Source organism: Sphingobacterium pedocola, from assembly GCF_015209965.1.
In the GTDB taxonomy this organism is placed as follows: Bacteria; Bacteroidota; Bacteroidia; order Sphingobacteriales; family Sphingobacteriaceae; genus Sphingobacterium; species Sphingobacterium pedocola.
In genome coordinates, this window is record NZ_MU158693.1 from 223138 (window position 1) to 280808 (window position 57671).

Genomic DNA, 57671 nt, shown 5'->3' on the forward strand with positions numbered 1-57671 from the left:
GTAAACTAAACGTTATTTTTAAAGGTCTGCCGTAAAACGCTGGAACTGTTAACGATAAATTTGCCACTGCCCCTCTCCTGCCTTTCTCCCGACCAATACCCGACCTTCTTCTACCGGTATATTAGGTCTGCCTTAGTACTATCTTAGGGCTACCCAGGAAAAGGTAAGACAGCACTAAGGCAGACGTAATGCAGCCGCACCTCTTCCCCTGTCATTCTCCCGGCCAACAGGCCACCGTCTTCGTTCCGGCATTAACATCGAGATATTATTTCCTATCACTTCGACGGATTCATAACTGAAAAGTTCGGAAGCAGCGGGATTAATAGATTCCAATATTCCCATACTATCAATCGTAATGATGCCGTCGATAATAGTTTCAATAATTGCTTATCAATAATCTAGCGGTTTCTAAGACGTTACTTTACCAATTTTTTGTACTTAATACGTTTTGGTCCTATATCTCCTAGACGTTTTTTGCGATTTTCTTCATATTCAGTATAATTCCCTTCAAAGAAGTAAACTTGTGAATCACCTTCAAAAGCAAGAATATGTGTACAAATACGATCTAGGAACCATCTATCGTGAGAAATAATTACCGCACATCCTCCAAAATTTTCAAGCCCTTCTTCCAAGGCACGCAACGTATTAACGTCAATATCGTTCGTAGGTTCATCCAATAGCAAAACATTAGAAGCATTTTTCAATGTAATCGCCAGGTGTACACGATTTCGTTCCCCTCCCGAAAGCACACCAACTTTCTTTTGTTGATCTGCACCGTTGAAGTTGAATTTGGAAACATAAGCTCTGGAATTCGTAGGACGATTTCCTAATAAAATATTATCGTTGCCTTCCGTTATATTTTCCCAAACTGATTTGTCGGGATCAAGATCATTGTGCAATTGATCTACATATCCCAATACCACCGTTTCCCCAACTTTGAACGTACCCGTATCCGGTACTTCCTGTCCCGTTATTAATCGGAAAAGCGTCGTTTTGCCTGCACCATTGGGGCCAATAATCCCTACAATTCCGGCCGGAGGTAACGAAAAGCTCAAGTTTTCGAACAAAATACGATCTCCATACGATTTGGAAATATTATTTGCTTCAATAACCACATTTCCCAATCGAGGTCCCGGTGGAATAAAAAGTTCTAATTTCTCTTCGCGTTCTTTTGTTTCCTCCGAAGCTAATTTTTCGTAATTATGAAGACGGGCTTTAGATTTGGCATGTCGTGCTTTAGGCGCCATCTTTACCCATTCTAATTCGCGCTCCAACGTTTTCTGACGTTTTGTTTCTTGTTTTTCCTCTTGTGCTAAACGCTTTGATTTTTGATCTAGCCAAGAGGAATAATTTCCTTTCCAAGGGATACCTTCGCCTCTATCCAGTTCAAGAATCCAACCTGCAACATTATCTAAGAAATACCTATCATGCGTTACAGCAATTACAGTCCCCTTGTATTGTTTCAAATGTTGCTCTAACCAATCGATAGATTCTGCATCCAAGTGATTCGTAGGTTCATCCAACAGCAATACATCTGGCTCCTGAAGCAATAAACGACATAGCGCCACCCTTCTGCGCTCACCTCCTGACAGATTGGCAATTCTAGCGTCTGGTTCTGGACAACGCAACGCATCCATGGCACGTTCCAGTTTGCTATCCAACTCCCAAGCATTTGTTGCATCAATTTTATCTTGAAGTTCGCCCTGGCGAGTTAACAATTTATCCATCTCATCTGGATCTTCATAAACTTCCGGAAGACCGAATTTTTCATTGATATCTTCGTATTCCTTTAAGATTCCTGTTATTTCCGCAACGCCTTCTTCTACAATCTCCCGCACGGTCTTTTCGGTATCCAGTTCAGGTTCCTGGGCTAAATAACCCACAGTATACCCCGGAGAAAACACCACTTCACCTTGATAGGACTTATCAAGTCCGGCGATAATTTTCAACACAGACGACTTACCAGATCCGTTCAGACCGATGACACCGATTTTGGCACCATAGAAGAATGATAAATATATATTTTTTAAAACTTGTTTTTGAGGGGGGTAAATTTTGTTTACCCCAGCCATAGAAAAGATTATTTTTTCGTCAGACATAGATCTAAGCCAATATTTCAATAAAAATTGTGTACTTCTCAAAGGTATTAAATTTACTCCGCTAAATAAAACTGATGTCGCATTAATTCCTTGAGATTCGTTTACCTAATGTGTCTACAACTGACAATTTGACTATTATCAGCTATGGCGTGATTGTTGATAAATTTAACGAAAATAATAAGGACGGGTTTTATAATTATTTCCTACATTTATAACATCCTTAACTTATTTTAATACAGAAAGGTAATTATCCATGGAAGCAAAATTCTCACCAAGAGTAAAAGATGTGATCTCATACAGCCGCGAAGAAGCTTTACGTCTTCGACACGACTATATTGGCACAGAGCACCTTTTGCTAGGGCTGATCCGAGAAGGTGATGGTGTAGCGATTAAAATACTAAAAAATCTTACTATAGACACCGGAGCAATACGCCAATCGATAGAAGACGCTGTAAAAGGCTCTTCTATTTCAAGAGCACCTATCGGAAATATGCCGTTGACAAAACAAGCAGAAAAAGTTCTCAAAATAACGTATTTGGAAGCTAAAATTTTCAAAAGTGACATTATCGGAACCGAGCATTTATTATTGGCAATCCTGCGCGATGAAGACAACATTGCGTCTCAGATATTGCAACAATATAACGTGTCGTACGACTTGTTCAAAAACGAAGTAGAGCAAAATAAAACGACGATAACCGATGAGGTTCCCGGTTCTCCTGCGAACGATGATGACTACGCTGAAGAAGAAAACTTCTCTGCTCCCAAGAAAGTATCGGACATTAAATCTAAAACTCCAGTTTTAGATAATTTTGGCCGTGATTTGACCCGAGCGGCAGAAGACGGTAAACTAGATCCCATTGTTGGCCGCGAAAAAGAGATTGAGCGCGTTTCTCAGATTCTTTCCCGCCGTAAAAAGAATAACCCTATTCTAATCGGAGAGCCAGGTGTTGGTAAATCAGCTATTGCTGAAGGTCTTGCTTTACGCATCGTGCAACGTAAAGTTTCACGTGTATTGTTCAACAAACGCGTAGTTACGTTAGATCTCGCTTCCTTAGTCGCAGGCACTAAATATAGAGGCCAATTTGAAGAACGCATGAAAGCAGTCATGAATGAATTGGAAAAATCTCCGGATGTAATCCTTTTCATTGACGAGATTCATACTATTGTTGGGGCCGGTGGAGCCTCAGGCTCTTTAGATGCATCCAATATGTTTAAACCTGCTTTAGCTAGAGGTGAAATTCAGTGTATTGGCGCGACAACGTTGGATGAATATCGTCAGTTCATTGAAAAAGACGGAGCGTTAGATCGTCGTTTTCAAAAGGTAATGATTGAACCAGCCAGTCATGACGAAACAATTGAAATCTTAAATCGTATCAAAGACAAATACGAAGAGCATCATAATGTTAACTACACCCCAGAAGCAATTAATGCCTGTGTGACATTGACAACACGATATATCACAGATCGTTTTTTACCAGACAAAGCTATCGATGCTTTGGATGAGGCAGGTTCACGGGTGCATTTGACAAATATTCACGTACCACAATCGATTTTGGATATTGAAGAAAAAATCGAGGAAGTAAAAGTCGAAAAAAATAAAGTAGTTCGTTCTCAAAAGTATGAGGAGGCAGCAAAGCTTCGTGATACAGAGAAAAAACTTCTTGAAGAGTTGGAACGCGAAAAAGCGGTTTGGGAAGCGGAAACGAAAACGAAACGCTATGAGGTAACTGAGGATAATGTAGCAGAAGTCGTCTCGATGATGACCGGTATTCCTGTACAACGGGTAAGCCAATCCGATAGCCAAAAACTATTGAATATGGGCGATTCTATGAAAAATAGAATTATCGGTCAGGACGATGCCGTTCAAAAACTGGTAAGAGCTATCCAGCGTACTCGTGCAGGATTGAAAGATCCTAAAAAACCAATTGGTTCGTTTATCTTTCTCGGCCCTACCGGTGTCGGTAAAACAGAATTGGCAAAAGAGCTTGCGCGATTCATGTTTGATTCAGAAGATTCATTGATTCAGGTAGACATGAGTGAGTATATGGAAAAGTTTGCCGTTTCTCGTTTAGTTGGAGCGCCTCCAGGCTATGTAGGTTATGAGGAAGGCGGACAACTGACAGAGAAAGTACGCCGTAAACCGTATGCTGTCGTATTATTAGATGAGATTGAAAAAGCACATCCCGATGTATTCAATTTATTACTTCAAGTATTGGACGAAGGTCAATTGACAGATAGCTTGGGTCGTAAAGTGGATTTCCGTAATACAATAATTATTATGACCTCTAATATTGGTGTACGTCAATTAAAAGAATTTGGTCAAGGTGTGGGTTTTACTACTGCAGCAAAAGAAAATCAAGCGGATTCACATTCACGGGGTGTAATCGAAACGGCATTGAAACGTGCCTTCGCTCCGGAGTTTTTGAATCGTATTGACGATGTAATTGTTTTCAATTCATTAACAAAAGAAAATATATTCAAAATTATCGATATCGAACTAAAATCTTTATTTGATAGAATCGAAGCTCTGGGTCATACGATCGAATTGACACCCAAAGCAAAAGAATATATTGCTGAAAAAGGATACGACACCAATTTCGGAGCCCGCCCACTGAAACGTGCTATTCAGAAGTATTTAGAAGATCCTATTGCCGAGGAAATTCTGAAAGGAGAATTAAAAGCGAATGCAGTTATGCATGTTGATTATGATGAAGACAAAAAAGAAATCATAGTTAAAGGACCGTCTGCTGATGACGATGATAATTCGGTTTCGTCCGATTTAAAGGGTAAAAATAATAAGTAAAAAACGGCCGCTCAATTCAATTGAGCGGCTTTTTTCGCTTACTACCGTATTTTCTGTCCTTAAAATAAGGACAATTGTCCTTCCTCTCTAGTCCTGTTTCCGAATGGGAATTTCTGAATTATCTCGTATTGACCTTTTTCGGGATTAAATTTTCGTAAAGAAAGGCTATCGCAAAAAAAATTTTTGTCGATGTGCGTAAATAAGTTCTTTGCTACAGTCATTTTACTTCCATCCAATTTACGCGCTATCGTAACATGCGGATCATCGCCGTTCTCATATAATCCGAGGATATGCGGCTTTAAATGGATAATTACACTACGGAATACATCTTTCAGATAGGCCTTGGAATAGATAGAAGGTTGTATGAAAAATGTATGTTGCTGGTAACTATTAAACTCACTAAGATAAACATACTGGGCCTTTTTAAATTCTACCAAGTCGACGAGTTTTGTTTTAATTTTTTCAACATTCACTTCGTCAGAGTCGAATTCACATATACTAATATGTGCTAAAGAATTGACACTAGCATACCATCCTATCTTCTGCTCTAACTGCTTTTTTAAATCCCTTACGTAATCTATAAAATCTGCACTTGGATGTATAACTAATGAGTATTTCATGCTAAAAAATATACTTTCTCCAATATACTAATATTGTATTATAAAACCACTTTTACACCCCGTTTTAACAGTATAGATCTTATCGAAAATTCCCTAACGCCCAATACAACTGGACAACGACCCGTTAAGGAGTTTTCTTCAATAGATTAAGATTTTATATATCAAATATTTCCGCTATATAAACCCTTTACATTAAACCTACGTTATATTCATACAACCTTAACATGAAGTTAGCACTAAAAAAACAACGGAACTTTAATTTTAGGTAGTAAAAATAACCCGTTGAGAAAAAATAAACAGATGAAAAAAATCGCCTTTTTTGCCGAAATTTTAATTGAAGATTTTGACGGAGCTTCCCGTACCATGTTTCAATTGATCAACAGATTAGACACCTGTTCTATGGAGTATTTTTTCATTTATGGAAAAGGGCCCGAGACCTTTCGTCATCACCTTTCCTACCGTGTACCGTCTATCAACATACCGCTTAATACAGATTACAGCTTAGCCATACCCTTTATGGTAAAAAAAAATTTAGAGCAGGCTTTAGATAATTTTGCGCCAGATGCAATTCACATTTCTACCCCCTCTCCTCTGGGATATTTTGCATTGAAATATGCAAAAAAAAGGAATATCCCGGTACTAAGCATCTACCATACCCACTTTGTTTCCTATATACCCTATTACCTCCGTCGTGCGCCACTGTTTATTAAGATGGCAGAAAGCTGGATTCAACAAACGATGCGAAAGTTCTACAATGCATGTGATCAACTATATGTCCCGTCGCTGGCGATGATATCTGAACTTGAAAATCTTGGAATAGCGCGGGAACAGATGACGCTTTGGCAACGAGGTATCAACTTAGAACTCTTTTCGATCAAAAAACGAGATATTACCTATATTCAACAAATCACACAAAATAAAAAACCTAATATTTTATTCGCGAGCAGACTCGTTTGGGAAAAAAACATCCAGACTTTACTCGACATCTATGCTTATATGGAATCACAGGAAATGGATTACAATTTCATCGTGGTCGGTGATGGTACTGCAAAGAAGGAAGCGATGACACAAATGCCGAACGCTTTCTTTTTAGGCAAACTAAGTCATGAGGAACTTTCTAAAGTATATGCTTCCTCGGATGTCTTCCTATTTACCTCTGTTTCTGAGACATATGGCAATGTAGTCATTGAAGCGATGGCCTCTGGTCTTCCTTGCGTGATTGCAAATGGAGGAGGAAGTGGTGGTCTGGTCAAACATGGGCAAAACGGTTTCAAATGTACGCCGAATAGCCCTAAAGAGTATGCTTATTTCATCCAGCGTCTTATTGAACAACCCACCATTTATGAGGATATACAACTTGCCGGATTTGATTATGTGAAACAATTGGATTGGGATAATCTCGCGGAACGTTATTTTTCGGATATGCATTCACTTGCAAATCTTCCACACACACAATTTGCATGGGCGACAAATTAGGTATTCACAAAAAACATCTGAAGATTAGCCTCCTTTTTATTGTACTCAGTTTTATTGCTATCTTCATCTGGAAAACTGACCTATCGGCGGTTAAAAAAGAACTCCACAACATAGGCTTTCATGCCATATATATTTTTGCATGTACTTTTTTAGCTTATCTTTTAGGAACGTGGGGTTGGCGGATATGCTTAGGGGCGGATAAAAAGAAGATTAGCGTTTCGCAACTGTTTATCGTGCGTCAAATTGGCGAAACCGTCGGTCTATATAACCCTACGAGTGTTGTTGGAGGAGATCTGTACAAAGTAGAGCTACTTAAGCGATATTGTATTGATACACAAATAGCCCTCAATTCCGTTCTTGTTTCACGGATCACAGCAGTATTATCACAAGTTCTACTATTTTTATCCATGATGCTGTGGCTCCTTTTGTCTCCCCTGGGAACCCGAATCTCAAATCTATTTGGTTTTTGGCTATATGCACTCGTTGGCGTATTGATTATTGCCAAAATAGGGCTATTTGTATGGATAGGAACGAGTAAACGCTTCGAGACGGTTCATGTGGAAGATAATGAATCTAAGTGGAAGCGAATAAAACGTTCTATCGACACCTTATTATTTGATGTTAAATTTTTTTTTCAAAATGATAAAAAAGCATTTTGGTGCTCCTATTTTTTATTCTTTTCACATTGGATTGTTGGGAGTTTGGAATTTTATCTCATTTTACATTTCCTCGGATACCATGTAACTGTAATACATGGGCTCTTTTTGGATATGTATAGCATTGTCTTCAAAAGTTTTGGTGCTTTCATTCCTGGACAATTAGGGATAGAAGAATTGGGGAACAAATTCGCCTTATCGACCATTGGTATAGCAAGTATAAGCCTGTGGATTACCGTCTCTTTATTACGGCGCACGCGCCAATTATGTTGGATCGCCATTGGCTTCCTTTTATATTTTCTTATCAAGAAAGATGTCCGAAATATCACCACAGCTTAATTTCGAAATATTATTCGTCAGTCATAAATTCCCTCCCGCTACCGGTGGCATGGAAAAACAGAGCTATGAACTCTTAAACGGCATGCGCAAACTTACTAAAACGCATGACATTGTATTCCGAAAAGAAGAATCTATTTTTGCGTTTTTTTGGAATCTTAATAGGCGGATACTAACAAAAATCAAAGCACATCCCAACATTCGCCTTATTCATTTCAATGATGGACTGGTCGCTTCGCTGTCGTTGCGTCATAAAGGTTATACGCAGCTACAAAAAGTCGTTACCCTGCATGGTCTGGATGTTGTATTTCCATTACCTTATTTCCAACGTAAAATAGTTCCTCAATTCGAAAAATTCGACTTAATCATTGCGGTGAGCCATGCAACCGCCAACGCAGTTATCCAGCGGGGAATCTCTGCAGAAAAAGTAGTCGTAATTCCTAATGGAGTAGATCATCGACTAGCTCGAGGAAGTCAAAACGTTAGTGATACGGAAAATTTAATGTCGAAGTATCCACAATTAAATTTGAACAAACCTTACCTAATTACCTTAGGTCGTCCGGTGAAACGTAAAGGATTTTCGTGGTTCATCAAAGACGTGATTCCCTTGATACCGCAAGATGTACAATTGATTCTAGTCGGACCGTTTCAAAAAAAAACGACCTATTTTGAAAGGGCCCTTAGCCTACTGCCAAAAAAATATTACCAATTAATCACACTATTTCTAGGTTACCCATCCGATGCAAAGGACATTCGATGCTTATTGAAACAACCTAACATTAATCATCGGGTAAAGCATCTAGGAAAAGTAGCTTTTGACGATCTTCAAGTTTTACTGGCCAATGCTATCGCCTTTTTAATGCCGAATATTCATGTAGATGGAGATATGGAGGGTTTTGGTCTTGTCTGTTTAGAAGCATCAATTTCCGGCACATTAGTATTAGCATCTGAGATCGAGGGCATCACCGATGCAATTCAGCACCATAAAAATGGGATATTATTGGCAAGCAGAGATCCGACGGCGTGGAGAAATCAAATTCAACAGGTATTATCTAATCCCGACGATTATCGACAGCTCGCTCAAAAATACAGGCAATACACCGTCGAACATTATAACTGGAATAATATGGTGACGGCCTATTTCGAAATATTTAAGGCTATTACCACATTAAATACCTCCCATTCTACGCCAAAGTAGCAAACGATATTTCAAGATTCCATTTTCATTTCTTTGGAAATCCAGAACCAAAAATTAAATCCCACAGGTAAGAACTTACTCCAAATCCTTTTTCTGGGTCAGAATAATGGTGCAACATGTGATGATCTTTAATCTTCTTAAATAGGCCGGATTTGAAGTTTGCATGGTGCATTGCATAATGACATTCATCGTAGATAAGATACCCCAATAAAAAACCCGAAAAAAAAGCGGATAATGTATACTCTGCAAAAAACAGGCTAAACAAAACATAAATAATAGTTGCCATCGGTATACTAGCAGAAAGCGGCATTACAAGGCGGAGTCTATCTTTTGGATAATCGTGATGTACTCCATGAAAAATAAAATGGATTCGCCTCCCCCAAGCACTTTTGGGTTCAAAGTGGAATACCCATCGATGCAACACATATTCTGCTAATGTCCAAAAAGCTAAACCTAACAAAAAATACAATACTACAGAACCAACAGACATCGCTCCTTGCGCATATGATTTCCAAATAAAGTAAATAATTACAGGAACCCAGAATATAATAGGCACGCTATAATGTATTTTTGTTAACGACTCTAACAAATCATTCTTAAACATCCTTACGGATTCGGTCGAATTCGAAACATAATTTTTCTTAGCCATACGAACAATATTAATATAAATACTGATCAGGATAACCAGTAATTATACTACAAAATTAGAATTCCGTGCTAAAAAGCTAAACCGGTCATTGTCATTTTTTTGTCCAATTTTCCAGCTCTTTAAGTAACAAAGGATAGGCAGGATAAGTCATCCCATGATCATAACCATCTAATTCAAAAAGCTTTACGTTGGTATGCCCTACTAACTCGAGCATACGTTTCAGATAAGCATTTTCTTCATATCGGCCGACCATTTCCAATTCGCGATCTCCCGTAATCAATAAAATAGCTGGAGCATCTTTGCGTACCCAAAATAGGGGCGCAAGCTCATCCACCGTAGGCTGAAACTCAGTCAGTCCCTTTTCTTTTCGGGCAGTGAAATGTGTAATCGCCTGGGAACTAAAGGAAGCGATCCCTAAAATCATATCGGTAGAAATGTTTCTATCAGACAGGTACCTTTTGTTCAATCCCAACATCAAGGATAAATATGCACCTGCTGAATGCCCCCCCACTACGATCTTCCGCGGACTGCCTCCATATTCAGCGATATGCTCGAAAGTCCACTTAACTGCATCAGCTGCATCCCCGATAATATCTACCACTTTTACCTGAGGAGAGAATCGATACCCTACTCCTACGATAGCGATTCCCTTATTCTTTAAATAATCAGGTATCTCTTTGCTTCCCCCTGTGAGGCCTCCACCGTGAAACCAGATCAAGGTGATAAAATCTTTTTTATTTTCTGGATAATAGATATCTATTTTACATTTCTCTTGACTATATCCATCGCTATGTGCGGTGTATGTAATATCTTTCGTCTCTTGATAAACCATTTCCTGCGAAAAGGCGGAAAGAAATAAGAACAAAAAGCAAAAGGTCGTAATCAAATTTTTCATGTGATAAATGTATATTTAAATAGTGATGAATCCTTTTTCAGCACTCATATTGGTTTCTCCACTATAAACTTAAATAAAATGGCTTGCACTCGCAAACCGAATACAGCATGACAACCTCATGCATACCATCGTAAGAGTAACCGAAAATAGATTCCTAATTTGTATATTAAAAATAAATATGGATAAATTACCGGCAGACAGAATTATGATTTGTATCAGAACTTAGCAAAGATTTTCTTATTTTTACCCCACTTGAAACAAACAATTTTTAATTGGAAACAATTAGTTATACAGCTTAAATGAGTGACGAAACGAATTATCCTGACGAGAACAACTCCGAAGATTTAGTACCGCAAGAAAACGAACAGACTTCAAATACAATACCATTATCTGGTCTCTATGAAAATTGGTTCTTGGACTACGCATCGTATGTAATTCTGGATCGCGCTGTACCACATATAAATGATGGATTCAAACCCGTACAACGCCGGATTCTACATTCATTGAAAGAAATGGACGATGGACGCTTCAACAAAGCGGCGAATGTCATCGGTAACACCATGAAATATCACCCTCATGGTGACGCCTCTATTGGTGATGCCATGGTACAGTTAGGGCAAAAGGACTTATTGATTGACTGTCAAGGCAACTGGGGAGATCCGGTAACCGGTGACTCTGCTGCAGCACCTCGATATATTGAAGGAAGACTGTCCAAATTCGCCACCGAGGTTGTATTTAATGCGGATACTACAGAATGGCAATTAAGTTATGATGGACGAAATAAAGAACCCATCACGTTGCCCGTAAAATTCCCTTTGTTACTCACACAAGGAGCCGAAGGTATAGCGGTGGGGCTGGCGACAAAAATTATGCCTCATAATTTTATCGAATTAATCGATGGTTCCATCCAGGTGTTAAAAGGAGAAAGACCAAATATTTTTCCAGATTTCCCTACGGGCGGCTTAGCTGATGTTTCTAACTATAACGAAGGCCAACGTGGTGGAAAAATTCGTGTCAGAGCAAAAATTGAAGAACGGGACAAAAAGACCTTAGCTATTACTGAAATTCCCTTTGGTACAACGACCGGCGCGTTAATTGAAAGTATCGTTTCGGCCAATGATAAAGGAAAGATTAAAATAAAAAAAATAGAGGATAATACTGCAGAGTTTGTAGAAATCATGATTCATCTTGCTCCTGGCATATCGCCCGATGTAACGATAGATGCATTATATGCTTTTACATCCTGTGAGTCCTCGATATCTCCAAACACCTGTGTCATACGAGATAATAAACCTCATTTCTTAAGTGTAAATGACATCTTAATTGAAAATACAACACAAACGAAATCTCTTTTAAAGCAAGAATTAGAAATACGCTTAAAAGAACTACTTGAGAAAATTTTCTTCAGCAATCTGTTGAAGATTTTTATTCAACAAGGAATGTACAAAAATCCAGATTACGAAAATTCGGGGGATTTCGAGACTGTGGCACAGGTTTTAAACAAGTTGTTTATTCCATTCTTTGATCAATTCTATCGTGAGATCACCCCAGAAGATTATAAAAAGCTGATTGACAAACCGATGAGCAGCATTACACGTTTTGATGTAAAGAAGGCGGATGAGCAAATGAAAGCCTTGGAAGATGAAATCAAGGAGATAAAGAAAAATTTAAGACATTTAACTGAATATGCTGTAGACTGGTTTGAGCATTTAAGATCAAAATATAGCAAAGGCCGCGCCCGTAAAACGGAGCTGCGGATATTTGACAAGGTTGAGGCGGCACAAGTTGCGTTAGCAAATGCTAAATTATATGTAAATCGTACCGAAGGATTTATTGGCACCCATTTAAAGAAAGATGAATTTGTAAGTGATTGCTCAGATATAGACGAAATCATCGTATTTCGTGAAGACGGGAAATACATGGTCACCAAAGTACAGGATAAGGTTTTTGTCGGAAAAGATATTATTTACGTTGCTGTTTTCAAACGAGGCGACGAACGCACCATCTACAATGCTATATATAAAGATGGGGCTACAGGTACAAGCTATGTCAAACGGTTTGCGGTCACTGCCGTTACACGCGACAAAGAATACGATATTTCAAAAGGTGCTAAAGGTTCCAAGCTACTGTATTTTACTGCCAACGCTAATGGAGAAGCGGAGGTGGTACATGTACAGCTTAAACCACATACGAAATTGAGAAAAGTTGCATTTGACCTTGGTTTTGCGGAGGTGGCGATCAAAGGTCGAAGCTCTCAAGGTAATATCGTCTCCAAATATCCCGTAAAGAAAATAAATTTCAAAAGCGCCGGCGTCTCCACGCTCTCAGGTCGCAAGATATGGTATGATCCGATCCTTAAACGCCTAAATGTAGATGAGAGAGGTACATTTTTAGGGGAATTCGACGGAGATGACAAAATTCTAATGATTATGAATGACGGTTCGTATGAATTGTCAAATTTTGACCTCAACAATCACTTTGAAGAAAAGATGATTCGAATTGAAAAGTACTTAACAGATCATATCTATACGGCAATTCATCAAGATGGGAAAACAGGCACATATTATGTAAAGCGTTTCAAATTTGATGACATCCCATTAGGCAAAAATAATTCATTTATCAACGATGATCCAAAATCCAAACTTATTCTTTTAACAAACAACCCATCGGCAGTGGTCAAATTGGATATTCTTAAAGGAAAAACCCAAACACCTGAAACATTAGAACAGCCGTTAAATGAAATTATAGACCTCAAAGGCATGAAGGCTCAGGGAAATAGACTTTCTTTCCATAATGTAAGAGAAATTAAGCTATTAACCAATGAGATAGATCTGTCTTTGAATTCCAGCTCGGCAAACGAAGCAATACCAGAAGAACTTCGCTCAGAAGGAGAAATATCCTTGGAGATAACGAATCCTGAAGATGTCCAGATAGATGATGACGGACAAATCGAACTATTTTAATTATATTGTTTAGGATATGTAGCTGAAACGCTACATATCCTAAACATAATCAACTACAAACAAGACACTTATACAACCTACAGATGTTTTGCAAGATTAATCTATATAATGGCGTCATTTTTGGACCATTTAAATTGTAGCACAGACACTCTTCTTATCGTTTTATAATAGATGAATTTTTTTAGTAATTTTTTTGGCAATAATAATCTTAATAACAAAAAAGTAGCCGATTTAAGTTGGATGGAAATAGACATCCACAACCATATTCTTCCATCTATTGATGATGGTAGCAAAAGTGTAGAACAATCCATGTATTTGTTACGGAGATTGAATAAAATGGGATTGAAAAATTTTATTTGTACACCTCATGTAATGGAAGATGTTCACCCAAACACACCTGAAACAATCAGTGGGGCGCATCTCAAACTCAGCCAAGCCCTGAAAGAGGCCGATAATGATACTAAAATTAAATTTAGTGCGGAATACATGATTGATTCCGGTATTGATAAATGGATAAGTTCAAATCAATTGTGCCCTCTACCCAACAATTACGTGCTTGTCGAGATGTCCTACTTGAACGAGTCGCAGGCGCTCTTCAAAACTATTCAAGATATTCAAGATTTGGGACTAAAACCTATCCTGGCTCACCCTGAGCGGTATAATTATTACCACATGAACTTTAACATCTATAAGCAGATTAAAGATGCAGGGTGCGCACTTCAGCTAAACCTGCTTTCTATTAGTAGATACTACGGTGAACATGTAAAATCTACTGCACTGACCTTAATTAAATCGGGAATGTATGATTTTGTAGGAACCGATTTACACCACGAAAAACATTTAAACGCATTAAACCAGGTTGCTTTGAAATACGATATACCGGATTTATTAACGCCATGCACTATACGAAATAGCGAACTCCTTTAAAATAAATAGGCGGTGTCTAAAAAGTCAACATAACCGTCATTTCGAGGAGGTACGACGAGAACCCCGAAGGGCTCTGCGAAGCAAAATCTATGGTCAGGTTATTTTTAGCTTTCTGAAAATTAGCTGTTTAAAATTCGTCCAAAGATTTGCCTACGGCGAGCTGGCAAGCTCGGTTCTCCCTTCGGTCGAAATGACCTTTAAACACTTTGTTTGACCTTTACACTTTACACTTTACTTATTATTTGATTTCAAGTATTTTTGCAATTTGGGTGCGATAACAGCTTCACAAAACGGATTTTCCGGATTTCGATTAAAATAATTGTGATGGTAATCTTCTGCGACCCAAAACTGTTGGGCAGGTTCCACCGCGGTTACAATAGAATCTTCGAAGACGTTTGCTTCCGACAACTCTTCAATCATCTTTTCAGATTGAAGCTTCTGATCTGTTGTATGATAAAATATAATGGACCTATATTGTGTCCCTATATCCTCCCCCTGTCTATTTAACGTGGTCGGATTATGTGTTTTAAAGAATATCGCCAGTAAATCCGCGAAATGGAGGACCGTTTCGTCAAATTCAATATGGACAACTTCAACATGTCCAGTTGCTCCTGAACAAACTTGTTCATAAGTAGGATTTTCCCGTTTCCCGCCCATATATCCCGGTAAAACGGAAATGATACCTTTTGTGTTTAAAAAAATGATTTCCGTACACCAAAAACAGCCTCCACCAAATGTTGCTTTCATCTATTCATATTTATCTTATCTGTTCCGCTCTCTTACGGACATTACAAATGTAAATATTATCTACGTTATTTGTATGCCCCCTACATTCATTGCATCTTAATATATGATTTAAAATTAAATACGCAAAAACAAATAACTTTTTTAAGTTTATTCGCATTTTATTGCGTTTTTACCTAACTTTAATTTAACATTATGATTATGAAAAATCCCAAGATAGTATTAGCGCTTTTTTTTCTGCTTTTCGTAGGAATAACTCACGAGACCAAAGCTCAACATGATTCTACACAGTATCATCACCTTGTACAAATAATAAATGAAAACAGTCGAATAATAGCGCCTGACAAGCGAACGAAAATTCTAGAAATCGCGGCCAAAAATATATCGAGAAACGAGTATATTATCCAAACGACAGAGGAGGATGCAGTTACATCCTTACAACAGAAATTATCTACTCTAGCGGCAAAAATTACATTTAACATACTTCCTGATAGTAGCGTTAGCAACAAGGTAAGCGGAATAATAAATCTGTCTGTTGCCAATCTACGCACCCATCCGAGTCACGCAGCCGAAATGGCCACCCAGGTATTATTGGGGACTCAGGTAGATATATTGCAAAAAAATGGAGGTGACTTCCGCATTCGAACGCCCGAAGGTTATATTGCATGGGTACCAACTTCCTCGGTGACCGCTATGACGAAAACAGAACTGAGTACCTGGAAGAAAAAACCGAAATTGATTTATATCGAAGAATTTGGAAGATCCTATTCCACGGCCAACACAGGTAGTCAACGTGTTTCAGACTTAGTTTATGGAGATATCCTTTCTTTGACAACGGAAGAAAATGGGTATTATAAAGTGGAATATCCTGACGGAAGGATAGCTTATATTCTAAAGGATGAAGCCATTTTATTTGACGAATGGGTCAATTCCCGCCAAGCGACACCTGAAAATATCATTTTAAGTGCAAAAAGCATGCTCGGTCTGCCCTACTTATGGGGAGGTACATCTGTAAAAGGTGTGGATTGTAGTGGTTTCACAAAAACATCCTTTTATATGAATGGATTTGTAATTCCGCGTGATGCTTCGCAGCAGGTATTAGCGGGAGATCAAATCGAAATTTTGGACGAAGAAGGAAATTTCAGTCCTGAATTAGCCTTAAAGAACTTAAATCCCTCCGATCTACTATTTTTTGCTGCTGGTAAAAATAAACATCCAAATGCGCGTATCACCCACGTAGCCCTCTACCTAGGCAATGGCGAATTTATTCATGCGGCCGGCACAGTTCGTATCAATTCCATGCTAAAGGATGCCGAAAACTTTGACGACTTCCAGACACGTACGGTCGTAGCTGCCAGAAGATATATCGGCGCAAAAGATGAGCAAATAAAAAATATTAAAGATCATTCATATTATTCAAACTAATACCATGAGTTTATCTAATTGGGAAACTAAAAAAATGGGGAAGTTTACCCTGAGATACCAACCCTACACGTTGGAAATGCGACACGTGTTTACCGTTGCATCCTTCAGTCGCACCACCACACCTGTTGTGTTGACGGAATTAGAATATGACGGAATAATTGGGTATGGTGAAGCCAGTATGCCACCGTACTTAGGTGAGTCACAAGAAAGTGTTATCTCCTTCCTAAAACAACTGGATTTGTCATCTTTTAACTCACCTTTTCAAACTGAAGAAATTTTAAACCATGTAGACGCTCTCGCAGAAAAAAATACCGCAGCAAAAGCGGCTATAGATATTGCGTTACACGATTTGCTAGGGAAAATTATGAACCAACCATTTTATAAAATCTGGGGGTTAAATCCAGATTCTATACCTCCTACTTCTTATACAATAGGTATTGACACCGAAGAGATGATTCGTAAAAAAGTTTCAGAAGCAAGTCAATTCAAAATCCTGAAGATAAAATTGGGACTGGCAACAGACAAGATGATCATAAATACGATTCGTTCGGTTACTGACGTTCCGCTGTGTGCTGATGTAAATCAAGGTTGGAAAAACAAAGAAGAGGCATTAGAAATGGCGTATTGGCTTGCTGAACAAAACGTGGTATTCTTGGAACAGCCAATGCCGAAAGAACAAATAGACGATAATGCCTGGCTTACCGACCATTCTCCGATTCCAACTATTGCAGACGAAGGTTGTCAACGTTTGTCGGACGTAACCAAACTTCAAGGTGTGTATACGGGGATCAATATCAAACTGATGAAGTGTACGGGTATGCGTGAAGCAAAACGAATGGCTGAATTAGCGCGGTCATTGGATATGAAGGTGATGTTGGGCTGTATGACAGAGACATCATGTGCCATATCAGCAGCATCTCAATTGGCTCCCTTGGTAGATTGGGCAGATCTTGATGGAGCGCTGTTAATCGGGAACGACATTTATAATGGTATGATTGTTACTGATGGGATTTGTAAATTACCCGATCGACCAGGCATTGGCATTATTAAAAATTAACTATTTCCAATATTAAAAGATCGAAGGTCTAGCAAATTTTGCTAGACCTTCGATCTTTTAATGAACTCTATTTTTAAATGTCAAATAGTTAACGTCCTTAGACAAATCGATGAGATAACCATTAAAAACGGCATATTTCAAATTACCGGATGAATCGCCTAAATAAAAATTGGTGGTTCCGCCCAAATCAATCGAAGATGTCGTGAAAAATTGCTTTTGCGTAAATAAATGAATCGGTAAACCATGTAAACTACTTTCTTTTGTTGCTCCTCTTGTTTTTACAGAAATAGCCATAAATCCTTGTTTTAACAATGCGTAAGCCTGCTCTATCGTTAATGAGGAAATGTCATTAACCACATCGTTAGACACCTTTGCTGCAACAAAATGGAGCCCCTCCGCGTCGACTTCATCATAACCGATAGATTCAGGCAAATCACCGATATCTTCTACTCTTCCTCTCACGAAATAATCTCTCCCTATCGTTGTTTCGCCTCTTCGGATAGCAATATCGGTTTTCAATGCAATACTATCAGTCCCGACAGACAGGTTCCGTATAACCACATCATGTAAAAGAGAAGCATTGAACGGAATATCTTCATAATGTGCTGCTTCGTATCTTTTGTAGCTTCCTTCCGCAATTTGAATCAACGCATTCAAGATGATGATAAAATTCAATCTGCGGATTTCTTGTTTTTCCGGATCTCCCTTTAAGCCCCCCGATTCTATAAGTACAGTGCTTGCACCCCAAGATTGGAAGTTGTCTCCAAACCCTCTGGGCGTATAGGTATCGTCGTACTTTGCTACCGCATCAGGAATATATTGCTGTAAGATTTCATTCATTCCTACGATCAACTGCATCGCACCTTCACGTATGTCGTTGATCTCGCGTGCTTCATTGTAAGCCGGCGCCAACAACGAAATGGTCACAGGATTTTTAGTTCCGGGCACATTATAATATATACTTTGATCGTGGAGATTAAACCCGTACCGTGGAACTATTGTTTTCGCTCGGGCTTTAAGCAACGCTCCTTCTACGGTCTGTCCCGCCCGTGCATCTCGATTTAGATCAATACTTTGCGCATTCCTTCGATTATAAATTTCTGCTCCATCGGGATTGAGCATAGGAATAAAATGGATCCGCAATTTATTTTTAAGCAGGTCTCTTATTTCAGATACACCGTCATCTTTTCCTTCTAAATAATTAAACAGGTCAAATAAAGCCATGGTCGCGGTGGGTTCGTCTCCATGCATCTGCGACCACAGCATCACGTTAATATCTCCCTCACCATACGTCAATTCATAGATCGATCGTCCCTGTACGGATTTCCCTATTTGATCAACGAGGAGCACTTTATTTTGTGCATGCACTTTTATCAGCGAATCAATGTCGCTATGTTTAAAACGTCGATAAAACAAAGCTGGTTCTTTATATTTCTCATGTAGGGTATTAAACTGTGTTGTATCTAATTTCATTGCTTTTGAAAAATCTGAATCAGAGGTTGACGAAGGCCGGGTACCGCAGGAGGCGATGACGGTAATTGCTAACAGGACAAGGAGTGATTTCATCTATTTATTTTTTCAATGGTTGATCAGAGCTCGATGTAAATAATCATTGCGCTGTGTGTCAATATTATTTACATCTCGGTTTCATTATGTATATAACCTGTTTTCTAATGATTTGTTCAATCACCGCGCCAAAAATTCGTCCCCACAGAAATTGTTCCTATCCTAATGTCTTTAGGAATGTTCTTTTATCCATTAGCGATTAAATAATAAACGATGACCTGTCCCCACTTCAATGATTTTCCCTTTGGAGTAAGCCAGATTCCCAGAGACAATGGTATGCTCAACAGTTGATGAAAATGAGTGATTTTCAAAAGGAGACCAACCACATTTGGACAAAATATTTTCCGTTTTCACGGTATATGGTTTATTCAAATCCACCAAAACTAAATCGGCCCAATAACCTTCACGGATGAATCCGCGTTGTTCGATTTGGAAACAAATAGCGGTATTATGCGCTGTTTTCTGAACAACCTGTTCTAACGTCATCTTACCTTGCTTCACCAAATCCAAAAGAGCGAGTAAAGCATGTTGTACTAAAGGTCCTCCAGATGGAGCTTGCAAATAAGATTGCTGTTTTTCTTCCAATGTATGAGGCGCATGATCCGTAGCGATAACGTCAATATGACCATCTAGGACTGCTTTCAAAATTTGATCCCTATCTTCTGTTGTTTTAACGGCTGGATTCCATTTAATAAAATTCCCTTTCGTGCTGTAATCTTTATCCGAAAACCATAAATGATGTACGCATGCCTCAGCGGTAATTCTTTTTTCAGCAAGCGGTACAGTATTATCAAATAAAGAAGTCTCCCGACCGGTTGAAATATGTAAAATATGTAACCGAGTATTATTCTTCTTTGCAAGCTCCACCGCTTTAGCAGAAGACAGGTAGCAAGCCTCTGCTGAACGAATTTGCGGGTGCATTTCTATCGTTATCGCCTCTCCAAATCGTTCTTTATAACTGGCTAAATTCGCTTTTATAGTAGCTTCGTCTTCACAATGTGTTGCAATCAATGTCGGTGAATTTCTAAAAATATTTGCCAGCGCCGTTTCATCGTCGACCAACATATTTCCGGTGGAAGATCCCATAAAGACCTTTACGCCACATACATCGCGAGGGTTCGTTTTTAAAACTTCATCCAAATTATCATTACCCGCCCCCATAAAGAAAGAGAAATTCGCTAATGAGGAATCCTGTGCGATATCGTATTTATCTTGAAGAAGTTTCTGTGTCAATGTATTGGGCACCGTATTGGGCATTTCCATGAAGGAAGTGGTCCCTCCGGCTACTGCAGCACGGCTCTCGGTAAAGATATTGGCTTTGTAGGTCAATCCCGGTTCGCGAAAATGCACCTGATCATCTATTAATCCAGGCAAAAGGTGTAATCCATCTGCATTTATCTCCCTATCCGACTGTTTATCAATCTGATTTCCAATAATTTCTATACGTCCATTTTTGATATATATATCCTGAACCTGTATAGTTCCTTCATTTACAATTTGAGCATTTTTTATAAGTAAGGTCGACATGAAGTTTGCGTATTTAATCCTTATTACAAACTTAATAAAAGTATTTAGAGTTCCCCTTAAATTAGGTATCAAAAGTACCTTCAGGCACATAAAATAATTCCAGTTCCTTTTTGTCTTTTAATATACGGCAACCACCATTCTGTAATAACAAGATCTTATTACTAATTGCCAATACGTTGGTATAATCGTGGTCTGAAATCAAAAATCCTTTTTTAGCACACTGATTTACAATCAGATTTTGTATTTTTTCTTTATATACGGGGGATACGCCTGAGAATGGTTCATCCAACAGAAAGAATGTCGCCTTTTGATTTAGCAATAACAAGATCTCTAAATAACGTAATTCTCCTCCCGAAAGATCGGCAATTTTTGTTTGCCAAATAGGTTTTAAAATCCCATCCTCTTGAAACTTCGCCCTACTATTCTTTTCACGCACCATAAAATGGACAACCTTATCAACAGTTTTTGCTGTAGGCAGAAAATTTTGTTGGGGCAGATAACATAGTTCGTTGGTCAGGAAGGTCTTTTCATGTATACGTTTACCATTGAGTCGAATATAAGCAAACTTAGGCCGCAGCGTACCAAAAATAATCTTCATTAGCGTAGACTTTCCACTTCCATTACGTCCGAGCAATCCGACAATTTCTCCAACTTTTATATGCAAGTATACACCACTCAACAATTGCTGGTTACTCGAATAACTAAATTCAATCGAGTCTACATATAGTTCCTTCTGATCTATATCCATATAATCGCTAACAAGAATAAGGCGATAAGACTATTAAATAACAGCGCCCCCAACAACAGCTTTGTTCTCGAAAAACCTAAATTATAGTACAAGTACATCGTATTATTTTCAAAGAACTGCACTAAAAAACAGGATAAAACAAAGCCTATAGTTGCGAAGATATATGGCAACATACTGAAGTAGCCCACTCCAAAAGCTACAGAAAGGCTAACATTAACAATAAGTATCGTTTTATAATAGTTCCAATAAATGTACATTTTTAGCCGTATTAAATAATCCCGTATAAAGATCCTCCTTTCGCGCCTAGTCGATCCACTCTTCGCTCGACTACTTCATCCTTTATCAGGTCAGGTGCGTGATGCGGTTTACGACGCGCGTCTATAATTACAGGCCCGTGACAGCCCCAATGCTTATATTTTGTAAAACTATTTACACCATATATATCGTAAGCCGGATTTGAACGTGTAAAAGTAACCCAAACAAAATTGTTGATATTCTCGGCAGTATACGCAGCATCGTCGGCCAATACAATCAGTTGAATACCTTCAAAATTTATTTCACGCATGGCATCGCACCAGTTGTGCAAAATTATTTCTTCTTGTTCATAGGAACTAAAATCTTCTCCATCTACGACAAGAATTCCAGGTAAAGCCATCTTCACGTGGTTAAAGGGGCGAGGAACCTCCAAATCCGTCGGAATTTCAGTAGCAAGCGTCCTTTTTTTAGAACCTGCTGCTGCAAATACGACCTTGGAACCGGCATTCAATCCATCCCCCGAATAATCCAATGTGTCTATAGTCGTATTCGTATGAAAGTGCAGATCACGGGATAAATCGATACGTTCTAATATATGGGTAAAAAATCCCTTCACATCGTAAATATCTAGTTTTGGATTATCTTCTATCGCTCCTATGAATAAGTATTTAGCCAGACTTAATTGGTTCTTACCTAAAGCCTGACTTGCAATGGTCAAAATTTCTTGCGGTCGATCCACTTTATGATACGGAGTGTAGCTCTCTCTACCTATCGCAAACAACAGCGGATGCACCCCTGCGGCATCTACAGCGTGTACAGCCTGCAGGCCGTTAATCTCTTTAGGAATGGCCGCTCCTGTTATTTCATGTATCAGATTGCCGAAGCTGGTATCTTCTTGAGGAGGTCGTCCGACCACCGTGAAAGACCAAATAGGGTCTTTTTTATGATAGACATTGTGTACTTTCATCAACGGAAAGGGATGCGTCAATGAATAGTAACCAATATGGTCCCCAAAGGGGCCTTCGGGTTTAGTTTCATTAGGATAAACGGTTCCAGTAATTACAAAGTCAGCATCTGCAGAAATGCAAAACCCTTCTTCGTCATAAAAATAGCGGAAACGTCTATTTCCCAATGCACCTGCAAAGATCATTTCGGACAATCCTTCTGGCAATGGCATCACGGCAGACAACGGATGTGAAGGCGGCCCCCCAACAAAAACGCTCACTTTCAACGGTCTACCTAATTCATTTGCTTTCATTTGATGGATTCCGATTCCCCTGTGTAATTGGTAATGCAAACCAATCTCCTCATCTTTAACATACTCGTTTCCAGAGATCTGAACACGATACATACCCAGATTAGATTTCATAATACCCGGACTAATTATGTCTTCCGTATATACCTGTGGCATCGTGACGAATGCTCCACCATCCATCGGCCAATTTACTATCTGGGGTAGCTTACTGATGTGAGTTTTACCGTATAAGATTGGAGCATTCGATTTTTTCCGCCAAGGTAATGCACCTAATGCTACCGCCGAAGATCCAATATATTTTAATGGGTTTTTTAACACTGCTGTGGGGTCCATCTTCACATCGACTAATTTTTTGATATGATCTAATGTGTCGCGGAACATAAATTTAGATCGATCCAATGTCCCAAACAAGTTAGAAACCGCGGGAAATTCGGATCCTTTAATATTTTCGAAAAGCAAAGCAGGCCCGTCTACGTCAAAGACACGCATATGAATGGCGGCCATTTCTAAATATGGATCCACCTCTTCCTTGATGCGTACTAAGTGACCCTTTTTCTCTAAATCAGCGACACAGGCCGCCAAACTTGAATATCCCATTTTTTTTGCGCAGTAGTTGAATCACAAAAATAGCAGAATATTTGGCTTAGTGTACGAAGATGAGCAGATAATAAGGGTTAAATTCCTTCGTCAATGGAAGTATATTTAAAATCGAACTGCTTTTCCCAAATAGAATTGTCTACAGGGGGCGATTTACTCAATTCAAGGATATAATCGCTATAAAGGTCATATTTGATCCCATAGAAATACTTGTTACATAGCTGAGGAAGCAGTCTATTTGTGAACGGAAGTATTTTAAATTTTATATCGGGTTTTCTTTTCTCAGCATATTTTCTAAAGATGTCGTAAAAGTCGATCAATTTAGCCCCCCCAAACTCCACATACTGATTAATGAAAGACGTACCCCATTCAATGTTTTTGATCCATCTAAATACATCGCTCAGCAACACGGGATTAAATTTAATTGATGAATGGGGTTTGAATAAGAAAACCAGTTTATGTTTTAACATTTCGTTCATAAAGCGATCGAAGGTTGTTCCGGCACCTATGGCAATATCTTTTAATAAGATCGTAAATACAACATTTAGTTCTCGAAAAAGTTGTTCAACTTCTTTTAGATGGCTCCTATCATACAACCTTCCGACGTAAATAATTCTATTGCAGGAGTTTTTCTGCGAGAGATGAATAAAGTTACGAAGAGACAACAACTCATAATTTTTCGCTATTTTATCGTCCAAATCGGGTATCTGTGTAAAGTAGAAGGCCAACTTAAGATCATGGGCTTGAAAGGAATCAAAATCCAATCCTTTTCTAATCAAATCCACAGAACTAATTCGAGCTCTTACGGGCAATTCCATATTCTTTTTAAAAAGAACTTCATCTCGTACTAAACCGTGAATACGACATGTTTCATCTTGCATGTAACTCACGCAGGCCTTTCCTAAATATGAATTCAACCCACAAACCAAGATATCCATAATTTCTTACTTCAATATATTGAAATGATAACCTTGCTTAAGGTCTTTTTGTTTTTAGACTGCTACAAATTGCTTTTAAATGTTTATATAGTGTCAATATTGATTCTTTGTAGGTAATACATGGCTCAAATACGCTATATTTGTTGTTTTTCAAACAATCTATTTAGTAAAGCAGGCATGAGCAAACGGGTTATCTTAGTATGGTTTAGAAACGATCTTCGCACACACGATAACGAAGTTTTACACGCCGCAATTGAGAAAGCAGATTTTGTGATTCCCGTGTATATATTTGATCCACGATATTATGAAACAAACCAATCCGGTTATACCAACACCGGTGAACTAAGGTCATTATATATTTTGAATACCGTTCGTTCCCTGAAAGAAAAACTTCAATTTTTGGGAGGAGATTTAATGACTTTCGAAGGTTTACCTGAGGAAATTATACCTCATCTTGTACAAAGATACGATGTTGATGAGGTGTACCATCATCGTGAAATCGCACGAACTGAAACTTCCATTTCGGAAAGAGTTGAAGAGGAGTTGTGGAAGATACAGCGTAATCTAAAGCATTTTATCGGACATACCTTATATCATAAAGAGGATCTTCCTTTTCCTATAAAAGATATTCCGAACAGCTTTAATGTGTTCAAGAAAAAAATAGAACGTGAAAGCAGCGTTAGAAATCCATTGGCGGATATCGATTCGATTACCATCCCTCCTCATTTAGAGAAAACCGAGCTTCCTGAACACGGAGAGATCGCCCATTACACTTACGGAGAAAAAGCCGCTATGGAGGAATTAAATTCTATCTTCAGCCAACCATTGGGTAATGAGGATTTGTACATAAAACTCTCGCCATTTCTTGCTATTGGATCTTTATCTCCTGTATATACCTATCACTACATTAATAAGCGCATCACGGCTTCCAACAAAAAGCAGGTTGCAAAGATTGTTGAGCGTCTATTGTGGCGCGATTATTACCGATTTATGTTAAAAAAATATCCCAATAAGTATTTTTTAAGCGAGTATACTTCAAACCGGGATTCCGTCAAAATAGAAAATTGGACAACAGGTAACACGGAAAATGCAACGATCAATAGTTATATCGAAGAATTAAATAATACAGGCATTATATCCTATATCCAAAGAGAAGCACTTGCTTTATTTTTCACTTATGAATACCAACAACCGTGGCTAGAGGGCGCCGCCTGGTTCGAAGAAAAACTTATCGATTACGCTCCCGCTACCAATTACGGATTTTGGGCACATATCGGTGGAGAAGGTACGAGTGAGAAAGACAATAAATCGATTAAAGATTGGGAAAAGGAAAAAGCCAGTCTGTAAATTTTATCCCAACACATTACCAGTGAATCTCATTTTAATTCCTAACTGGAAATTTTGAATAGTTTTAAAAATTTCCTTTAACGTAACTCGCTCTATTTTGGTCAATCTTTCAATGGGAATATAATTATCAGGCGTTTTCTTATCAATAATAATTTGGTTGGCTTGACTTTTTAAACGTAGTCCCATCAAATAGTAATAAGATTGCATAAGCTCATGCGATTGTTGCTGGGTAAAGACATCCATTTGTGTTAAAACTTTGATACGCTCTCCCGTATTTTCTTCGAAGACTCTGTTTTGTAAGGCGTATACACGTACCAAGTCGACAATGGGGGTCATTGCATTTTTGATGTTAAACACTTCTGACTTACCAATCATTTGCGTCCTAATAGTATTAAAAAAGGTCAAAGGAGGTTCGTACTGTAGCGCGTTTTTCCCGATATGGGCAAAGAATCTACCCATTGGCTTTTGCAATTCGCTATCCAAAAAATCTTTTAATTGTGATATTATCGTATAATCTCCATATAAAAAACGACAATCAAAAAAGGTAGAAAATTTAATCGCATTTTCAGGAACAGATTCTTCTATCCACTGCTTGTAATTGCGTTGCCAATGCGAGAGTGAATGTGTCCATTGTGGATTGCTGGCCATATATCCGCCTTTACAATACACAAAACCAATATCGTTCAATTGGTCCGAAACCCGCTTTGCAAACTCAAGGAAATATGTTCTCACCAATTCCCGTTGCTCATTCGCCTTATCCTCATAAATAATAGCATTATCTTGATCCGTTTTCAAGGTCTGCTCCTTTCTCCCTTCACTTCCTGTTACCATGAAGACAAATTTTGCTGGTGGTTCCCCCATCTCCCCGATTACTTTATCAATTACTTTAACAGCTATAGAATCCGCAATAGTTGTAATCACCTGATTGACTATTTCGGCATGTACCCCTCTACCCAAAAGCTGGGTAACGATATGCGGCACGCGTTTCCATTTATCAGTAAGCTCCTGTACCGTTAAGGCTGATTTAACCGACTGTATAAAAACCAATGGCGATTGCGCGTGCTCACTCAGTAATCTATTTCTACTTAAAAACCCTACGTATTTCCCATTCTGTTCAACCAATAGGTATTTTGTTTTTGTACGGAACATCATCAATACCGCATCGTAGAGGTAAGAGGTATGGGCTATAGATACAATCGGATTATCCATAATATTACCTATTTTGCTGTTTGCATCCAAGCATTTAGCTACCACGTTGTCTCTTAGTGTCAGGTCCGTAACATACCCTACTATCGTCTCACTTTCATTTTTAACAAACAAACAACTTACTTTATTCTCTGCCATTAGCTTCGCAGCCTCAAAAATCGGCGTGTCAAAACTACACGATACAATGTCTTTATAGGCGATCCCTTCTATTTTTCTAGAGTAAAACTGTTCAGATGCAATATAACTTTCCTCAAACGAGGCTGGCTTTTTGAAGAAGTGGGCAAACTCTTCATCTAACATGCGCTTGCCAAAATTAGTGGTATAGAACTGAAAAAAATCATCATATCCATTGCATAAATCCATAAAGTCTTTTCGGGGAAGACTATAAATCCGAGTACCTTTTTTAGCAATGACAGATTTTAATGCTTTTGTACGATTTAACAAAACCGATATACCTCCGAAACAATACGGAGAATGATGTATCTCCACGGAACGTTTATTTTCCGCGGCATCGAAGAAAAATGTTTCAAATTCACCTGCGACTAGAATGTCTACGCCGATCATTTCTGTTATTTCCTGTCGATAAGCTAGCGTATCCTTTTTAAAAACAATTTCAGTTAACGCATCTGCTACGCTCTCTATCACTTCAATTGGTAGCGTATCGAATGGTCTGGTTTTTTTTAAGAGTTCAATCTTGTCTTTCATAGCATGTAAAAACGATTAATAAAAGAATTAGTAAAAATAAGATCAGCATGCCCCATCTATTTTCTGTTCTTCTAGTTGGCTTTTGCGGCGCAAAATACGATTGATGCGCGTCGATGATCTGATCGTTTATATCACCTCGTCTCACTAGTTCGAAAAAACTAGCCGCAGTAATTTCCACATCAACTATCGCATTATGTATATTGCTAACAGACTGATCAAAAAGATAGGTGTACAATTCGGATAATCTTAAAAATTTAGCTCGTGGATTTTCAACATACTGCTTACTAGCAAGCATGGTGCAAAATAACGGGTACCCATCTAAAGGACAGTATATACCAGATCTGTAAAAGTCCGCACTCAACATATGAAAATCTAATTCAATAAAATGTCCCACAAGAATAGGATCATATTTTTTGATATCATATGCGAGCTTATTCATTACCTTTTTTCTGCGCTGGCCATTTTGTTCCAAAAACTGATGGGTAATTCCATGTACTTTTAATGCTGAGGGGTCAATGCTAAAATCTTTTTCATTGATATAATAGTTTTCCCTTTTTATCTCTACCCCATTTTTATCAAAGATAATCCACGCAATTTGTATGGAAAATGGCCAATTCCCTTTTAGCGAATAAGGTTGATCCCACCGCTTGGGAAGACCTGATGTTTCTGTGTCGACAAATAGAAAATAATTCTTCAACGTTGATATGATTTAAACCTCAATCCTTCTAATAAAGATAGGGATACCGGTACGCAATCAGAAATACAAATTGTGTATTCGAAAGCTACGTTCAATGAGAAGATTTTTTCCCTGTCTGTCACTTCTGGCATTACGAACTAAGCCGAACGGTATAGTTGTCAATTTTACAATTATATTTTCATAAAGTCAAATTTGTTTTTTTTTGCAACAAAAAAGTGAGTCCTCAAAATATTATATTATGAGATTTTGAACGACTCAAATTCAGCCGGAAATATTGATTTATAATGACATTTTGAGCATACAAAATATTCAATTTCTCTAGCCAAAACTGCTTTATTATTTATAACTTTGGCGAATTCGATAGATTACAACAAATAAATGGATAAATTGACATATTTGAGTAACGCCGACTCAAGTTATATTGACGGGTTATATCAAACATACAAAGCTGATCCAAATTCGGTAGACTTTGGTTGGCAAAAGTTCTTTGAAGGTTTTGACTTTGGTCAGAAAGCGGAGGGCAGTTCTGTGGATGTAGAAAATGTCCCGGAACATGCTTTAAAAGAAATCAACGTATTAAATATGATTCACGGGTACAGAGATCGCGGTCATTTGTTTACGGATACTAATCCAGTGCGCCAACGCCGCAAATACTACCCCGGAAAGGAATTGGAAACGTTCGGACTTTCTGAAGCTGATATGGATACCGTTTTTAATGCTGGGATTGAAATAGGCTTGGGACCCGCGAAATTACGTCAAATCCGCCAATTAATCGAAGATACATATTGCCGATCAATAGGAGTTGAATTCAAATATATCCGTAATCCTGAGAAAATGAAATGGCTGCAGGATAGAATGGAGGCCGATCGCAACCAGCCCAATTATACGAAGGAGCAGAAAAGCAGGATTCTACAAAAAATAAATCGAGCCGTTGTATTTGAGAGTTTTCTAGGTACTAAATTTTTAGGTCAGAAGAGATTCTCTTTAGAAGGAGCTGAAAGCTTGATAGCAGCCCTTGATTCGGTTATTGAACAAGGAGCAAATCTTGGCATTCAAGAATTCATGATCGGTATGGCGCATCGCGGTCGTCTGAATGTATTGGCCAATATTATGGGTAAACCTTACAAGACAATCTTTTCTGAATTTGAGGGTAAAATGTATGCTGAAGAAGATCCTGAATTACAATTCGGTGGCGATGTTAAATATCATTTAGGTTATTCTTCCGATATCAAAACAGATTCAGGTAAAACAATTCACTTAAGTCTCGCTCCAAACCCATCGCATTTAGAAACTGTCGATCCGATTGTCGAGGGGATGGTTCGTTCTAAAATCGATATGAAATACGACGGAGACTCTTCAAAGATTGCTCCGATTCTAATTCATGGTGATGCTGCTATCGCTGGTCAAGGCGTGGTGTATGAAGTGACTCAGATGTCTAAGCTGGAAGGCTACCGTGCAGGAGGTACCATTCATATTGTCATCAACAATCAAGTGGGTTTCACGACCAACTATAAAGATGCCCGTTCGGGTACCTATTGTACAGATGTCGCAAAAATTACTTCTTCTCCTGTATTCCACGTAAACGGTGATGATGCAGAAGCAGTTGTTTATGCGATTAATCTCGCGGTAGAGTACCGTCAAAAGTACAAAACTGATGTTTTCATCGATTTATTGTGTTACCGTCGTTATGGACACAATGAAGCGGATGAACCTAAGTTTACGCAACCGTTGCTATACAAAGCTATCGAGAAACATGCGAATCCGAAGGAAGTATATGCTAAAAGATTAATCAGTGATGGTACAATTGACGCTACTTATTCGAAAGAAGTAGAAAAAGAATTCAAAGATTATCTTCAAACACAACTGGATGCGGCTAAGAAGGTCATCAATCTTGAAGAGGAAGTTCCAATGTTTGGTGGAGCTTGGAAGGGGTTATACCCCGCTAAAAAAGCTGACATTTGGAAAACGGCCGATACTGCAGTTTCATCTGAAACGTTCTTAGATCTAGCAAAAAAAATTACGGCTCTTCCAAAAGATAAAAAGTTCTTCCGCAAGATTTCCAAATTATTTGAAGATCGTGCAACTATGATCGAAAAAGACTCATACGATTGGGCGATGGGAGAATTGATGGCTTATGCCACTTTATTGAATGAAGGTAAGCGTGTACGTATCTCCGGACAGGATGTTCAAAGAGGTACATTTTCACATCGTCATGCTGTATTGACGCTGGAAGATTCCGAAGAGAAATATGTACCTCTGGCTCAAGTGAATGGCGGAGAAAAATTCAATATTTACAACTCTTTACTGTCAGAATATGCTGTCCTTGGATTTGAATACGGATATGCATCGGCTAATCCACAATCTTTAACCGTTTGGGAAGCACAGTTTGGAGATTTTTACAACGGCGCTCAAATCATCGTCGACCAGTATTTGAGTAGTGCGGAGACAAAATGGAAACGTTCAAACGGTTTGGTCATGATGCTTCCACATGGTATGGAGGGACAAGGACCGGAACACTCTTCAGCACGTATCGAACGTTTCTTAGAATTGTGTGCTAATGACAACATGGTGTTGGCCAACTGTACTACCCCAGCTAACTATTTTCATTTATTAAGACGTCAATTGGTACGCGATTTCCGTAAACCGCTGATCGTTTTTACACCAAAAAGTTTATTACGTCATCCAAGAGTGGTTTCATCAATAGACGATTTCACAAAAACTACTTTTCAAGAAGTAATTGATGACAACAATGTAAAAGCACCTTCGGTAAAACGCGTGTTATTCTGTTCTGGAAAAATCTATTACGATTTACTTGAGAAGCAACAAAATGAAAAACGTACAGACGTGGCTGTAATTCGTATTGAGCAACTATTCCCTACGCCCGTTAAAGCATTGGAAGCTATTCGCAAAAAATACAGCAAAGCAAAAGAATTTATTTGGGTACAGGAAGAAAATGAAAATATGGGTGCGTGGCCTTACTACTGTCGTAAGTTGCGAAAAACAAACATCGAATTTACAGATGTCATCGCACGTACCGAAAGTGGTAGCACCGCGACAGGGTATATGAAAAAACACGTGGCACAACAAGAAGCAATAATTAATAAATCATTTGAATAAACAGTATATTAAACCCTAATGTCGTATATTTCTTCGGTAAACTAAGTACTCAAAAACAGAGGAGAATCGCTCTCACCTAAGGCGAGGGTCCTTACCGAAGGTAAACCGATAAATTTGTATTTATATTCAGCGCAATTATAATTGCATATAAAAGCAAATTTATCTAAGTTTAAAACATATATATAAAGTTGGTTTTACAGAAATAGATATATGAGCTTAGAAATCAAAGTACCTACGGTAGGTGAATCGATCACCGAAGTAACATTAGCGCAATGGCTAAAGCAAGATGGCGACTACGTCGAAATGGACGAAAATATTGCCGAATTGGAATCAGACAAAGCTACATTTGAATTACCTGCCGAAAAAGCAGGTGTATTAAAAATCATTGCTCAAGAAGGTGATACTTTAGAAATTGGTGCAGTGGTATGTACGATCGAGGATGGTGAAGCTCCAGCATCTGGCGCTGAAAAACCAGTTGCAGAAGCGCCAGCAAAACAAGAATCAAGTGCTCCAACGCAGGATGCTTCTGAAAACCCAGACTCATATGCCGCCGGAACAGCTTCTCCTGCCGCAGCTAAAATATTAAGAGAGAAAGGAATCGATGCGTCTACGATCAAGGGAACTGGCAAAGATGGCCGTATTACCAAAGAAGATGCAGAAAAAGCACAATCGGTCCCTGCCGCTCCAAAAACAGATTCTAAACCTGCTGCTAGTGCTGCAACAGCAGCTCCTGCGGTAGCCGGTGCACGTAACGAACGTCGTGAGAAAATGACTTCATTACGTAAAACCATTGCAAAACGCTTGGTATCCGTTAAAAATGAAACGGCTATGTTAACCACTTTTAACGAGGTAAACATGCAACCAATCATGGATTTGCGGGCTAAATATAAAGACTCTTTCAAAGAGAAACACGGAATCGGTCTTGGTTTCATGTCTTTCTTTACAAAAGCGGTGACTACAGCCCTAAAAGAATGGCCTGCAGTAAATGCACGTATTGAGGAAAACGAATTGGTATATTCTGACTTTGCGGATATTTCCATTGCGGTTTCGGCACCCAAAGGTTTGGTCGTTCCTGTAATTCGTAATGCCGACGCTATGTCATTGCATGAAATAGAAAAAGCTATCGCTGCGTTAGCTGGAAAAGCTCGAGACAACAAGTTGACCATCGAAGAAATGACGGGAGGAACATTTACCATCACAAATGGCGGTGTATTTGGATCGATGATGTCTACTCCTATTATCAATGCACCACAATCAGCAATATTGGGTATGCACAACATTATACAGCGCCCTGTAGCAGAAAATGGCCAGGTGGTGATTCGCCCGATGATGTACATTGCATTATCTTATGATCATCGCGTTATTGACGGCCGTGAGTCAGTAAGCTTCTTGGTACGAGTAAAACAGCTATTAGAAGACCCTGCGAGATTATTATTGGAAGTATAACTAAGATTTTATATATCTTTGAGGCTACCTACAATTAGGTAGCCTTTTTTATCTTTATGCAAATAGATCAACAACTCATCATCAAGTTTCTCATGTTCTCCATGGTCGGAGCATCGGGTGTACTTGTTGATTTTTCTATTACATGGTTATGCAAAGAGAGAGCAAAAATTCACAAATATGTGGCGAATTCCTTCGGTTTTATCATTGCTACCATCAGCAACTACCTGCTAAATAGATATTGGACCTTCTATACGGAAAATGCCCAGGCAAAATTTGTAGAATTTTCCAAATTCTTCTTTATTGCCATAGTCGGGTTAGCAATAAATAATGCAATATTGTATTTCTTTCACGAAAAATTGAAATGGAATTTCTATTTGTCCAAGTTAGTTGCTATAGGCATCGTATCCATCTGGAATTTTTCTTTTAATTATCTTTATACTTTCACGGCAGTATCTTAATGGCATCATTCATCAAGAATTTCAAAATCCAGCATTTTCTACTGTTTTGGCTTCTTATAAACTTGATTCAGGGTACATTTATGGAGCTCCATGTAGACGAAGCCTACTATTGGATATATAATAAGTTTCTGGATTGGGGGTACTACGACCATCCTCCGATGGTAGCCATTTTTATAAAAATTGGTACATATTTCACGCAGTCACCACTTGGGGTACGAATCATCAGTATCTTTAGCAATGTATGTGCTATTTATTTTCTCTGGCAGATTGTAAGACCCTATGCCGATAACGTTTGGCTTTTTGCCTGTTTATATTGTAGCTTCGTCATATTTCACGTATATGGCTTTATTAATTCCCCGGATAGCCCGCTCCTGTTCTTCGCCATCCTCTATTTCTATTTTTTAAAAGGATATCTCCACGAAAAACGATTCAACATCCAGACTGTCCTGTGTCTTTCGTTAGTCATTACTGGTTTGTTGTACAGTAAGTATCACGGAATTCTACTTTTGTTCTTCACGATTCTTGCAGATTGGAAATTACTGAAGAGACCTTCCTTTTGGTCTATTGTGCTCTTTTCTTTGGCGCTATATCTGCCGCATATATTATGGCAAATCAAGAATGATTACCCGTCTATCCAGTTCCACGTATTTGAAAGAAACGCCAGGGAATATAAGGTGTCATTCACATTGGATTATCTACTGAGTCTTATTCTTGTGGTGGGGCCATTATCCGGTTGGTATTTGTATTATCGGTTTTTCGGGCTAAAAAATGAGGACACTTTTGTACGAATATTAAAATTCGTCTTTTGGGGATTTTTAATTTTCTTTTTCCTCTCCTCTTTCAAAAGCCGTGTACAGGCGCAATGGGTTTTATTGGCTTATATCCCTTTATTTATAGTAGGTTATATTGCGCTAGCAAGATATCAGATTCCCAAATGGTTTTATACATTATTATATATCACCGTTGCACTGATTATGGTTATTCGATTCGCCCTTGTCGTTCCTATTCCCGCCTTACAAAAGATCAAGGCAGTGAGCGTGTATTGGGGACATGCTGATCTTGCAAGCCAAATAAAAGAAAAAGCCAAAGGCAGATACCTTATTTTTGACAATGGATTTCAGGATGCGTCATCTTATAATTTTTATACGAATACCGTAACGGCCTTGTCCTATAATCCGCGTACTTATCGTAAAACCCAGTACGATTATTGGCCGATAGAAGATAGCCTGCGCAACAAAAATGTCTATTTTGTCAGACCCTATTCCTTTGAAACGATTGAACAAGATACCATAACATCCGAGTTGCGTGGCACCTGGTATGGTATCAACATCGATACGGTTCGTTTATATCAAAAGGTAGAAATTTCATGCGATAATCTTCCTGACACCATACAACAAGGTAAGAAATATCAAATCACGCTTTCCATCACTAACCCGTATGACGAAGAAATAACATTCAACAATGCGGAACGTAAATGGCCTCTATTTTTTGAATATGGGTACACGAAGTATGTCTATGAATCTGGGGAGTTTTTCGAGTTTGACGAAGGTTATCATGTTTTAAAAATTGCACCGAAGCAAACAAAACATATCCAGGTAACGATTACTGCACCTTCTGAATTGGGTGAAAGATTAATTATGTTTTCCTTGCGAACCGATCCTTTTATCGGTCCGCGTAATAGTAAAAAATATCCGATATATGTTACTGAAAATTAAAATTTTAGCATTAGGAATATGTTTGTGTGCCTATGAGGTTGTTCAGGCACAGCAAATAGAAGGACAAGTTGATTTCCATGGTTTTGCGGATAATCGCGAATATTCAAACTCAGACAGGTATCCTCAAACTATTTTTGGAACCAGAGTCACACCCGAGATTGGTCTGCTTGTGGACAGCATTCATCGTATACGACTAGGGGTTAGTTATTTACATGAATTTGGAACCAAGAATATTACGAATCCCGTCCGTCCGGTCGCCTATTACAATTACGATAATAATGGATTTGACTTCAAGATCGGGATGTTTCCCCGACATGAATACCTTGACGAATACCCCAAAGCTATTTTGAGTGATACGATTGGGTATTATCAACCCAACCTTGAAGGTATGCTGCTTAAATATAAAAACGAATATTTTCATCAACAGATTTGGATAGACTGGAACAGTCGTCAAACGAAAACAGATCGCGAACAATTCATGGTTGGTATTTCGGGAAATGTTAATTTAAACAAGACATTTTATGTCAAGCATTTTGCTACTTTATGGCACAACGCAGGGCCTATGGTCAATACTCCAGATCCCACTGATCATATACGGGACAATGGAGCAGCATCGTTACATATCGGAGCCGATTTAAGTGATCGAGGGTGGTTAGATTCCATCAACATTAATATTGGAGGGATTATCAACTATGATCGTCTTCGTAATGTATACGAGTGGCAGTTTCCAAAGGGATTGTTGAGTGAAATCTATCTGGAACACTACAAATTCTTTATTCGGAACACCTTCTATACCGGCGAATCATTAGCCATTCCTTATGGAGATGTCTTCTATACATCCAAACAATACGACCGTCTAGATATCGGCTGGATCCCGCTTCGGTACAGAAATCTGGAAGGACGATTTATAGCAGGGTTTCATTTTTCCGAAGGCGTAGTGGATAGTCAACAACAATTTATCTTGCGCTATACGATAGGACATCTTTTTAATAGAAAGAAATAATGGCATTTCCGCTATAATAAGCTCTCAGAGGCAGAGGAGCGACCGATAAATTTGCAATTATACTCAACACAATTATAATTGCATATAAAAGCAAATTTATCTAAGTTTGTTCATGCAAGCGAAGAAAAATCAAATTCTATTCCCTACTATTGTCACTTTGGGAAGTATTCTAATTTCATATTACTATTACTTTACCGATTTACCGGTATTTTCTCAATTGGTAGAAGAGGATGGGGTTTTCGAAAATTTAACCTCTTTATTTCTATTTTTAACGGCGATTTTCCTCATTCTTATTTTTGCTAAATTCCAATCGAATCATAAACTGAACTGGAAAATAGGACTTGCTATCATGATTGTGGGTTTGATCTTTGGAGCAGGGGAAGAGATTTCCTGGGGACAACGTATTTTCAGTGTAGAATCTTCCGATTTTTTCAAACAAAACAATGCACAAGGAGAAACAAATCTCCATAACATGGTCGTTGGTGGAGCAAAAATCAATAAAATAATATTTTCTTATGCTTTTTCAGTAGTTTTCGGGATTTATTTCATCTTGCTTCCAATACTTTACAGGAAGAGCGATAAAATCAAAGGACTTGTTAACCAGTTCGGTATTCCAGTCTCTACAAATTTCCAAAGCATCCTCTTTTTAGTTGCCACTGTGTTGGTCATGCTGTTAGACCATCCACGTAAATGGGAATTATGGGAATTTATATTTGCGTTCACTATATTCACCATTTTTGTTAATCCATTAAATAAAAGAGAAATCCAAGCGGGAGTATAATTTAATAGCCGAGATACTCAGCATACACCTTTTGATTATAGGCCTTTAATATATTTAGAAGGCCTTTTTCATATCCAGAAGAAGAGAGCACTTGTTGTGATTTAGGATCAAATACCAGCGTACCATTTTCGGAAATTATGCCTACAGAATGTTTGGTATTAAAAAATGCATAGGGCGTAAAATGAGCATCGAAAACATCCCTGCTCCAGCCATACCGATCCGAAGGTATATTTAATTGATTCAATATAGAAGAGGCCAAATCGACCTGCCCCATTATTTTATTTATTCTTTGTCCTTTAAATTGTTCTTTTAATACATCGCCAAAGAAAATTAAAGGAATATGGAAGCGCTTAGGATCGGTGATTTCACGTTCATACGGCAAACGGTGTCCATGGTCTGCAGTGAGTATAAAAAGTGTATTCTTATACCAACTTTCTGTTTTTGCCTTTTCAAAAAAATCGCTTAAAACCGAATCCGTGTAAAACGCCGTGCTCTTAAACTTGTTAGCCGTCGTATTATTACCAAATTTGTAGATTGTTTTCAGATCAAAAGGTTCGTGATTTGAAATAGTAAAAACGGTTGAAAAGAAAGGCTTTTTTTCACGATTCAGATCTGCAAGTACCCTTTCAAATACATGATGATCATATACGCCCCACGAAGACTCGTTATATGAAGACGGAAAATCAGCCATATCTACGACACGATTAATCCCGTGCGACATCATATAGGATTTGAAATTATAGAATTCACTTTGTCCTCCATAATAAAATGAAGTATGATAGCCCGCATTATGGATCTCCTGTCCTATACCGGGAAGTTTCTCATGCTTTTTGATGGATTTAATAATGCTTTCCTTGCCTTGCGCCGGAAAGCTCGAAAAGACACCAATAATACCCTTATCTGATCGATCTGCCGCGGCATAGAACTGTGTAAAGGATAACCCTTGTCTCGAAATTTGATCTAAATACGGGGTCACCTCCTTCTCGCCACCCAAGTCTTCGATCAGATCCGCTGTAAAACTCTCCAATAAAATCAATATCACATTGGGTCGTTCGGTATTTAATATGGAAATAGATGAATCTCTCTTTTTTGGAAATACAGGAGCGAGCATAAGATCGATATCGCCGCTATCATTAAAATATTTGTATGGATTACCGCTGCTCGCGCTGTTTACCATATCATTGATAAAAGACCAATGTGTATTTACAGCGACATGATTATAAAATTGATTGGATGAATAATAGGCCATACTTTCATTCAATGGAGACGTACCATAGCCACCACGAATACACGTAAATAAAAAGATTAACCCTACAAAGAAGCCCAAGATATGAAGTGTAAAATGCGTCTTAAATTTAACGAAGGCACGCCTAAATAAAAGATTAAAAATCGTACTTCCAGCTATGCTAACCACGACAAAAACGAGAAAGGGGATCCATAAATTTGTAGATACAGCAGATAAAACGGCTTCTTGTGGTGTCTCAAAAAAAGTTTCGATAGCTCTCCGGGAAACCTTATCTGTCCACTCTGTATATAGATTGATGCTGATACAGGATAAAAGGCCCAGAATAATTAAGATCGAATAAGTATATATCCGGATCCATTTCGTTGAAAAAGACCAGTTCGGAAATGATGACCAAAGAAAATAACCGATAAAAGGCAGTACGCAAATATAGGCCGTCATCGATACGTCCAGCTTAAATCCAGCCGAATATATACGCAGAATCTCCTGAAAAGTGAATACGGTATTTACCGGGGCAGCATACACCAAAAACAATAACCGATCTATCCAAGCTATAAAGAGCCAGAAAACGAAATATAAAAGTAAGAAGTATACCGATTTGTATTGTTGTTTCACGTTACCTATCATCAGAATGTAGGCAAAGGTAATTAACTTAAATTTAATCTAAAATTTACAACTGAAATTTACTATTGGCCCATTTGCTGTGATACCACTTCATGTGGTCGAATAAATAAATAAGCAAAAACGTAACGACTGAACCTACGATCGCTCCTATATACACATCTCCTGTCCAATGCTGCGACAAATAAACACGCGAATACCCCGCCAGGCAAGCCAAAATAAAGAATAAAGGATTGCTCCGCTGGGATGGGAAAACATAATACAATACCATCATTAGTGCAAAAACGCTGGTCGTATGTCCGGAGGGGAAACTGTAATTTCCATGAATATGATAGTCGGGTAATGTATACCACGTGGGATCATCCTTAAATACCGATCCTGGACGAGGCATTTTTACTGATTTTTTAATAATCTGTGCAACTAAGCCCGAAAGTAAAAAAGACACAATAGTTAGGATAGCATACTTATACCGCGTAAAAACCAGCAATAAACCTATCGCTACAACAAATAAGCCATCTCCAACATTGGTAAACAACCTGAAAAACCAATCAGCCCATTCGTGATGAACGGCATTCACGATTCGGAATTGTTCCATTTGGTCATACTTCAGACTGACGAGCCCGCATACAATCTCTACAAGGAGTAATGACGACAGTACAAATCGCAGATCAAATAACAATTGCTTAAAGCGTAAGGGGTTAGAATGCATTCTCGATATTTTGGTTTCACAAACTTAGACAACTCGCATTTTGTTCACAAGTGTTTGTTGATATTTATATCATTTATTTCCTTAAATTTGCGTTCCTATTTACTAATTCCTATTACTAAAGTAAAAAATGAGCATAGCAAAAACTTACAATCCGAAAGAAGCAGAAGATAAATGGTATCAATATTGGATGGAAAACGGGTTTTTTCGTTCTACTCCCGATTCGCGTGAACCTTATACCATCGTAATGCCTCCACCAAACGTAACTGGGGTATTGCATATGGGGCACATGCTAAACAACACTATTCAAGATGTATTGATCCGTAGGGCCCGTATGCAAGGAAAAAATGCATGCTGGGTTCCCGGAACAGACCATGCCTCAATCGCAACGGAAGCCAAAGTAGTTGCTATGCTCAAAGAACAGGGTATTGACAAGAAATCCCTTACCCGGGAAGATTTCCTGAAGCACGCTTGGGAGTGGAAAGAGAAATACGGTGGTATTATCTTAAAGCAGTTGGAAAAACTGGGGGCTTCCTGTGATTGGGAACGCACCAAATTCACAATGGATGCAGATCTTTCCGAATCGGTAATCGATACATTTATCAAATTTTATAAAGCCGGCTATATCTATCGCGGCGTGCGCATGGTAAACTGGGATCCGCAAGGAAAGACAGCGCTATCTGACGAAGAGGTAATCCGGAAAGAAGTACAGCAAAAATTATATTATATCCGCTATACCATTAAAGATAGTAACGAGTATCTGATCATTGCTACGACTCGTCCGGAAACGATTATGGCAGATGCTGCTATCTGTATCAATCCAAACGACGAACGTTATCGCCACTTGAAAGGTAAAACCGTAATTGTGCCCCTAGTAAACCGTGAAATCCCGATTATCGAAGATACATATGTAGAAATGGAATTCGGTACCGGCTGTCTGAAAGTGACGCCGGCACACGATTTAAATGACTACGAACTGGGACAAAAGCATAATTTAGAAGTTATCGATATCTTAAATGATGACGGTACCCTAAATGAAAAAGCAATTATTTTGGTTGGAGAAGACCGCTTCATCGCCCGTAAAAAAATTGCAAAACAACTGGAAGAGGTTGGTCAAATCGAAAAAATTGAAGACTATAAGTCTCAAGTTGGTTTTTCTGAGCGTACGGATGCCGCTATCGAACCGAAATTATCTATGCAATGGTGGTGTAAGATGGACGAATTAGCTAAACCTGCCTTAGATTATGTACAAAGTGGGGAAGTACGTTTGATTCCCGACAAGTTCACGGCCTCTTACCGGCATTGGATGGAGCATGTAAAAGATTGGTGTATCTCGCGGCAGTTGTGGTGGGGACAACGGATCCCAGCATGGTATAACGAGAAGAATGAATGGGTCATTGTCAAAACACAGGAGGAAGCTATTCAGGAATTCAAAAATCAAGGAAAAACGGCAAATAGCATTCGTCAGGAAGAAGATGTATTAGACACCTGGTTCTCCTCAGGACTATGGCCCATGTCTGTTTTTGACGGCGTACGCAACCCCGAAAACGAAGATTTCAACTATTACTACCCGACCAATGATTTAGTAACCGCGCCGGAGATCCTATTTTTCTGGGTGGCCCGCATGATTATTATGGGACACAACTATACCGAAAAAGCACCTTTCAAGAATGTATACTTAACAGGGATTGTCCGCGACAAATTAGGCCGTAAGATGTCTAAGTCTTTAGGAAATTCGCCCGATCCAATCGAGTTAATGGAGCAATACGGCACCGATGGGGTCCGTGTAGGTATGTTATTGTCCTCACCAGCCGGAAACGATTTAATGTTTGATGTTTCCTATTGCGAACAAGGGCGTAACTTTGCCAATAAAATATGGAATGCATTCCGTCTGGTAAAAGGTTGGGAAACCACAGACTCACCGGCTACTACAGCACAAAAAACTGCCGCTCAATGGTTTGAAAGTCGATTTAATCAAGCTATAGTGGAAATAGACGAACATTTCAAACAATACCGTCTGTCGGATGCATTAATGACCACTTACAAATTGATTTGGGATGATTTCTGTGCCTGGTACCTGGAATTGGTAAAACCCGCTTACCAAATGCCTATTGAACAGGAAACCTTAGAAACGGTAAAAAATTTCTTTCAAAAAATCCTTTCATTAGCGCATCCGTTTATGCCTTTCTTGACGGAAGAATTATGGCACGACGAATTGTTTGGCCAACGCGATCCAAAAGACTGTATCATTGTGGCTCCATATCCAGCGATAGCAGGTTTTGACGAAACTATCATTAAGGAATTTGCATCCGTTCAACAGATTATCTCAGAGGTACGAAATGTACGAAACTCCAAAGGCATTTCGCCAAAGATTGCTTTACCGTTGGCCATTAACGCGACCGATATCGATTATTCAACATATCAGGAGAGTATTATCAAATTAGCAAACATTGAAGAGTTGACTTTTGTGAAAGATAAAGTAGCCGGCGCGGTCAGTTTCTTGGCGGGAAGAGATGAATGCTATATTACTTTAGCCAATAATATTGATGTCGATACTGAAAGAGAGCGTATTCGCAAAGAAATTGAATATTTACAAGGTTTCTTGGTATCCGTAGATAAGAAATTATCGAATGAACGCTTTATAGCAAATGCGAAGCCCGAAATCGTAGAAAATGAACAAAATAAAAAAGCGGATGCCGAAGCTAAAATCAAAATCTTGACGGAAAGCCTGGTAAGCTTGGGATAAGCTATATATCACAACAAAAAAGGGAAGCCCTCGAATCAGATGAGGCTTCCCTTTTTTAATGCTATTTGCTTTCTCTCAAAAAGTTTCCAGACAGGTCGAAATATACCTCTATACCATTGTTTAATTCCAACTCATAGCCTTGGTCCGTTTTCTCGATACTTGTCAATCCGATACCGGTATAATGTGCATTCAGATATCCTTGTACAGCGCTTGGCAGCATATCAATGGGTAACTTCGTGTTATCATCACCGTTGATTTCCACCCAATTGCCATTTTTATCAAAATCTATTTCCGTTAGATCGGAAAGTTCAACTTCGAAAAATGTACCATCAGCGACTGGAGACTTCTTATGGATAACATTTTTTATCTGCAGGGCGTTAAAGTACGTAGTCAAAAAGTTACTAGCTGCGGCGGGTAATTCTCCTTTGGTCTCAGCGCCGCTTACATTCGTTTCATTAGAAGGAGACGAGGGGCTATTTTTGGAATTGGGATTATTCGCCGAGTTGCCACAGCTTGACAATACAACAACGAAAACGGTAAAAAATAAAGCTTTCATAAATACATTTATCTATTAAAACACGAATAATGGTCAGAATGTTTGAATGACCTACTAAAATTAGATCCATTTTAATATTTCCTTTTTTGCGCTTGACCTATGTACGAATTTCATTAAATTTGAGCTAACAAACAACATATACATGAGTAAAAAACCAATACTTCCTATTGCAGCAATTGGAGAAATCAATTGGGTTGATAATTTAAAATCCTTTTTATCAACCTATGAAGTTGTCGCCAAAGGAATTCCCCTGCAAAATGAAGTGTCTTTAATATCGTTTGGATTTGGAGATCAGATCCGATCGTATTACAAACACTTCGGAGCCACCGAGAGTGCTGAATTTATGTATTATCTAAAGAGATATAATGAATTGGAATGGCTTCATACCAGCCGATATAGCAAAACGCTAACCGAATACTTCCCATTAGATGAACTTAGTAATTTTGTGATTATAGGAGAGTCGTTACACGAAGATCCAATTTGTTTAAACATTCAAAATCAGCGTATCTATACTTTTACAAAAAAACCATCGGGAATGCATATCCTATTTAATTCATTTAACGACTACCTTCTAATCGAGCTCATGAATTTTAAAAAACAAGTATGTGCATTCGATTTTGACAATAGAGAGCAGGAAAGAGCATATTTAAACACTATAGTAAACGATAAAGGTATTGATCAAAAATTACGTCACAATAAACTGTACCAAGGATAATGAAAGGTAGTGTGAGGGGTTTTACCGACAGAACCCCCCATTTTACCGAGAACACAACATACTACACCTAAAACAGGTACTGGTGAGATAAATTTGCCCCTATCTTTGATATATCAAATAACAAATTTATAAATGATATACGATATGAAATTCAAAGAAACATTTTCAATAAAAGGAGAGAATCTACTAAAGAAGATTCAGGACTTAATCGCTGAAGGCAATGTAACAAAAATCAGTATAGCTGATAAATCAGGAAAAGAAATCATGAGCTTTCCAGTGACCTTGGGTGTGATCGGAATATTATTAGCTCCTATTTTTGCTGCTGTTGGCACATTAGCCGCACTGCTTACAGAATGTAAAATCACGGTCGAACGAAATAACAAGGACAGTGCAAACGATGAGGAAGCTGCTCAAGAAACTCAAATTATCGACGTAAATTAATTAAACGGTCCTACTACCAGTACGTAGTAGGACTTATACTTTAAATGCTGATTTAATTACAATATGATATTGATCGCTGTTCTTCTTCCTTGGTTATCTTTCTTTTTGAGGGGACGAATTTTAACAGGCTTTGTATGTCTCATTTTACAATGCACCTTAATAGGTTGGCTTCCCGCGGCAATATGGGCGGTAGCGTCCAGAATAGACGGAAAGAATAAGGCGCGCATTAGAATTTTAGCGCGTAGGATGAACTATTAACAAAAAGAGATCTGTGACAAAAACTATCCTAGCGCACGAATCTACACTAGAAAGAGAAAGTCGCTTTTCTTAGCTGATAAGCGACTTTCTCTTTTTTTTGTTCCCGAAGTCGTGCTCGAACCAGCGACTCTCTGCTTAAACCCTACATCGACGCTAATCAACTGAGCTAATCCAACAACAGCGCAGTCTATCTTTGGTCATCGGTAGGCACGAAGAGTACCGCGTTTGCGGCAACTATTCCATTTGCACCTTTCGTACTGATTTCTACAAAAGCGGGTTTGTCCCCATCGATAACGACAGAACTTCCCAAAGGCACCCAAGTACTGGATGTTTGTCCTTTTATTTCCACGCGCGACAAATCCAGTTGCTTTTCGTCGGAAGTCTTGCCGTCATAAATGGAATAAGTAAACAGCTGGGAACTTTTGTCGGATTTCGGAAAATAGGTATACACGTCATAGCTACCGGCGGGCAAAGAAGCTGCCGTAAATTTAGCCGTGCTTTGTCCGTCTTTACTATCAGCTTCTACGTAGCTACGTCCGTAGCCATCGTTACTACCCTGATTCCAATTCCCGGTAAACTGTACAGCATCCACATCAGAACTGCTGATGAGTATATCTGACTGCCGCTGGTCCGCTTTAGGATTGGAAGCCAATACCGCTTTTATCTCCGAGACACCTACGGATTGTACATCGATGCCCTGATCGATTGCTAGACAAGCAGCCACTGCTGCAGACTGCCCCAATACCATGAATACCGGCTCCATTCGTATGGAACCAAAAGCAATATGGCTAGCTGACAGACAGACGGGCACCAATAGATTCGTAACCTCATCACGCTTGGGCACAATTGCACGGTATGAAATCGGAAATGGTGGAAAACCGCCAACTTCCACATTGCCTTCGTTCTTCACCATGCCGTTGATCACCAACCGATCACAGTTGTGTGAATCCATCGTATAGGCGGCATAGCCCACTTCATCGTTTACCACCTCTTTACCTTGGCAATGGTGCTGAGTCATCACCAGTTCGCCAACCATCCGCCGAGCTTCACGAATATAGAGCTGCGGACTCCAGTGACCATCGTTTACGTATTCATCTTTGGGATACCCCCACTTTTGCATTTCCTCGCGGATAAACTCTGGAATTGACGGATCGTTGCCCACAAAATACAGTAACCCTTTGGTATAGTCTTCATGGGCTTTGATAATTTCCCGTCTGCGTGCGTAGTTCGCTTCGGGGTAGTCCCAATTCATGCCAATCATGTCGGTCGAAAAGCCATTGCGGTTGTTGATATCGGTTTTCCCATTTGGCATCCCGCTCCAGATGAATACATCGTTCAATCCTTTCCACGGTTGGATTTCCTTCTGTCTCTTCAACAGCTCATACCGGGCAGGATCGTAATTATCCGGTTCGGCTATTGGGATACGGTTTTCGGGCACGTTAGTGAGCGTAATACGGTAGTTGTATGCCTGTACTTTTTTATCGCCTGTGCCGTCGGCGAGTAGCTCGCCATCACGTATCCCCCATAGCAGCCCACTGCTGGAGTCGCCGCGCTTCACATACGGGTCTATCCCATTCGGAAACTGGTGTCCATCCATTAATTGAACCCCATTTAGTGTTTCGCCGTACACCCTATTGTCTTCCCGACCTACGTGATACGATACACCAGCTGCTGCAAATAGATCCCCCTCATACGTGCAATCCATATACATTTTTGCTATTACCGTCAACGGAGGTGTTTCCGTGTTTTCAGTCGAACGGAAATGGGCTTGCGTAATTTTGGTACCAACCCTCTCCACATCCAGCAGCAATTGTCCCAATCTCATTTCGGCACCACAATCTTCCATATACTGGTTAAAAATTGCTTCTGCCACCTTTGGTTCGAAAATCCACTGTTCAAAGGTATTGTAGTGTTTTCCGATTTTGCGGTAAAAGTCTAACGCTAAGCCACTGACTACATACTTATTACCGATATCGGTGTGGCCGAGCCCACCGGAGCTCAACCCACCCAGTCTATGGCCGGGATCGACAAGAATAACAGACTTTCCTGCCTTGGCCGCCGTGTAGGCAGCAACTACACCGGCCGATGTTCCACCATAGATACAGAGGTCGTATTGCTTTGTTTGGGATTGGACGCCATATGCCCAACAAAAAACAAACATAGCGGCAAAGAATATTTTGAATTTTATCATCATCTATCAATTGTGAATTAAAATTAACGAGTTATATGTGCAATATTTAATAGCCGGGGTTTTGGTTTTCTTGACCGATCGCCGGGTTATTGTTGATTTCATTTTCCGGGATGGGGTATAGCAGCCGCTCGTCAATCAACGTTTTGCCGATTGCTGCAAACGCCTCTTTGGCTTTCCCTATGCGTTTCAAATCCCACCAACGGCGCCGCTCGATCAAGAATTCATAGGCCCGCTCCTGCATGATCGCGTCAATGAAGTCATCCTCTTGCATGCCAGACGGATAATCCACCGGAGAAGCTACGTCGGGATTATATCCGTAAGCCCTTCGTCTAATCATATTCAGCCGCTCCAATGCCAATGCGGAAGGTCCATTCTCTGCGCGGCAGGCAGCTTCGGCATAGAACAGTAAGGTTTCGGCATAGCGATAAACCGGCACGCTGTACGTCCGGAGCCCACTGTTGTCCGTTATGAATTTCTTAAACAGCACCGGAGTAGTTGCCGGAAGGGGTACCCATTGGCCGGCTGCATTTTGGATTTCCGTATACAAGTTGAAGGGTTTACGCAAGTCGTCGTCGTCCCATTCCTCGCCGATCATGGAATTCGCATTAGGTAACCAGGCAAAAAAACCCGTACTGCTGTAGTTATATGGCAGGTTATTTCCCATGTGTAGGAAATTGGTGATTTCCGATTGCGAGACGTCTGAATGGTGTACGGACATAATATCCTCCGAACTTGTATTCGACGCAAAAATATCGTAAAAATCATCCGGCTCTTGCACAGCGACCAGCGTATATTGTCCATTTGTAATGACCTCTTCTGCTTTGGCCGCAGCGGCCTGCCAGTCACCGATAGTCAGGTATACGTGTGCCAACAACATTTTTGCAGCAGATTGTGAAGCCTGACCAGTCTCCTGCCCGACGGCTGGAAGCAGACCTATTTCTGCAGCCTCAGCGTCGGCAATGATCAGATCGTACACTTCATTTTCTGGTCGACGCGGTGATTCCAAATCTGATAAATCTGTACTTTCTGACGTTTTGATCGGAACAGCCCCCCACCCCCGTACCAGCTCAAAGTAAGCCAGCGCGCGAAGAAAATGAGCCTCTGCCAAAATACGGGTACTTGCACTCTCGCTGATGTCGGTAATCGATGGCACATTAGCTAAAACAGCATTTGCGCGATTGATGCTTTCGTACAGCCTGAACCAATGATTTGCTGTACGCCCGATATTCTGCTGATCCAGCAGTTGATCCATATTTGAAATGGGCGCTTGCGATCCACGGCCAAGCACCAGATCGCTATGGAGTTCGGATAAGATAAAATTATCGATGCCATAAAATTCTTTACCCACGCTACTATATGCACCATTCAATGCGCCTTGCGCATCTGCTTCATTTCGGTAATAGTTGTTTCTCGAGACGAAATCCATCGGCACCTCTTCCAACATGTTTTGGCAAGCAGTCAACCATACGCCGACCCCCACAATCACTAATAAACCTATCTTTTTCATCTATTTTAATTTTTATTTAGTGGCGATGAAGCTGTCATGATTTTTCATAGCTATTTGCTACACAGGTGTTCAAGAGCTCGCAAGCTCGGTTTAATTCTGTCACTGTGTGATTTTTTCAAATCATGACGGTTTCATTTTTTTCAATTAGAATGTTAACCTAAATCCCAATACATAGTTTTTAGCGTTTGGATAGCCGCTTTGGTCATGCCCCATCCGCAGCCGATTTTCTATTTTCTGCGAGTCCTCACCACGGGTATTGACTTCCGGATCCAAGCCTGTGTACTTCGTGAACGTGAGTAGGTTTGTACCCGACACGTAGATACGCAACGCATTGCACCAAGCCATGCCCCACTTCGCTATAGGTAAATCGTATCCCAGATTGACAGACTTCAACCGGAGGTAATTACCGTTTTCGATAAACCGATCCGAAATATCAAAATTAGACGCCGAACTGATTCTTGGATACTTGGCATTCGGATCCGGATTCTCAACCGTCCAATAGTTGCCCATCAGGTCCTGAAATTGGTTGCTTCCACGTTGGAAGGAATTCAAATGTGTACCGTTTGTCGCGTTGAATATCTGATTACCCTGTACCCCTTCCAGAAAAACAGTGAGACTCACCCCTTTGTAAGACACAGTGGAGTTCAAACTATAGATCAAATCCGGTGTGGGGTTACCCAGGATCACACGGTCTTGCGCATTCACCACACCGTCCCCGTTTACATCCTTATACTTGATATATCCGTTCTCGTTCAATCCGTCTTCTAAGTAACCAAAAAGGCTCCCCAACGGCTCACCTTCACGCGCGATGTTGGTACTGGACCACACTGCTGCTTGGCCGGCGCTGTAGATGTCGCTGCCCCCAGCCAGGGTAATTACTTCATTCCGATTAGACGACAACATCGCCCCGAGATTCCATTTCCACTCGCCAGTCAATAGATCGGCGTTGACGCCAACCTCCACTCCCCGGTTACTAATTTCGCCAACATTTTGGAAAATAGAACCAAAACCTACGGAAGGCGGCAATGGTACGGATGCGAGCAGATCGGTCGTGTATTTCCAGTAATAATCTCCTGTCACAGTCAACCGATTATCCCAAATCTTAAGGTCGAATCCGACATCGGTCTGGCGGGTGGTTTCCCATTTCAGATCTTGATTGGAAATGCCCGATGGGCTGTACCCGATCACCACTTCGTTGTTTCCATATACGGTACGTACAATCCCCATCCGGTCAAGCGACTGGTATGGATCCAGCGCGGTATTACCGGTTTCGCCATAGCTTGCGCGGACTTTCAAGTCATTGATGAAGCTGATGTCTTGCATGAAGGATTCCTCAGATAATCGCCATGCCACAGCCGCAGATGGAAACATCGCCCATTTATTATTGGCTCCGAATCGCGAGGAGCCATCGGCACGGATACTTGCCGTAAATAGGTATTTGTTTGCCAGTGTATAATTGGCCCTCCCCAGCCAAGAAGCCAATGCCCATTCTGAGATACCCGAAGTCGGTGGATTAATGGTTTCCATAGCCGAAAGGTCAAAATTGCGGGTGGTATTGCCAGGTAACCCAGTTCCGTCGATTCTGAAATTGCGATTGTGGTCCGTTTGATAGGTAAATCCACCCAATAGCGTCAGTCGGTGTTTATCATTAAAGTCTTTGGAATAGGTCAACGTATTTTCATTCAAAAAGGAACTCCGGTAATAGGTTTGCTGGCGAGCATAACCCCGGTCTACCTCGAAGATAATGGGACGAAACTCATCTTCCAACGTATAGGCGTATTCCAAACCAACCAACGTTCTGAACGTCAGATTTTCACTTAGTTTCACGTCCAAACTGGCGTTGCCAAGACCGGTATTGCCGAGTGACGTTGTCTGCTCCTGTGCAAAAATCATGGGGTTTTTCATATCCGAAGAACCAAAGCTATAAGCCCGTTCAATTTGGGTAGGAAGTCCATTCTCGTCATATATGGATAGTGTCGGCGGTGCCGATGCACCCGCAGACAATATAGAGCCACCGCCCCGAAAGCCATTGTTTACCGGCACGGCCAGCTGCTGTCTCCGTGAAAGGTTTAGGTTTACATTCAGCCGCAACCAGTCTTTCACGTCGTGCCCAAGATTTAACCGCACCGAACCGCGCTTCACGCCGGTATTGATCAAAATGCCGTCTTGATCGTAATAGTTTCCGGATAGGGAGTATTGCGTTTTTTCCGATGCGCCCGAAAAAGTGAGGGTATGGTCTTGAATGTGCGCCGTGCGCAACAAGGCATCCTGCCAATCGGTGCCCGGATCCTGCACTTCGTCGAGATCGAAATAAGGATCCTGTCCCCCATTTTTCAACCACTCATTGGCGATGATGGCATAGTCGCGAGCGTTCAACAGATCATATTTTTTGGTCGCCTCCTGTAAACCGTAGAAGCTGTTCAGCTCTACACGGCTGGGCGTTCCTTTTTTTCCTTTTTTTGAAGTGATGATCACTACACCATTGGCTCCGCGAGCCCCGTAGATCGCCGTGGCGGAAGCATCTTTCAAAATATCAATAGATTCGATATCTGCCGGATTGAGGAAATTCAAGTCGCCGGTCAATGGAAATCCATCTACAACATACAATGGTTGGTTGTCGCCAATCATCGAATTTCCACCCCTGACACGAACCTCTATCCGTCCTCCCGGCTGCCCAGAGTTCTGTGTCACCTGCACACCTGGGGCACGTCCTTTTAACGCTTGCTCCAAGTTATAAACCGGCACCGCCTGCAGTTCTTCCGATTTGATTTGCGCTACGGATCCAGTGAGGTCGGACTTGCGAATAGTGCCATACCCCACAACAACCACTTCTTCCAGATCGCTCACAACGGCTTGCATCGTCACATCGAGCCGACTGCTTATTTCGTTAACACGATGTTCCTGTGGCCTATACCCCACTATAGTGAACACTAAAGATCCCTGATTTGGAACAGCGATAGTGTACCTTCCCCGTTCATCTGTGGTGACAGCGGTGGACGTGCCCTTCACAGTAACCGATACGCCTACCAGGGGCTTACCTTGATCATCCACGACGTAACCCGATACCATCTCCTGCGGCCGGTTTTCATCGGAAATTGACAACACGGTTTTCTTCCTCGATACCAGCACCCTTTTTCCACGGATTTGATAGGTAAGCGGCTGGTTGGTAAAACAATGCTGCAAGATCTCAACTAACGGGGCTTGATTAAAACTCAGGCTCACCGGACCGGTGTCCTTCAAATCATCCGTCAGGTAAAGGAAATGATAGCCTGTCTGCTTGCGCAATTCAGCAAAAACCGTTTTCAACGGAATTTGCTTAGCTGTAATACTCGCTTTCTGGGCATACACCTCAGCTCCAGCGCGGACAGCGGTAATCAATACGATAGCGAATATGATTTTAGTCATAATCAAAAGCTTAATGAGGCCACGATAATGCGTCGCGGGTTTATACGTTCTGTGCGTTTTGCAATTTTTGCAAATTCCGCACGTTATTGCAATACAAATTGCATACATTTGTTATACAGGTTAAATGATTATTCTGTTAAATCTATCATTATCAATTGCCAATTATATATTGTCAATTGATCATTGGATAGCCTGTTTGCGGCATAAATTACCGCGCCAGCCGGAAGTGTTAGCCGCACTTCCGGCTTTTTGGGGCTTATGCCCTCACAGGGAATCCATTATTTGGAATCTATTCAAGTATACATATTTCTATACCTCCTTCATTTGTGTTTAATTTTGCTCTTTCCGACTTCCGCCGGTTGCATTCGATAATACCCCCTACTTACTGTACGTACCATCCTGAACCGGGAGCATAATACTGTAGACCATACCATAGTAGATCCGAAGTCCCTTCGTTATAAGGATTTCCAGCATCGATTTTCACGGCCACGTTTATGATGGGGTAGAAAGCCCAATCGGTACCGCCATCCGTCCTATCAAGCATATTTCTATGCTGCAAGGTTTCTTTACCATCAACGAAATGCGTAATCCAGTCATCTTCAATAATACAGGTGTAGTCGTGGGGCTCAGCATTCAGGTTTATGTCCAGTTCGAAACCGGGAACTCGGTCCAATTCACTTTTCAGACCATTTACCATATCCCGCACATTGGAGCCATGCACACCGATATGTTGTGCAGAACTTGTCGACCGCGGTGTGTAGGCCGCGCCGTAAGCTCCATTGAAGCTCTCGAAGAAGTCGACCTCCGGCGGCCACTGGCTAACGCCTGTACTGAGCACGCTTCCTACCGCCCAAAAAGCAGACCAGGCTCCGCGACGGCTAGGGGTCTGTATCTGCGCGCGATAAACACCCCGGCGATACTTCCATTCATCCAATTTCGAACCTTGCAATACAGACGCCTGAAAGGGAAATATTCTATCGCTAAACACAACAGGCTCTTCAAACTTTACCGTATGCAGCCGTACAAATGGTCGGCCTTCGCTATCCACCTCACGGGTCTGCGGGTTCACCGCATCGTCTGGAAATGCCTCTACGTTTGTGTACAGGCCAGTCTCACCGTTACCAGCCTGCGAATAACCGTGCGATAGCCTCGAGCGCCATACTGGGTTGCCGTCGGCATCAAAACCGCTATCTGACCATTCAATGGCCGCCATATCCAAGTCCACCGTTGGCGTTACTCCATCCGCGTGAAACACAAGGGGATCACGGTGAAAGGGCATTTCAGCGGGAAGTTCATTGACGGCACCTTCCTGAATCTGGAAAATACAAGCTACAGGGCCGGCGGTTCCTTCGCCGGGAAAAGTTATCTTGAATTGATCGCCAGGGGTGTGCCTCGGATTGATAATATCAACCGTAATCCAAAGGTCAGCATCATCACCGGGGCGCCAATATTGATATTTGAAAGGGGTAGATATGTCTCGATTGACGTTGAATCCCTTTGCTCCGCCAGTACTCGTATTAACTTGTACATAAGCAGTGCTCATAATCGCACCGGCTAGCGTCAGCCGGACGTGAGCCTTGGTCGCGCCGGGGGGGATACCAATTGGTTCTTCCAACGTGGTCATTGGATCAAGATCAATACCGTTGATTGACAAACGCCGATCCGCTAGTACAGGTATATCCTCCAACGGAATCTCCGGATTTGGATTCAAAATATGCTCGCTACAACTTACCATTGAGCTGATCACCAACGCTGTGATGATCAATCCGATATTAGCCCTACTTTTTTTCATCTGGATATAATTTGTTTTTTAACTGCGATGAAGCTATCAGATTTATTCATTTCCCCACCTGAAAGAATAAATCATGATGGTTCCATAGCAATAACTATTACAGTTCTTTAAATGATTATTCTGTTAAATTTATCATTGTCAGCTGGTACGTACCAACTAACCATTGGATTAGCCTTTTTGCGGCACCATGACCACTCTGGCCGAAAGCGTTAGCCGCACTTTCGGTTTTTTCGGCTAATCTGGGTAAAGATTCAAGTTACCAGATCATCCTAACCTCCTTTCCATTGCGTTCAAATTTAACCTTGCTGACCAATTCCAAGTCAGCCAACAGTTCATCGATTCCTGCGGTGATCGGAAAACTTCCTCCGAAGCGCTTTTTAGGGAGATTCGCTTCGATGACTATCCGTACATCATACCACCTCGCCACGCTTCGCATCACCGAAATCACATCCATATCGTCGAACAAAAAGTAACCGTTTTTCCAAGCCATCGCCCGTTCCAGATTGCCCTGTCTTTTTACTAAATTGCCATCCGCTGAGGAAACAGCTTCAAAACCCGGAATCAAGGAAAGCATCTTGCCGCGATGGCGCACATCTACTCCGCCTTCCAATAGCGTGGTGCGCACCTCATCATCTGAAGCATATGCAGAGACTGTGAAATGCGTACCTGTCACCGTGATTTCCCGGCCTTGGGCCATCACCTTGAACGGTTTTGACCGGTCGGGCATTACTTCAAAATACGCCTCCCCATCTAATACTATCTTACGCTCACTCCCCGTAAATGCGACAGGATAGGTGAGCGTTGTTGCTGTATTCATCCATACATTTGTTCCGTCTGGCAAGACCAGCTTGAATTGCTTACCATTGGGTACATGGAGGATGTTTTGTGGGGGTACCTCCGGCGTAATCTCTGATTTGGAATCCGATGATTTCTCGTAAACCAGTTCGCCGTCAAGTTTCCGGATATCGACGCCCCCACTATGACTCACCAGTCCGTGTTGTAGCCCATCTAACCCAACGACAGAACCGTCGGCCAACGTGAGCCGGACACCATCGGATGGATAGGAAGCTGATTCTGAAATTACTAAAGACTTTTCCTTAACGTCTCTCCTCCCACTGACGGACCACATCAGTCCGAAAACTGCCAGTAGCGAAGCTGCAATACCTCCATACCATAATCTCATCGACCGGGAAGAAGACTTGCTTACATAACGCCGCTTATCAATCGCTTGTCTAATCCGAATCCCCATTAACACTCTCGCCTCTTCACTTTCCCACGACCAATTATCGACAACGGGATCACGAAGAACCATTTCTTCCAGAAAGCGCTTTTCCGCTTTGGTACACGTGCCATCGGCATACCGATGCAATAATTTTCGAAATTCTTCTCGCTGCATGTAAGTTTATAATAGTCCCAGTTTATAATGGCCCCTTTATTGAAAGAGTGCAACTAGGTAAGCAAGGGGGTACGTCTCGAATAAAATATTCAGTAAACAACTGATAATCAGAAGAAAAAATTAATTAAAATAGTTAATAGCTAGTATTAAGATGAGGTATGAAATGTAATCCTCGTCGAGTCTGAGGCGTAGATGTTTCAAGGATTTATTGATTTGTTTTTTTACCGTCTGGTCCGAAATCTTCAGCCGTTCGGCGATTTCTTTATAAGACAGGTGTTCTTTACGGCTTAGCACAAATACCTCACGCATTCGCTCAGGAAGTTTATTAACCTCGGCATCAATGATATCTGATAATTCCCGCGTGTCTATTTCCGCCAACATGCTTTCATCGGCTTCCCAATAATGATCAATGAGGCGACGTTCGATATCGCCATGTTTCACTTGCTCGCGAAACCGCTTAAAAGCTAAATTTCTAGCAATCACAAACAAATAAGATTTTATGGATTTAATATTTTCCAATTTACCTCGCATCTCCCAGAAAGCTATAAACGTTTCTTGGACGATATCAGCGACGTCATTTTCATCTGGCAAAATACGGATGACATACCGAAATAGGCGTTCCCAATACGCATCATAGATACTAGAAAAAGATGATTCCTCTTTTGTATCGAAAATCCGGATATGATGCATATTTTTGATTCTGGACCCCATAAATCTACCTTATCATAAGTCACAATTGATCTGTGTGAAACAAACTTACATAAAAATCGTGAATTTGAATTGCAAGGATTTTATATATCCGCAAATAACTCCATCATTGCATGAATTCGCTATAAATTCCTTAACCTGCATGCTCAGATTATAAACAGCTAAAACCCTAACTGTTGAATAAACACCGTCGTTTTTTTGCAAGTTTAAAACTGTATACTCTCTTAAGAAAGGATATGCTACGAGATATTGCTCCACGGGGAGTCTGTGGTACGGTTCACTTCACCCCACTCCCGTTGCCATTCGCATCCAAAGAGATGGCATAACAGTGTGTATCAATGAAGCATACACTTCGCACGAAATGACGTACACCTTAAGCGAAGCGACGTGCGTCCAAAAGCAGGAAGTGTATTTCTGAATCTACCAGATGTACGTCATATGCCACGAAGCATACACTTCGTGCGAAATGACGTACACCTTAAACGAAACGACGTACGTCCAAAAGCAGGAAGTGTATTTCTGAATCTACCAGATGTACGTCATATGCCATGAAGCATACACTTCGTGCGAAATGACGTACACCTTAAACGAAACGACGTACGTCCAAAAGCAGGAAGTGTATTTCTGAATCTACCAGATGTACGTCATATGCCATGAAGTATACACTTCGTACGAAATGACGTACACCTTAAACGAAACGACGTACGTCCAAAAGCAGGAAGTATATTTCTGAATCTACCAGATGTACGTCACATGCCATGAAGCATACACTTCGTACGAAATGACGTACACCTTAAACGAAACGACGTACGTCCAAAAGCAGGAAGTGTATTTCTGAATCTACCAGACGTACGTCACATGCCATGAAGCATACACTTCGTACGAAATGACGTACACCTTAAACGAAACGACGTACGTCCAAAAGCAGGAAGTGTATTTCTGAATCTACCAGACGTACGTCACATGTCATGAAGTGTACGCCTAAATAGACGAAGGATATGTCCCCAAAGGCTCCATCCTATGAGGTCTGTAATTGTGATTTAATTATGGATCATACCGAAAGTTTGGGGGGTAATCCTTTTTAAGCATATAATTTCATTACCCTATAAAGAAAGAATTGGGTATCTCTAACCCCACGGAAGATACTTCTGAATGCTTTTAGTTTAGCATTAAAGGATTCTGCAGAAGCGTTTGTACTTTTGTTATCGAAGTAATGTAGGATATAGGGATGATGGGCAGCGATAGATCTGGCCACGCTTTCAAAAGATGCTATTCCTGAAGCTTCTACCTGATTATGCCATAGACCAAGTTTGGTAAAAGCGACTTTCTTGTCTTTGCATTTCTGGAAGATATCTCCCAATGCTATTCCCAGATCATGTGCTTTTTTGAGAAGAGGGAATCGTAGAAATAAGAGTTCTGCCCGGTGCTTTTGACTCTCGGTCCATCTTGTGGGATGCTTGAATAACAGATATCTAGACCTTGCCAACAATTGTTTAAGGGTATCACCGTTGGATAGCACTCCAGGGTCATAAGGAATACCGCATTTACGTGCCTGGGCAATCTTTTTACTTTCCTCATCTAACACCTGCCAGCGGTATCTGATACGAAGTTCCTGAACAGCATCATAAGCAAGTTTTTGTACATGAAACCGATCGATAACCCTTCGAGCATTCCGAAAACACCTACGGATAGCTTTTGCCATATTGGGAGCCATATCCATCGTTACTTCTTTAACTTTGTTTCTTAGCCTGAGTGGAATACGCTCTAATACGGTGATAATATCTTCTGCCTTTGTTCCTCTAATGGTGGCTAGAATAGTCCCCTTTTTGCCTTTGGAGGCTTTGCTGGTGACGATAGTATAAAGTTCGCCATTGCTAAAACTGGTTTCATCAATACTGAGCTGTGGGGATATATTGCCAGGAAATACAGTCCAGTACTCCGCATGAGGTTTTTGGTCCCAATCATGAAAGTCGCTCAAGTGATTCTTATACTGATCTTGAAGTTGTTTGCCATCCAGCTGAAACAGAAGCCCAAGAAGATGGGCACTGATCGGATAGTTATCCAAATATTCCCTTTAAAAAAAGCCCGAATTCCGTAGTCATTCGAGCACCTTCACGAACCAGGTTCCAATCCCGGGTAATGATTTTCCGGGTATCTGACACCGTCCAACGCCTGCG

General features: G+C 40.3%; 43 protein-coding genes (1 of these 43 running past the window's edge). 19 read left to right on the forward strand and 24 right to left on the reverse strand.

All coding sequences use genetic code 11. The features are described from left to right. Positions 1-174: 174 nt before the first annotated feature. Positions 175-342, reverse strand: coding sequence for a hypothetical protein (locus tag C4F40_RS21825; RefSeq protein ID WP_196941307.1), 168 nt, complete (start codon positions 340-342; stop codon positions 175-177). Between the two features lie 74 nt (positions 343-416). Further along, positions 417-2099 carry an energy-dependent translational throttle protein EttA gene (gene ettA / locus C4F40_RS20585; RefSeq protein WP_196941308.1) on the reverse strand — a complete coding sequence of 561 codons (1683 nt, stop codon included), beginning with the start codon at positions 2097-2099 and terminating at the stop codon, positions 417-419. Between the two features lie 253 nt (positions 2100-2352). Between ettA and C4F40_RS20590 the strand changes: the two genes are divergently transcribed. Continuing rightward, positions 2353-4902, forward strand: coding sequence for an ATP-dependent Clp protease ATP-binding subunit (locus C4F40_RS20590; RefSeq protein WP_196941309.1), 2550 nt, complete (start codon positions 2353-2355; stop codon positions 4900-4902). A 59-nt stretch (positions 4903-4961) separates the two neighbouring features. Here the strand turns inward: C4F40_RS20590 and C4F40_RS20595 are convergent, their stop codons facing one another. Further along, a complete protein-coding gene (locus C4F40_RS20595) occupies positions 4962-5522 on the reverse strand; it encodes a 2'-5' RNA ligase family protein (RefSeq protein WP_196941310.1) in 561 nt (186 codons plus the stop codon). Between the two features lie 300 nt (positions 5523-5822). Here C4F40_RS20595 and C4F40_RS20600 point away from each other — a divergent pair, with 300 nt between their 5' ends. From C4F40_RS20600 to C4F40_RS20610, 3 genes are read left to right on the forward strand one after another with little or no spacing between them, the layout of a single operon-like run. Beyond that, on the forward strand, positions 5823-6998 hold the full coding sequence (locus tag C4F40_RS20600) for a glycosyltransferase family 4 protein (RefSeq protein ID WP_196941311.1): 1176 nt from the start codon (positions 5823-5825) through the stop codon (positions 6996-6998). Further along, positions 6983-7993 carry a lysylphosphatidylglycerol synthase transmembrane domain-containing protein gene (locus C4F40_RS20605; protein WP_196941312.1) on the forward strand — a complete coding sequence of 337 codons (1011 nt, stop codon included), beginning with the start codon at positions 6983-6985 and terminating at the stop codon, positions 7991-7993. The genes C4F40_RS20600 and C4F40_RS20605 overlap by 16 nt, the downstream gene beginning before the upstream one ends. Further along, a complete protein-coding gene (locus tag C4F40_RS20610) occupies positions 7968-9188 on the forward strand; it encodes a glycosyltransferase family 4 protein (RefSeq protein ID WP_196941313.1) in 1221 nt (406 codons plus the stop codon). The genes C4F40_RS20605 and C4F40_RS20610 overlap by 26 nt, the downstream gene beginning before the upstream one ends. A gap of 25 nt (positions 9189-9213) precedes the next feature. Here the strand turns inward: C4F40_RS20610 and C4F40_RS20615 are convergent, their stop codons facing one another. Then, complete coding sequence (locus C4F40_RS20615) at positions 9214-9837, reverse strand: sterol desaturase family protein (RefSeq protein WP_231390159.1); 624 nt, start codon at positions 9835-9837, stop codon at positions 9214-9216. Between the two features lie 91 nt (positions 9838-9928). Next, a complete protein-coding gene (locus C4F40_RS20620; protein ID WP_196941314.1) occupies positions 9929-10732 on the reverse strand; it encodes an alpha/beta hydrolase in 804 nt (267 codons plus the stop codon). A 299-nt stretch (positions 10733-11031) separates the two neighbouring features. Between C4F40_RS20620 and C4F40_RS20625 the strand changes: the two genes are divergently transcribed. Further along, positions 11032-13695: a DNA gyrase/topoisomerase IV subunit A gene (locus C4F40_RS20625; RefSeq protein ID WP_196941315.1), complete on the forward strand. Its 2664-nt coding sequence runs from the start codon at positions 11032-11034 to the stop codon at positions 13693-13695. A 171-nt stretch (positions 13696-13866) separates the two neighbouring features. Beyond that, positions 13867-14622: a tyrosine-protein phosphatase gene (locus C4F40_RS20630; protein ID WP_196941316.1), complete on the forward strand. Its 756-nt coding sequence runs from the start codon at positions 13867-13869 to the stop codon at positions 14620-14622. 231 nt (positions 14623-14853) lie between these two features. On the opposite strand, the gene msrA is transcribed toward C4F40_RS20630, so the two are convergent. Next, on the reverse strand, positions 14854-15369 hold the full coding sequence (gene msrA / locus C4F40_RS20635; RefSeq protein WP_196941317.1) for a peptide-methionine (S)-S-oxide reductase MsrA: 516 nt from the start codon (positions 15367-15369) through the stop codon (positions 14854-14856). A gap of 198 nt (positions 15370-15567) precedes the next feature. On the opposite strand from msrA, the gene C4F40_RS20640 reads away from it, so the two are divergent. Both C4F40_RS20640 and C4F40_RS20645 read left to right on the forward strand, forming a co-directional pair. After that, positions 15568-16791 carry a C40 family peptidase gene (locus tag C4F40_RS20640; RefSeq protein ID WP_196941318.1) on the forward strand — a complete coding sequence of 408 codons (1224 nt, stop codon included), beginning with the start codon at positions 15568-15570 and terminating at the stop codon, positions 16789-16791. Positions 16792-16795: 4 nt separating this feature from the next. Then, entirely contained in the window at positions 16796-17848 is a 1053-nt protein-coding gene (locus C4F40_RS20645) for a dipeptide epimerase (RefSeq protein WP_196941319.1), read from the forward strand. 57 nt (positions 17849-17905) lie between these two features. Here the strand turns inward: C4F40_RS20645 and C4F40_RS20650 are convergent, their stop codons facing one another. The 5 genes from C4F40_RS20650 to C4F40_RS20670 all read right to left on the reverse strand — a co-directional run bounded on the left by C4F40_RS20650 (position 17906) and on the right by C4F40_RS20670 (position 24734). Then, complete coding sequence (locus C4F40_RS20650) at positions 17906-19414, reverse strand: M14 family zinc carboxypeptidase (protein WP_196941320.1); 1509 nt, start codon at positions 19412-19414, stop codon at positions 17906-17908. 192 nt (positions 19415-19606) lie between these two features. Beyond that, positions 19607-20941: a dihydroorotase gene (locus C4F40_RS20655; RefSeq protein WP_196941321.1), complete on the reverse strand. Its 1335-nt coding sequence runs from the start codon at positions 20939-20941 to the stop codon at positions 19607-19609. A gap of 61 nt (positions 20942-21002) precedes the next feature. Beyond that, entirely contained in the window at positions 21003-21689 is a 687-nt protein-coding gene (locus C4F40_RS20660; RefSeq protein WP_196941322.1) for an ATP-binding cassette domain-containing protein, read from the reverse strand. 268 nt (positions 21690-21957) lie between these two features. After that, entirely contained in the window at positions 21958-23796 is a 1839-nt protein-coding gene (locus C4F40_RS20665) for a UbiD family decarboxylase (protein WP_196941323.1), read from the reverse strand. A 77-nt stretch (positions 23797-23873) separates the two neighbouring features. Further along, positions 23874-24734 (reverse strand): Rossmann-fold NAD(P)-binding domain-containing protein, encoded by an 861-nt coding sequence (locus tag C4F40_RS20670; protein ID WP_196941324.1) that lies wholly within the window; start codon positions 24732-24734, stop codon positions 23874-23876. 177 nt (positions 24735-24911) lie between these two features. Here C4F40_RS20670 and C4F40_RS20675 point away from each other — a divergent pair, with 177 nt between their 5' ends. Continuing rightward, on the forward strand, positions 24912-26081 hold the full coding sequence (locus C4F40_RS20675) for a deoxyribodipyrimidine photo-lyase (RefSeq protein ID WP_196941325.1): 1170 nt from the start codon (positions 24912-24914) through the stop codon (positions 26079-26081). Positions 26082-26084: 3 nt separating this feature from the next. Here C4F40_RS20675 and C4F40_RS20680 read toward each other — a convergent pair whose 3' ends face one another. Next, a complete protein-coding gene (locus C4F40_RS20680) occupies positions 26085-27992 on the reverse strand; it encodes a DUF294 nucleotidyltransferase-like domain-containing protein (RefSeq protein ID WP_196941326.1) in 1908 nt (635 codons plus the stop codon). Beyond that, a complete protein-coding gene (locus C4F40_RS20685; RefSeq protein ID WP_196941327.1) occupies positions 27976-28689 on the reverse strand; it encodes a 3'-5' exonuclease in 714 nt (237 codons plus the stop codon). Before C4F40_RS20685 ends, C4F40_RS20680 begins: the two co-directional genes overlap by 17 nt. A gap of 378 nt (positions 28690-29067) precedes the next feature. Between C4F40_RS20685 and C4F40_RS20690 the strand changes: the two genes are divergently transcribed. The 6 genes from C4F40_RS20690 to C4F40_RS20715 all read left to right on the forward strand — a co-directional run bounded on the left by C4F40_RS20690 (position 29068) and on the right by C4F40_RS20715 (position 37209). Further along, the gene (locus tag C4F40_RS20690; RefSeq protein WP_196941328.1) at positions 29068-31806 is read left to right on the forward strand and encodes a 2-oxoglutarate dehydrogenase E1 component; all 2739 of its coding nucleotides are present in this window, start codon (positions 29068-29070) and stop codon (positions 31804-31806) included. Between the two features lie 210 nt (positions 31807-32016). Beyond that, entirely contained in the window at positions 32017-33252 is a 1236-nt protein-coding gene (gene odhB, locus C4F40_RS20695; RefSeq protein ID WP_196941329.1) for a 2-oxoglutarate dehydrogenase complex dihydrolipoyllysine-residue succinyltransferase, read from the forward strand. A 56-nt stretch (positions 33253-33308) separates the two neighbouring features. Beyond that, positions 33309-33710 (forward strand): GtrA family protein, encoded by a 402-nt coding sequence (locus C4F40_RS20700; RefSeq protein ID WP_196941330.1) that lies wholly within the window; start codon positions 33309-33311, stop codon positions 33708-33710. Next, on the forward strand, positions 33710-35425 hold the full coding sequence (locus C4F40_RS20705; RefSeq protein ID WP_196941331.1) for a glycosyltransferase family 39 protein: 1716 nt from the start codon (positions 33710-33712) through the stop codon (positions 35423-35425). The genes C4F40_RS20700 and C4F40_RS20705 overlap by 1 nt, the downstream gene beginning before the upstream one ends. Next, positions 35409-36428, forward strand: a complete 1020-nt coding sequence (locus C4F40_RS20710; protein ID WP_196941332.1) for a hypothetical protein — start codon at positions 35409-35411, stop codon at positions 36426-36428. The genes C4F40_RS20705 and C4F40_RS20710 overlap by 17 nt, the downstream gene beginning before the upstream one ends. Before the next feature lie 112 nt (positions 36429-36540). Then, positions 36541-37209, forward strand: a complete 669-nt coding sequence (locus C4F40_RS20715; RefSeq protein ID WP_196941333.1) for a hypothetical protein — start codon at positions 36541-36543, stop codon at positions 37207-37209. A 1-nt stretch (position 37210) separates the two neighbouring features. Here C4F40_RS20715 and C4F40_RS20720 read toward each other — a convergent pair whose 3' ends face one another. Together C4F40_RS20720 and C4F40_RS20725 are read right to left on the reverse strand one after the other, a co-directional pair. After that, on the reverse strand, positions 37211-39079 hold the full coding sequence (locus C4F40_RS20720) for an LTA synthase family protein (protein ID WP_231390160.1): 1869 nt from the start codon (positions 39077-39079) through the stop codon (positions 37211-37213). 43 nt (positions 39080-39122) lie between these two features. Beyond that, positions 39123-39782: a phosphatase PAP2 family protein gene (locus tag C4F40_RS20725; protein ID WP_196941335.1), complete on the reverse strand. Its 660-nt coding sequence runs from the start codon at positions 39780-39782 to the stop codon at positions 39123-39125. 127 nt (positions 39783-39909) lie between these two features. Between C4F40_RS20725 and C4F40_RS20730 the strand changes: the two genes are divergently transcribed. Then, positions 39910-42525 carry a valine--tRNA ligase gene (locus tag C4F40_RS20730; protein WP_196941336.1) on the forward strand — a complete coding sequence of 872 codons (2616 nt, stop codon included), beginning with the start codon at positions 39910-39912 and terminating at the stop codon, positions 42523-42525. A 61-nt stretch (positions 42526-42586) separates the two neighbouring features. On the opposite strand, the gene C4F40_RS20735 is transcribed toward C4F40_RS20730, so the two are convergent. Then, the gene (locus tag C4F40_RS20735) at positions 42587-43081 is read right to left on the reverse strand and encodes a PepSY-like domain-containing protein (protein ID WP_196941337.1); all 495 of its coding nucleotides are present in this window, start codon (positions 43079-43081) and stop codon (positions 42587-42589) included. Between the two features lie 142 nt (positions 43082-43223). On the opposite strand from C4F40_RS20735, the gene C4F40_RS20740 reads away from it, so the two are divergent. The 3 genes from C4F40_RS20740 to C4F40_RS20750 all read left to right on the forward strand — a co-directional run bounded on the left by C4F40_RS20740 (position 43224) and on the right by C4F40_RS20750 (position 44495). After that, positions 43224-43796 carry a hypothetical protein gene (locus C4F40_RS20740; protein ID WP_196941338.1) on the forward strand — a complete coding sequence of 191 codons (573 nt, stop codon included), beginning with the start codon at positions 43224-43226 and terminating at the stop codon, positions 43794-43796. Positions 43797-43940: 144 nt separating this feature from the next. Continuing rightward, positions 43941-44237: a DUF4342 domain-containing protein gene (locus C4F40_RS20745; protein ID WP_196941339.1), complete on the forward strand. Its 297-nt coding sequence runs from the start codon at positions 43941-43943 to the stop codon at positions 44235-44237. 63 nt (positions 44238-44300) lie between these two features. After that, positions 44301-44495, forward strand: coding sequence for a YqaE/Pmp3 family membrane protein (locus tag C4F40_RS20750; RefSeq protein WP_196941340.1), 195 nt, complete (start codon positions 44301-44303; stop codon positions 44493-44495). Between the two features lie 187 nt (positions 44496-44682). Here the strand turns inward: C4F40_RS20750 and C4F40_RS20755 are convergent, their stop codons facing one another. From C4F40_RS20755 to C4F40_RS20790, 8 genes are all read right to left on the reverse strand, one after another. Further along, entirely contained in the window at positions 44683-46689 is a 2007-nt protein-coding gene (locus C4F40_RS20755; RefSeq protein ID WP_196941341.1) for an FAD-dependent oxidoreductase, read from the reverse strand. A gap of 43 nt (positions 46690-46732) precedes the next feature. Then, on the reverse strand, positions 46733-48193 hold the full coding sequence (locus tag C4F40_RS20760) for a RagB/SusD family nutrient uptake outer membrane protein (protein WP_196941342.1): 1461 nt from the start codon (positions 48191-48193) through the stop codon (positions 46733-46735). A gap of 144 nt (positions 48194-48337) precedes the next feature. Next, the gene (locus C4F40_RS20765) at positions 48338-51598 is read right to left on the reverse strand and encodes a TonB-dependent receptor (RefSeq protein WP_196941343.1); all 3261 of its coding nucleotides are present in this window, start codon (positions 51596-51598) and stop codon (positions 48338-48340) included. 382 nt (positions 51599-51980) lie between these two features. Beyond that, the gene (locus C4F40_RS20770; protein WP_196941344.1) at positions 51981-53390 is read right to left on the reverse strand and encodes a glycoside hydrolase family 16 protein; all 1410 of its coding nucleotides are present in this window, start codon (positions 53388-53390) and stop codon (positions 51981-51983) included. A gap of 256 nt (positions 53391-53646) precedes the next feature. Further along, positions 53647-54786, reverse strand: coding sequence for a FecR domain-containing protein (locus C4F40_RS20775; RefSeq protein WP_196941345.1), 1140 nt, complete (start codon positions 54784-54786; stop codon positions 53647-53649). Between the two features lie 120 nt (positions 54787-54906). Then, on the reverse strand, positions 54907-55497 hold the full coding sequence (locus C4F40_RS20780) for an RNA polymerase sigma factor (RefSeq protein WP_196941346.1): 591 nt from the start codon (positions 55495-55497) through the stop codon (positions 54907-54909). A 1078-nt stretch (positions 55498-56575) separates the two neighbouring features. Next, positions 56576-57559, reverse strand: coding sequence for an ISAon1 family transposase (locus C4F40_RS20785; RefSeq protein ID WP_196937955.1), 984 nt, complete (start codon positions 57557-57559; stop codon positions 56576-56578). After that, positions 57552-57671, reverse strand: partial view of an ISAon1 family transposase N-terminal region protein gene (locus C4F40_RS20790; RefSeq protein ID WP_196937956.1) — the 3' portion only. The gene runs 234 nt beyond the window's last position; the window shows 120 of its 354 coding nt (coding positions 235-354); its start codon lies beyond the right edge, outside the window; it ends in the stop codon at positions 57552-57554. Before C4F40_RS20790 ends, C4F40_RS20785 begins: the two co-directional genes overlap by 8 nt.

What these genes read in the sequence shown, in the direction of transcription:
- C4F40_RS20725 (WP_196941335.1), bottom strand. Translation starts at nt 39,782, where the DNA reads ATGCATTCTAACCCCTTACGCTTTAAGCAATTGTTATTTGATCTGCGA.
- C4F40_RS20620 (WP_196941314.1), bottom strand. Translation starts at nt 10,732, where the DNA reads ATGAAAAATTTGATTACGACCTTTTGCTTTTTGTTCTTATTTCTTTCC.
- C4F40_RS20590 (WP_196941309.1), top strand. Translation starts at nt 2,353, where the DNA reads ATGGAAGCAAAATTCTCACCAAGAGTAAAAGATGTGATCTCATACAGC.
- C4F40_RS20705 (WP_196941331.1), top strand. Translation starts at nt 33,710, where the DNA reads ATGGCATCATTCATCAAGAATTTCAAAATCCAGCATTTTCTACTGTTT.
- C4F40_RS20765 (WP_196941343.1), bottom strand. Translation starts at nt 51,598, where the DNA reads ATGACTAAAATCATATTCGCTATCGTATTGATTACCGCTGTCCGCGCT.
- C4F40_RS20730 (WP_196941336.1), top strand. Translation starts at nt 39,910, where the DNA reads ATGAGCATAGCAAAAACTTACAATCCGAAAGAAGCAGAAGATAAATGG.
- C4F40_RS21825 (WP_196941307.1), bottom strand. Translation starts at nt 342, where the DNA reads ATGGGAATATTGGAATCTATTAATCCCGCTGCTTCCGAACTTTTCAGT.
- C4F40_RS20780 (WP_196941346.1), bottom strand. Translation starts at nt 55,497, where the DNA reads ATGGGGTCCAGAATCAAAAATATGCATCATATCCGGATTTTCGATACA.
- ettA (WP_196941308.1), bottom strand. Translation starts at nt 2,099, where the DNA reads ATGTCTGACGAAAAAATAATCTTTTCTATGGCTGGGGTAAACAAAATT.
- C4F40_RS20605 (WP_196941312.1), top strand. Translation starts at nt 6,983, where the DNA reads ATGGGCGACAAATTAGGTATTCACAAAAAACATCTGAAGATTAGCCTC.
- C4F40_RS20675 (WP_196941325.1), top strand. Translation starts at nt 24,912, where the DNA reads ATGAGCAAACGGGTTATCTTAGTATGGTTTAGAAACGATCTTCGCACA.
- C4F40_RS20615 (WP_231390159.1), bottom strand. Translation starts at nt 9,837, where the DNA reads ATGGCTAAGAAAAATTATGTTTCGAATTCGACCGAATCCGTAAGGATG.
- C4F40_RS20750 (WP_196941340.1), top strand. Translation starts at nt 44,301, where the DNA reads ATGATATTGATCGCTGTTCTTCTTCCTTGGTTATCTTTCTTTTTGAGG.
- C4F40_RS20770 (WP_196941344.1), bottom strand. Translation starts at nt 53,390, where the DNA reads ATGAAAAAAAGTAGGGCTAATATCGGATTGATCATCACAGCGTTGGTG.
- C4F40_RS20625 (WP_196941315.1), top strand. Translation starts at nt 11,032, where the DNA reads ATGAGTGACGAAACGAATTATCCTGACGAGAACAACTCCGAAGATTTA.
- C4F40_RS20775 (WP_196941345.1), bottom strand. Translation starts at nt 54,786, where the DNA reads ATGCAGCGAGAAGAATTTCGAAAATTATTGCATCGGTATGCCGATGGC.
- C4F40_RS20655 (WP_196941321.1), bottom strand. Translation starts at nt 20,941, where the DNA reads ATGTCGACCTTACTTATAAAAAATGCTCAAATTGTAAATGAAGGAACT.
- C4F40_RS20745 (WP_196941339.1), top strand. Translation starts at nt 43,941, where the DNA reads ATGAAATTCAAAGAAACATTTTCAATAAAAGGAGAGAATCTACTAAAG.
- C4F40_RS20600 (WP_196941311.1), top strand. Translation starts at nt 5,823, where the DNA reads ATGAAAAAAATCGCCTTTTTTGCCGAAATTTTAATTGAAGATTTTGAC.
- C4F40_RS20760 (WP_196941342.1), bottom strand. Translation starts at nt 48,193, where the DNA reads ATGAAAAAGATAGGTTTATTAGTGATTGTGGGGGTCGGCGTATGGTTG.
- C4F40_RS20735 (WP_196941337.1), bottom strand. Translation starts at nt 43,081, where the DNA reads ATGAAAGCTTTATTTTTTACCGTTTTCGTTGTTGTATTGTCAAGCTGT.
- C4F40_RS20640 (WP_196941318.1), top strand. Translation starts at nt 15,568, where the DNA reads ATGAAAAATCCCAAGATAGTATTAGCGCTTTTTTTTCTGCTTTTCGTA.
- C4F40_RS20660 (WP_196941322.1), bottom strand. Translation starts at nt 21,689, where the DNA reads ATGGATATAGATCAGAAGGAACTATATGTAGACTCGATTGAATTTAGT.
- C4F40_RS20650 (WP_196941320.1), bottom strand. Translation starts at nt 19,414, where the DNA reads ATGAAATCACTCCTTGTCCTGTTAGCAATTACCGTCATCGCCTCCTGC.
- C4F40_RS20755 (WP_196941341.1), bottom strand. Translation starts at nt 46,689, where the DNA reads ATGATGATAAAATTCAAAATATTCTTTGCCGCTATGTTTGTTTTTTGT.
- C4F40_RS20610 (WP_196941313.1), top strand. Translation starts at nt 7,968, where the DNA reads ATGTCCGAAATATCACCACAGCTTAATTTCGAAATATTATTCGTCAGT.
- C4F40_RS20715 (WP_196941333.1), top strand. Translation starts at nt 36,541, where the DNA reads ATGCAAGCGAAGAAAAATCAAATTCTATTCCCTACTATTGTCACTTTG.
- C4F40_RS20630 (WP_196941316.1), top strand. Translation starts at nt 13,867, where the DNA reads ATGAATTTTTTTAGTAATTTTTTTGGCAATAATAATCTTAATAACAAA.
- C4F40_RS20670 (WP_196941324.1), bottom strand. Translation starts at nt 24,734, where the DNA reads ATGGATATCTTGGTTTGTGGGTTGAATTCATATTTAGGAAAGGCCTGC.
- odhB (WP_196941329.1), top strand. Translation starts at nt 32,017, where the DNA reads ATGAGCTTAGAAATCAAAGTACCTACGGTAGGTGAATCGATCACCGAA.
- C4F40_RS20595 (WP_196941310.1), bottom strand. Translation starts at nt 5,522, where the DNA reads ATGAAATACTCATTAGTTATACATCCAAGTGCAGATTTTATAGATTAC.
- C4F40_RS20720 (WP_231390160.1), bottom strand. Translation starts at nt 39,079, where the DNA reads ATGATAGGTAACGTGAAACAACAATACAAATCGGTATACTTCTTACTT.
- C4F40_RS20645 (WP_196941319.1), top strand. Translation starts at nt 16,796, where the DNA reads ATGAGTTTATCTAATTGGGAAACTAAAAAAATGGGGAAGTTTACCCTG.
- C4F40_RS20690 (WP_196941328.1), top strand. Translation starts at nt 29,068, where the DNA reads ATGGATAAATTGACATATTTGAGTAACGCCGACTCAAGTTATATTGAC.
- C4F40_RS20665 (WP_196941323.1), bottom strand. Translation starts at nt 23,796, where the DNA reads ATGGGATATTCAAGTTTGGCGGCCTGTGTCGCTGATTTAGAGAAAAAG.
- msrA (WP_196941317.1), bottom strand. Translation starts at nt 15,369, where the DNA reads ATGAAAGCAACATTTGGTGGAGGCTGTTTTTGGTGTACGGAAATCATT.
- C4F40_RS20710 (WP_196941332.1), top strand. Translation starts at nt 35,409, where the DNA reads ATGTTACTGAAAATTAAAATTTTAGCATTAGGAATATGTTTGTGTGCC.
- C4F40_RS20740 (WP_196941338.1), top strand. Translation starts at nt 43,224, where the DNA reads ATGAGTAAAAAACCAATACTTCCTATTGCAGCAATTGGAGAAATCAAT.
- C4F40_RS20700 (WP_196941330.1), top strand. Translation starts at nt 33,309, where the DNA reads ATGCAAATAGATCAACAACTCATCATCAAGTTTCTCATGTTCTCCATG.
- C4F40_RS20680 (WP_196941326.1), bottom strand. Translation starts at nt 27,992, where the DNA reads ATGAAAGACAAGATTGAACTCTTAAAAAAAACCAGACCATTCGATACG.